58 protein-coding genes (2 of these 58 only partly in view) are annotated in these 56,559 nt (G+C 64.5%); 1 reads left to right on the top strand and 57 read right to left on the bottom strand.

The window, feature by feature from the left end; all coding sequences use genetic code 11:
* From ACYQ0Z_RS05155 to ACYQ0Z_RS04875, 57 genes are all read right to left on the bottom strand, one after another.
* Positions 1-620 carry the 5' portion of a YwmB family TATA-box binding protein gene (locus tag ACYQ0Z_RS05155; RefSeq protein ID WP_459864999.1) on the bottom strand. 136 nt of this gene lie to the left of the window's left edge, so 620 of the gene's 756 nt are visible here — the first part of the coding sequence; its start codon is at positions 618-620; its stop codon lies beyond the left edge, outside the window.
* A gap of 75 nt (positions 621-695) precedes the next feature.
* Positions 696-932 carry a DUF1146 family protein gene (locus tag ACYQ0Z_RS05150; protein WP_459864997.1) on the bottom strand — a complete coding sequence of 79 codons (237 nt, stop codon included), beginning with the start codon at positions 930-932 and terminating at the stop codon, positions 696-698.
* 229 nt (positions 933-1,161) lie between these two features.
* On the bottom strand, positions 1,162-2,709 hold the full coding sequence (gene nuoN, locus ACYQ0Z_RS05145) for an NADH-quinone oxidoreductase subunit NuoN (RefSeq protein WP_459864994.1): 1,548 nt from the start codon (positions 2,707-2,709) through the stop codon (positions 1,162-1,164).
* Between the two features lie 6 nt (positions 2,710-2,715).
* Positions 2,716-4,221, bottom strand: coding sequence for a complex I subunit 4 family protein (locus tag ACYQ0Z_RS05140; protein WP_459864992.1), 1,506 nt, complete (start codon positions 4,219-4,221; stop codon positions 2,716-2,718).
* On the bottom strand, positions 4,218-6,074 hold the full coding sequence (gene nuoL / locus ACYQ0Z_RS05135) for an NADH-quinone oxidoreductase subunit L (protein WP_459864990.1): 1,857 nt from the start codon (positions 6,072-6,074) through the stop codon (positions 4,218-4,220). Before nuoL ends, ACYQ0Z_RS05140 begins: the two co-directional genes overlap by 4 nt.
* A gap of 4 nt (positions 6,075-6,078) precedes the next feature.
* Positions 6,079-6,390: an NADH-quinone oxidoreductase subunit NuoK gene (nuoK, locus tag ACYQ0Z_RS05130; protein ID WP_459864988.1), complete on the bottom strand. Its 312-nt coding sequence runs from the start codon at positions 6,388-6,390 to the stop codon at positions 6,079-6,081.
* Complete coding sequence (locus ACYQ0Z_RS05125) at positions 6,387-6,890, bottom strand: NADH-quinone oxidoreductase subunit J (protein ID WP_459865168.1); 504 nt, start codon at positions 6,888-6,890, stop codon at positions 6,387-6,389. Before ACYQ0Z_RS05125 ends, nuoK begins: the two co-directional genes overlap by 4 nt.
* Positions 6,891-6,898: 8 nt before the next feature.
* The gene (gene nuoI, locus ACYQ0Z_RS05120) at positions 6,899-7,345 is read right to left on the bottom strand and encodes an NADH-quinone oxidoreductase subunit NuoI (protein WP_459864986.1); all 447 of its coding nucleotides are present in this window, start codon (positions 7,343-7,345) and stop codon (positions 6,899-6,901) included.
* Positions 7,346-7,448: 103 nt separating this feature from the next.
* Positions 7,449-8,456: an NADH-quinone oxidoreductase subunit NuoH gene (gene nuoH, locus ACYQ0Z_RS05115; RefSeq protein WP_459864984.1), complete on the bottom strand. Its 1,008-nt coding sequence runs from the start codon at positions 8,454-8,456 to the stop codon at positions 7,449-7,451.
* Positions 8,456-9,559: an NADH-quinone oxidoreductase subunit D gene (locus ACYQ0Z_RS05110; RefSeq protein ID WP_459864982.1), complete on the bottom strand. Its 1,104-nt coding sequence runs from the start codon at positions 9,557-9,559 to the stop codon at positions 8,456-8,458. Before ACYQ0Z_RS05110 ends, nuoH begins: the two co-directional genes overlap by 1 nt.
* Positions 9,560-9,563: 4 nt before the next feature.
* Entirely contained in the window at positions 9,564-10,337 is a 774-nt protein-coding gene (locus tag ACYQ0Z_RS05105; protein ID WP_459864980.1) for an NADH-quinone oxidoreductase subunit C, read from the bottom strand.
* Positions 10,334-10,855 (bottom strand): NuoB/complex I 20 kDa subunit family protein, encoded by a 522-nt coding sequence (locus tag ACYQ0Z_RS05100; RefSeq protein WP_459864978.1) that lies wholly within the window; start codon positions 10,853-10,855, stop codon positions 10,334-10,336. The genes ACYQ0Z_RS05105 and ACYQ0Z_RS05100 overlap by 4 nt, the downstream gene beginning before the upstream one ends.
* Positions 10,846-11,211, bottom strand: coding sequence for an NADH-quinone oxidoreductase subunit A (locus ACYQ0Z_RS05095; protein WP_459864976.1), 366 nt, complete (start codon positions 11,209-11,211; stop codon positions 10,846-10,848). The genes ACYQ0Z_RS05100 and ACYQ0Z_RS05095 overlap by 10 nt, the downstream gene beginning before the upstream one ends.
* A gap of 103 nt (positions 11,212-11,314) precedes the next feature.
* Positions 11,315-11,569 (bottom strand): ATP synthase F1 subunit epsilon, encoded by a 255-nt coding sequence (gene atpC, locus ACYQ0Z_RS05090; protein ID WP_459865166.1) that lies wholly within the window; start codon positions 11,567-11,569, stop codon positions 11,315-11,317.
* Between the two features lie 39 nt (positions 11,570-11,608).
* Positions 11,609-13,015 carry a F0F1 ATP synthase subunit beta gene (gene atpD, locus ACYQ0Z_RS05085; RefSeq protein WP_459864974.1) on the bottom strand — a complete coding sequence of 469 codons (1,407 nt, stop codon included), beginning with the start codon at positions 13,013-13,015 and terminating at the stop codon, positions 11,609-11,611.
* 33 nt (positions 13,016-13,048) lie between these two features.
* Positions 13,049-13,906 (bottom strand): ATP synthase F1 subunit gamma, encoded by an 858-nt coding sequence (gene atpG / locus ACYQ0Z_RS05080; protein ID WP_459864972.1) that lies wholly within the window; start codon positions 13,904-13,906, stop codon positions 13,049-13,051.
* A gap of 36 nt (positions 13,907-13,942) precedes the next feature.
* Positions 13,943-15,454 (bottom strand): F0F1 ATP synthase subunit alpha, encoded by a 1,512-nt coding sequence (atpA, locus tag ACYQ0Z_RS05075; protein WP_459865164.1) that lies wholly within the window; start codon positions 15,452-15,454, stop codon positions 13,943-13,945.
* 12 nt (positions 15,455-15,466) lie between these two features.
* Positions 15,467-16,030 (bottom strand): F0F1 ATP synthase subunit delta, encoded by a 564-nt coding sequence (locus ACYQ0Z_RS05070; protein WP_459864970.1) that lies wholly within the window; start codon positions 16,028-16,030, stop codon positions 15,467-15,469.
* Positions 16,027-16,512, bottom strand: coding sequence for a F0F1 ATP synthase subunit B (gene atpF, locus ACYQ0Z_RS05065; protein ID WP_459864968.1), 486 nt, complete (start codon positions 16,510-16,512; stop codon positions 16,027-16,029). Before atpF ends, ACYQ0Z_RS05070 begins: the two co-directional genes overlap by 4 nt.
* Positions 16,513-16,658: 146 nt before the next feature.
* Entirely contained in the window at positions 16,659-16,877 is a 219-nt protein-coding gene (gene atpE, locus ACYQ0Z_RS05060; RefSeq protein ID WP_054670699.1) for a F0F1 ATP synthase subunit C, read from the bottom strand.
* Positions 16,878-17,013: 136 nt separating this feature from the next.
* Positions 17,014-17,748: a F0F1 ATP synthase subunit A gene (atpB, locus tag ACYQ0Z_RS05055; RefSeq protein WP_459864965.1), complete on the bottom strand. Its 735-nt coding sequence runs from the start codon at positions 17,746-17,748 to the stop codon at positions 17,014-17,016.
* A 33-nt stretch (positions 17,749-17,781) separates the two neighbouring features.
* Positions 17,782-18,162 (bottom strand): ATP synthase subunit I, encoded by a 381-nt coding sequence (locus ACYQ0Z_RS05050; protein ID WP_459864963.1) that lies wholly within the window; start codon positions 18,160-18,162, stop codon positions 17,782-17,784.
* On the bottom strand, positions 18,159-18,350 hold the full coding sequence (locus ACYQ0Z_RS05045) for an AtpZ/AtpI family protein (protein ID WP_459864961.1): 192 nt from the start codon (positions 18,348-18,350) through the stop codon (positions 18,159-18,161). Before ACYQ0Z_RS05045 ends, ACYQ0Z_RS05050 begins: the two co-directional genes overlap by 4 nt.
* A 116-nt stretch (positions 18,351-18,466) precedes the next feature.
* Positions 18,467-20,731: an S-layer homology domain-containing protein gene (locus tag ACYQ0Z_RS05040; RefSeq protein WP_459864959.1), complete on the bottom strand. Its 2,265-nt coding sequence runs from the start codon at positions 20,729-20,731 to the stop codon at positions 18,467-18,469.
* 140 nt (positions 20,732-20,871) lie between these two features.
* Positions 20,872-22,035, bottom strand: coding sequence for a non-hydrolyzing UDP-N-acetylglucosamine 2-epimerase (gene wecB / locus ACYQ0Z_RS05035; RefSeq protein WP_459864957.1), 1,164 nt, complete (start codon positions 22,033-22,035; stop codon positions 20,872-20,874).
* A 69-nt stretch (positions 22,036-22,104) separates the two neighbouring features.
* Complete coding sequence (gene upp / locus ACYQ0Z_RS05030; protein ID WP_459864955.1) at positions 22,105-22,734, bottom strand: uracil phosphoribosyltransferase; 630 nt, start codon at positions 22,732-22,734, stop codon at positions 22,105-22,107.
* Between the two features lie 231 nt (positions 22,735-22,965).
* Positions 22,966-24,210 (bottom strand): serine hydroxymethyltransferase, encoded by a 1,245-nt coding sequence (locus ACYQ0Z_RS05025; protein ID WP_459864953.1) that lies wholly within the window; start codon positions 24,208-24,210, stop codon positions 22,966-22,968.
* An 18-nt stretch (positions 24,211-24,228) separates the two neighbouring features.
* Positions 24,229-24,885: a TIGR01440 family protein gene (locus tag ACYQ0Z_RS05020; protein WP_459864951.1), complete on the bottom strand. Its 657-nt coding sequence runs from the start codon at positions 24,883-24,885 to the stop codon at positions 24,229-24,231.
* The gene (gene rpiB / locus ACYQ0Z_RS05015) at positions 24,882-25,343 is read right to left on the bottom strand and encodes a ribose 5-phosphate isomerase B (RefSeq protein WP_459864949.1); all 462 of its coding nucleotides are present in this window, start codon (positions 25,341-25,343) and stop codon (positions 24,882-24,884) included. Before rpiB ends, ACYQ0Z_RS05020 begins: the two co-directional genes overlap by 4 nt.
* An 81-nt stretch (positions 25,344-25,424) precedes the next feature.
* Positions 25,425-26,135, bottom strand: a complete 711-nt coding sequence (locus tag ACYQ0Z_RS05010; protein WP_459864947.1) for a low molecular weight protein arginine phosphatase — start codon at positions 26,133-26,135, stop codon at positions 25,425-25,427.
* A 5-nt stretch (positions 26,136-26,140) separates the two neighbouring features.
* On the bottom strand, positions 26,141-26,704 hold the full coding sequence (locus ACYQ0Z_RS05005; RefSeq protein WP_459864945.1) for a manganese efflux pump MntP: 564 nt from the start codon (positions 26,702-26,704) through the stop codon (positions 26,141-26,143).
* 66 nt (positions 26,705-26,770) lie between these two features.
* Positions 26,771-27,835: an L-threonylcarbamoyladenylate synthase gene (locus tag ACYQ0Z_RS05000; protein ID WP_459864943.1), complete on the bottom strand. Its 1,065-nt coding sequence runs from the start codon at positions 27,833-27,835 to the stop codon at positions 26,771-26,773.
* Between the two features lie 218 nt (positions 27,836-28,053).
* Positions 28,054-28,692, bottom strand: a complete 639-nt coding sequence (spoIIR, locus tag ACYQ0Z_RS04995) for a stage II sporulation protein R (protein ID WP_459864941.1) — start codon at positions 28,690-28,692, stop codon at positions 28,054-28,056.
* A gap of 147 nt (positions 28,693-28,839) precedes the next feature.
* Complete coding sequence (gene prmC / locus ACYQ0Z_RS04990) at positions 28,840-29,712, bottom strand: peptide chain release factor N(5)-glutamine methyltransferase (protein WP_459864939.1); 873 nt, start codon at positions 29,710-29,712, stop codon at positions 28,840-28,842.
* Positions 29,713-29,718: 6 nt separating this feature from the next.
* The gene (gene prfA, locus ACYQ0Z_RS04985) at positions 29,719-30,786 is read right to left on the bottom strand and encodes a peptide chain release factor 1 (protein ID WP_459864937.1); all 1,068 of its coding nucleotides are present in this window, start codon (positions 30,784-30,786) and stop codon (positions 29,719-29,721) included.
* Between the two features lie 153 nt (positions 30,787-30,939).
* Complete coding sequence (locus ACYQ0Z_RS04980; RefSeq protein ID WP_459864935.1) at positions 30,940-31,497, bottom strand: YhcN/YlaJ family sporulation lipoprotein; 558 nt, start codon at positions 31,495-31,497, stop codon at positions 30,940-30,942.
* Between the two features lie 71 nt (positions 31,498-31,568).
* Positions 31,569-32,189 (bottom strand): thymidine kinase, encoded by a 621-nt coding sequence (locus ACYQ0Z_RS04975; protein WP_459864933.1) that lies wholly within the window; start codon positions 32,187-32,189, stop codon positions 31,569-31,571.
* A gap of 151 nt (positions 32,190-32,340) precedes the next feature.
* Positions 32,341-32,538, bottom strand: coding sequence for a 50S ribosomal protein L31 (rpmE, locus tag ACYQ0Z_RS04970; protein WP_459864931.1), 198 nt, complete (start codon positions 32,536-32,538; stop codon positions 32,341-32,343).
* 115 nt (positions 32,539-32,653) lie between these two features.
* On the bottom strand, positions 32,654-33,679 hold the full coding sequence (locus ACYQ0Z_RS04965; protein WP_459864929.1) for a peptidoglycan DD-metalloendopeptidase family protein: 1,026 nt from the start codon (positions 33,677-33,679) through the stop codon (positions 32,654-32,656).
* Positions 33,680-33,804: 125 nt separating this feature from the next.
* Positions 33,805-34,494 carry a hypothetical protein gene (locus tag ACYQ0Z_RS04960; RefSeq protein ID WP_459864927.1) on the bottom strand — a complete coding sequence of 230 codons (690 nt, stop codon included), beginning with the start codon at positions 34,492-34,494 and terminating at the stop codon, positions 33,805-33,807.
* A gap of 127 nt (positions 34,495-34,621) precedes the next feature.
* Complete coding sequence (rho, locus tag ACYQ0Z_RS04955) at positions 34,622-35,905, bottom strand: transcription termination factor Rho (protein ID WP_459864925.1); 1,284 nt, start codon at positions 35,903-35,905, stop codon at positions 34,622-34,624.
* A gap of 14 nt (positions 35,906-35,919) precedes the next feature.
* Positions 35,920-36,900 carry a class II fructose-bisphosphatase gene (gene glpX / locus ACYQ0Z_RS04950; protein ID WP_459864923.1) on the bottom strand — a complete coding sequence of 327 codons (981 nt, stop codon included), beginning with the start codon at positions 36,898-36,900 and terminating at the stop codon, positions 35,920-35,922.
* Between the two features lie 272 nt (positions 36,901-37,172).
* Complete coding sequence (fsa, locus tag ACYQ0Z_RS04945; protein WP_459864921.1) at positions 37,173-37,829, bottom strand: fructose-6-phosphate aldolase; 657 nt, start codon at positions 37,827-37,829, stop codon at positions 37,173-37,175.
* A 24-nt stretch (positions 37,830-37,853) separates the two neighbouring features.
* Positions 37,854-38,711 carry a class II fructose-1,6-bisphosphate aldolase gene (locus ACYQ0Z_RS04940; protein ID WP_459864918.1) on the bottom strand — a complete coding sequence of 286 codons (858 nt, stop codon included), beginning with the start codon at positions 38,709-38,711 and terminating at the stop codon, positions 37,854-37,856.
* A gap of 279 nt (positions 38,712-38,990) precedes the next feature.
* Positions 38,991-39,359, bottom strand: coding sequence for a response regulator (locus ACYQ0Z_RS04935; protein ID WP_459864916.1), 369 nt, complete (start codon positions 39,357-39,359; stop codon positions 38,991-38,993).
* A gap of 202 nt (positions 39,360-39,561) precedes the next feature.
* On the bottom strand, positions 39,562-41,169 hold the full coding sequence (pyrG, locus tag ACYQ0Z_RS04930) for a CTP synthase (protein ID WP_459864913.1): 1,608 nt from the start codon (positions 41,167-41,169) through the stop codon (positions 39,562-39,564).
* A gap of 172 nt (positions 41,170-41,341) precedes the next feature.
* Positions 41,342-41,836, bottom strand: a complete 495-nt coding sequence (gene rpoE / locus ACYQ0Z_RS04925; protein WP_459864911.1) for a DNA-directed RNA polymerase subunit delta — start codon at positions 41,834-41,836, stop codon at positions 41,342-41,344.
* A 242-nt stretch (positions 41,837-42,078) separates the two neighbouring features.
* Positions 42,079-45,333: a fused isobutyryl-CoA mutase/GTPase IcmF gene (gene icmF / locus ACYQ0Z_RS04920; protein ID WP_459865162.1), complete on the bottom strand. Its 3,255-nt coding sequence runs from the start codon at positions 45,331-45,333 to the stop codon at positions 42,079-42,081.
* 86 nt (positions 45,334-45,419) lie between these two features.
* Entirely contained in the window at positions 45,420-46,046 is a 627-nt protein-coding gene (locus ACYQ0Z_RS04915) for a TetR/AcrR family transcriptional regulator (RefSeq protein ID WP_459865160.1), read from the bottom strand.
* A gap of 34 nt (positions 46,047-46,080) precedes the next feature.
* Positions 46,081-47,067, bottom strand: coding sequence for a methylmalonyl Co-A mutase-associated GTPase MeaB (meaB, locus tag ACYQ0Z_RS04910; RefSeq protein ID WP_459864909.1), 987 nt, complete (start codon positions 47,065-47,067; stop codon positions 46,081-46,083).
* Between the two features lie 107 nt (positions 47,068-47,174).
* A complete protein-coding gene (locus ACYQ0Z_RS04905; protein ID WP_459864907.1) occupies positions 47,175-48,323 on the bottom strand; it encodes an acyl-CoA dehydrogenase in 1,149 nt (382 codons plus the stop codon).
* 89 nt (positions 48,324-48,412) lie between these two features.
* Positions 48,413-49,555, bottom strand: a complete 1,143-nt coding sequence (locus ACYQ0Z_RS04900; protein ID WP_459864905.1) for an acyl-CoA dehydrogenase — start codon at positions 49,553-49,555, stop codon at positions 48,413-48,415.
* Between the two features lie 27 nt (positions 49,556-49,582).
* Complete coding sequence (locus ACYQ0Z_RS04895; protein ID WP_459864903.1) at positions 49,583-50,464, bottom strand: 3-hydroxybutyryl-CoA dehydrogenase; 882 nt, start codon at positions 50,462-50,464, stop codon at positions 49,583-49,585.
* A 78-nt stretch (positions 50,465-50,542) separates the two neighbouring features.
* Positions 50,543-51,730: an acetyl-CoA C-acetyltransferase gene (locus ACYQ0Z_RS04890; protein WP_459864901.1), complete on the bottom strand. Its 1,188-nt coding sequence runs from the start codon at positions 51,728-51,730 to the stop codon at positions 50,543-50,545.
* A gap of 69 nt (positions 51,731-51,799) precedes the next feature.
* Entirely contained in the window at positions 51,800-53,884 is a 2,085-nt protein-coding gene (locus ACYQ0Z_RS04885; protein ID WP_459864899.1) for a (Fe-S)-binding protein, read from the bottom strand.
* 292 nt (positions 53,885-54,176) lie between these two features.
* Positions 54,177-54,695: an AAA family ATPase gene (locus ACYQ0Z_RS04880; protein ID WP_459864897.1), complete on the bottom strand. Its 519-nt coding sequence runs from the start codon at positions 54,693-54,695 to the stop codon at positions 54,177-54,179.
* Entirely contained in the window at positions 54,695-55,681 is a 987-nt protein-coding gene (locus ACYQ0Z_RS04875) for a 4-hydroxy-3-methylbut-2-enyl diphosphate reductase (protein WP_459864894.1), read from the bottom strand. Before ACYQ0Z_RS04875 ends, ACYQ0Z_RS04880 begins: the two co-directional genes overlap by 1 nt.
* Positions 55,682-55,848: 167 nt before the next feature.
* Here ACYQ0Z_RS04875 and ACYQ0Z_RS04870 point away from each other — a divergent pair, with 167 nt between their 5' ends.
* Positions 55,849-56,559, top strand: partial view of a UDP-N-acetylmuramoyl-tripeptide--D-alanyl-D-alanine ligase gene (locus ACYQ0Z_RS04870; RefSeq protein ID WP_459864892.1) — the 5' portion only. The gene runs 669 nt beyond the window's last position; only the first 711 of its 1,380 coding nucleotides appear in the window; it begins with the start codon at positions 55,849-55,851; its stop codon lies off the right edge, out of view.

The raw sequence follows: 56,559 nt of genomic DNA, 5'->3' as shown, positions 1-56,559 counted from the left end.
CCCGAAATGCTATACATCGCGTCGTCCACGGCCACTTCGACGACCGTCGCCCGCAGCGCGCGCAGGACGGCCGCCGTTGCCGTCTCGCGGAGGTCGCCCGCTCCTGCTCCTTTCCATTCGCCGCGCAGCGTGATGTCGAGGTGCGCCGGGAACCCTTCGGCCGCAAGCCATGCGGACAGGCGCTGCGCATCGCGGCGAACGTCTGCCGCCCGGGGCGCGAGGCGCGTCCAATTCATGGCCACCACGCGGGCGCCGCCGGGGCCGTCAAGGACCGCGACGCGCACCGTGACGCCCGTCTCCGGCGCTCCCGTCGCCCGCAGCCCCGCCCACTCGTGCCGGGCGAGCGGCGCCACGGTCATCCGGGCCGTCGGGATCACCTGCTGTTGAAAGCGCGCCAGCAACGCTTCCGGGCGGGCCATCTGCGCACCCGCCTCCACCTGCCGATAGGCGTGAAGCGTTACCTCCTGCGCGATGACACCGGCAGACATGGTCGCCTCCCACAGGCGTTGGACGTTTTCTGTCCCTCCGGTGTCGCGCCCGGTCCACCCGGCCACCAAAAAAAGGGCCATGATCCACCACATCTGCACGACTCTGGCGGTTTTCCCCATGCCTTTCCCCATCCGGCCCTCCCCCTTAACCGTTCCACCGTTCCTACGTTCAGTGTGGACGGCCGGGAAAGGCCCTATACCTGGGGACTACGAGAAGAGGGTGTGCAGGAGAAGCGACCACCCGAGGTAGTCGGACAGGAACGCGGCCACACTCGAACCCACGAGAAGCGCCAAAAACACGATGAGCAACCTGGCCTGGGGGCTATCCGGGCGGCGGAGAAACAGGTCCCACTTCACCGCTTGCAGGACCCACCACGCAAGGCCAATGCACGCCAGCGACAGCACAATGTTCACCAATGCGTTGAGGCCCATGTTGTCCCCCACCGTCCGTTCCCCCTTCCACGGCAAGACAAACCGATCCGTCATTTTATTATACCGGAACGCTTTCGAACAGAAAACAAAATTTCACCAAACCGTCGGTTTTTCCCGTCCGCGCGCCCGGAACACGGGGAACGGTCGCCCCGCACCCCGGGATCGCGCACTTGCACGGCCGGTTTCGGCCGCGCCCCGTAAAAAAACGGCGCCCTTCCCCGGAGGAAGGGCACCGCTTGCGCTACTCGGCCAGCGGAAGGAACATTTCCGAAAAGTTGAAGGTGTGGGCCAGGAGATCGAGGGCGGGATCGGGCAGGAGACCCAGGAGCACCGTCGCCGCCGCCGACAGGGCGATGACCGTCCCCACCGTCGGCGGAACGCGCACGCCGGGGTCCCCTTCCTCCCCGGTCCGCAAGAACATTTGCCGGATCACGGCGAAGTAGTACACGAAGGACACCACGCTGGTCAGGACCATGATCGCCGCCAGTGCGTACATCTCGCGGCCCACGGCGCTGAGGAAGAGGTAGAACTTCCCGATGAATCCGGCCGTAAGGGGCAGCCCGGCCAGCGACAGCAAAAACAGCGTCATCGCCAACGCCAAAAGCGGCGAGCGGCGAAAGAGTCCGGCGAAGGCACGCAGGTCTTCCGAGCCGCGGTCGCGGGCGACCAGCTGGATGACGGCAAAGGCGCCCATGGTCATGAACAGGTACGCGACCAGGTAGAACATCATCTGGCTAAACACCATGGTGGTCAGCGAGGCGAAGGGCACAAGCAGGTACCCAGCGTGGGCGATGCTGGAGTAGGCCATCATGCGCTTGACGTTGGTCTGGCGCAGGGCGACGGTGTTGCCGATGATCATCGATGCCGCGGCCACGGCGCCGACGTATACGTTCAGCTCGGAGAACAGGAGCGGCGAACCGTCCAGCGGATTGGCCAAGCCCAAAAATGCCGTCAGGAGCAGGCGCAGCAGAAGGGCAAAACCGGCGGCCTTGGACACGACGGCCAGAAAGGCGGTCACCGGTGTCGGCGCGCCCTGGTATACGTCGGGGGCCCACATGTGGAACGGCGCGGCAGCGATCTTGAAAGCCACACCGACCACGAGGAGGAAGAAGGCCACGTACACGAGGTAGGCGTTCCCGCTCACATAGGCGTCGCGAAGGCCCTCCCCGACCGCTAAGAGGTTAGTCGAACCGGTCAGCCCGTAAAGGAAGGACATGCCGTAGAGGGTGATCGCCGAGGCGATGCCGCCGTTCACGACGTACTTGAACGCCCCTTCCACCGCCGGCAGGTATTGCCGGCGCAGGGCCACGAGGATGTACGACGACAGGGCCAGCACCTCCAGACCGACAAACAGCACGATCAGGTCGGCCGCCGACGCGAGCATCATCGCCCCCAAGAGGCCCGTGAGAAGCAGGTAGAAATACTCGCCGCGGTCGCGGATGGCCTTCTCGCCACCACTCGCTTCCCCGCCCGGTCCCACGTCCGCCACCGCGAGCAGCAGGGCGAAGGCCGCGCCGGCCAGGAAGACGAGCTTGAAGGCGTTCGCGAAATCGTCCACCCGGTACATGTCGTACAGGATGTGCGTCGGCTCGGCCTGCACGTTCCGCCACACCAGGAAAGCGGCGATGAGGATGCCGGCCAGCCCCAGCCAGGCCAGCGGGCGGCGATCGCGGCCAGCGGGCAGGAGCAGGTCGAGAATTGTCAGCAGCGTGGCCGCGCCGAGGATGACCAGCTCAGGGGCCATCGCGCCCCAGTTCCAGTCGAGCACGTTTTTCACCGCTTCGTCCATGGAGCATCACCCTCCGATCCGCCCGGGCAGGGCTGCGGCCAAGGTTTGCACGGCATGGTGGAGCACGTCGCCCAGCACGGCCGGCCAGACACCAAGGAGCACAATGAAGGCAAGGAGCACCAGCATCGGCGTCACCTCAGCGGCGGTGGCATCCCGCAAACCGGCGAGGGGCTGTGGCGTCGGACCAAAGGTGGTGCGCAGTACGGCCCGCAGGAGGTACGCCGCCGCCAGGACGATGCCAACCGCCCCCACCGCCGCCAGGACCGGCTGGACGCGGAACAGGCCGAGGAAGGCGAGGAATTCGCTGAGAAATCCCGACATCCCGGGCAGGCCCAGCGAGGCCATCGCCGCGGCCAGCAGCATGCCCGAGGCGACGGGCATCGACTTGGCCAGCCCGCCCATTTCCGTCACCGTCGACGTGCCGGTGCGCTCCCAGATCACGCCAACCAGGAGGAACAGGAGCGCCGAGATGAAGCCATGGGACACCGCCTGGAACACCGCGCCGGTGAAGCCCGTCTCGTTCATCGCCGCCAGGCCCAGGAGCACGATGCCCATGTGGCTGATGGACGAATAGGCAAAAACACGCTTCAGGTCGCGCTGCACCAGGGCCAATACCGCGCCGTACAGGACGTTGACCAGCCCCCACGCCGCCAAGAACGTGGCCAGCTTGGCAGCCACCTCCGGGAAAAAGCCAACGCCCATGCGCAACAGCCCATAGGCGCCCATCTTGAGCTGGATGCCCGAGTGGAGCATCACCACGGGCGGCGGGGCCTGCACGTGGACGCGGAGCATCCACGTGTGGAACGGGAAGAGGGGCAGCTTCACCCCGAAGGCAACCAGCAGGAGCCCGAAGAGGACCAGCGCGGCCGTGTCGGACAGCACAGGAATCGGCGCCTGGTGCAAGGCCTCGGCCACGCGCACAAAGGACAGGTCGCCCACCCGCACGAACAACGTGAGGATGGCCAGGAGCAGCAGCGCTGATCCGACGCCGTTGTAGACGAGGAAATGGAGGGCGGCCTGCTCCCGCTCGAGGTAGCCCCACTTCGAAATGAGGAAGAACATCGGGATCAGTGTCAGCTCGAAGAAGAGGAAGAACAAGAACAGGTTCTGGCTCGTGAACACGCCGAGCATGCCCACTTCCAAGAGGAGAAAACAGGCAAAGTAGGTCTTCAGGTTCTGGCGGATGTGCATCGACGCCACCGCCGCCACCGCCGTGACGATGGTCGTCAGCAGGACGAGGGGCAGCGAGAGGCCGTCGACGCCCAATTCGTAGTCAACCGGAAACGCCACCTCGCCCACCGGGATGGCAAACCAGCGCGCCTTCTCGGCAAACTGCAGCCCGCCCTCCGGCGCAAAGCGGGCATACAGCACAAGGGAAAGGACCAGCGGCACGAAGGTGGCCAGCACGCCGATGGCGCGGATCAGGGCGGTTTGGCCGCGTGGCACGAAAAGCAGGGCCAAAACCCCCACGAGGGGCGAAAACGTCAAGAACGTCAGCAAATGCCCGTTCATCGCCAGTACCCTCCTGCCAGCGTCAGCCCGACGACCAAGAGGACCAGCCCGCTCACGGCCACCAGGCCGTAGGTTTGCAGCTGCCCGTTCTGCAGCCGCTGTCCGGCGCGCCCGACTCCCGCCGTTAACTTGGCCACGGCGCGCACCAGCCCGTCGACCGCTACACGGTCGACGGCGTCCAGCACCGTCCCGAGGGCCAGCAACGGACGAACCAGCACCCGATCGTACAGTTCATCCACATAATACTTGTGGACCAGCAGGCGGTAGAGGCCCGGGAACCGCCCGGCCACCGCCGCCGGATCGCGGGCATCGCGTCGGCCGTAGTACTGCCACGCCACGGCGATGCCGGCCAGCGACACCACCGTGGTGAGCACCATTACCCACAGGGCGTGCCCCGGCTCGGCCACCGCCGCCGGCAAGCCCTGTGTGAGCCAGTCGCCGAACCCCAAAAGCGACACCGCACCGGCGACAACGGCCAGCACGGCCAGCACGGCCATCGGCAGCGTCATAACCGCCGGCGCCTCGTGGGCGTTGTGGTGTTGGCGCAGCTCGCCTCCGAAGACGAGGAAAAAGAGGCGGAACATGTACAGCGCGGTGAGGAACGCCGTGGCCATCGCCGCCCAGAACCAGATCGGCGACGCGCCCGACCAGGCCGCCAGCAGGATGGCGTCCTTGGAGAAGAACCCCGAGAGCGGCGGCACGCCGGCGATGGCCAAGCAGCCGATGAGAAAGAAGGTGCCCGTCACCTTCATCCGCCGGAACAGGCCGCCCATCTCGCGAATGTCCTGGGTGTGCACGGCGTGGATCACGGCCCCGGCGGCGAGGAACAGGAGGGCCTTGAAGAAGGCGTGGGTCATCAGGTGGAAAATCCCCGCCACGTAGCCGGCCGCTCCGAGGGCCAGCATCATGTACCCGAGTTGGCTCACCGTGGAGTAGGCCAAGACGCGCTTGATGTCGGTCTGCACCAAGCCGATGGTGGCGGCAAACAGGGCCGTGAACGCGCCCACGCCGGCCACCACGTCCAGCGCCGCCGGCGACTGGGCAAAGAGCGGGAACGTCGCCGCCACGAGGTACACGCCGGCGGCCACCATCGTCGCCGCATGGATCAGGGCGCTCACCGGCGTGGGGCCTTCCATGGCGTCCGGAAGCCAGGTGTGCAGCGGAAACTGGCCCGACTTGCCCATGGCCCCGAAGAAGATCAGCAAACAGGCCAGGGTAATTTGCCACGGCGCCAGCGTCCCGTCCTGCGCGGCACGGAAGACATCGGCATAGTCGAAGCTGCCCGCCCACCAGAACAGGAGGGCGATGCCAATGAACAGCCCGAGGTCGCCGACGCGGGTGACGAGGAACGCTTTCTTCGCCGCCGCCTTGGCCTCCGGCTTGAAGTACCAGAAGCCGATGAGCAGGAACGAGCAGACGCCGACCAGTTCCCAGAAAATGTACAACTGCAGGAAGTTGGGCGACAGGACGAGGCCCAACATGGAGAAGGTGAAGAGGGCCAGGTATTGGTAGAACACGGCGATCCGCTCGTCACCGGCCATGTAGCCGCGGGAATAGACGTGAACGAGAAAGCTGACCAGCGAGACGATGACGAGCATCAAGGCGTTGAGGGGGTTCACCTCAAACCCCATCGTGATCGTCCGCTCGCCGACGGTCAGCCACTCCCACACGCGCGTCGTTCCGGCACCGGCGACGCGCATCTCCCACAGCACGGCAAGCGACAGCACGAAGGCGCCGAATGTGGCCACAATGCCGATGTAGGCCGCACCCGTCCGCAGCCGGCGCCCCACGGCGGTGATCACCGCGAAGGCGAGCAGCGGGAAAAGCGGGATGAGCCATGCGCTTTGGATCATCGAATCACCTCTTCAAGGTGTCCATTTCGTCCACGTTGACCGTGGAGCGCCTCCGGTACAGCGCGATGAGGATCGCAACCCCCACCGCCGCTTCCGCCGCGGCGACGGTGATGTTGAACAGGGAGAACACCTGCCCCGCGATGCCGGGTTGGGGTCCGTACTTGGAAAAGGCCACCAGATTCAGGTTGACGGCGTTCAGCATCAACTCAATGCACAAGAGAACGACGACGGCGTTGCGCTTTGTCAGCGCGCCGTAGAGCCCGATGCAAAACAAAAAGGCAGCCACCAGCAGATAGGATGCCAGCGTCACCGTCATGCGTCATGCCCCTCCTTCCGGGCCAGCACAATCGCCCCGACCAAGGCGACGAGCAGGAGCACGGAAACGAGCTCAAAGGGGATGACGTACTTCGTAAACAGTGCCTTCCCGATCTCAAGCGTGTTCGCCTCCGCCAACTTCCCCTCGCCCGCGGGTACCAAGGCGACGATGCCCTTGAACAGCGCCACGAACAGGGCCAGTACGGCAACAAAGGCGAAGGTGCGGTGCCGCCGCCGGCGATCCTGTTCCTCCTCGTCGACGTCGTGGCGCGTCAGCATGATGCCGAACAGCATGAGGATGGAAACGGCACCGGCATAGATGAGCACCTGGGAAAAGGCCACGAACTCCGCCTCCAGCATCACGTACAGGCCCGCCAGGCCGAGGAAGGAGAAGGCCAGGGCGACCACCATGTGCACCACCCGGGTGAAGCTGAGCATGAACACGGCGCCCCCCAGGGTGATGAGGGATAGCAGAAAAAAGGCGACGAATTCCCCGCTGATCCCCGCGGTCACGATTTTTTCCCCCCAGGCAGGAGATTGGTGCTGTTTTCGCTCCGCACGTTCGTGTTGTTGGCGGCCAGCCACTCGCGGTCCTTGAACAGCTCATCGCGGCTGTAGGCGGCCAGCTCGAAGTTGTTCGTCATCACAATCGCTTCCGTCGGGCACACCTCGGTGCACAGATCACACAGGATACAGATTTCAAAATTGATGTCGTAGGTGTCGATCACTTTGCCTTTTTTCGTCGGATCCGGATGCGGCTTGCCCGTCAGGTTGATGCACTGGGTCGGGCAAATGCGCTCGCACTGGTGGCACACGATGCACTTGTCCGGATCGAAGTGCTGGATGCCACGAAAGCGATCGGGCATCTTCACCGGCACATCCGGGTACCGATAGGTCACCTTCTTCTCCGTCAGCCGGCGCAGGGTATACCCCAAGCCTTTGGCCAGTCCGAGCATGGCTCTCCCCCCTTTCGCGAACCCCGTTCGCCACGCAATAACCGCCCTTCGTCGATCGCCCGCGCTACGCTGGCCGTTCGCACCTCACCGGTGCCGTACGCGGTTACGCCACCAGTTCCTTTACCAGCGCCGTCAGGAACAGATTGAGCAGGGCCAGCGGCAAGAGCACCTTCCAGGCGAAGGTCATCAGCTGGTCGACGCGCACGCGCGGCATCGTGGCACGCAGCCAGAACAGGAAGAAGACACAGAAGGCGAACTTCAGCGCAAACCACACCAGGCCCGGGACGAAACCGAGCGATTCGATCGGCGGATGCCAACCGCCAAGGAAAAGCACCGTCGCCAAGGCGGACATGGCAAAGACGTAGACATATTCGGCCAGCATGAAGAAGGCAAAGCGGAAGCCGCTGTACTCGACATGGTAGCCGGCCACCAGCTCCGACTCGGCCTCCGGCAGGTCAAAGGGCGTGCGGTTCAGCTCCGCGAGGGCGGCGACGACAAAGACGGCAAAGCCGAGGATCTGCTTCAGGAAAAACCAGTTCCAAAAACCCCCGGATTGCGCGGCGACGATCTCCTTCAGGTTCAGGCTGCCCGCAAGCAGGACGACGCCGATCACCGAAATGACCAGCGGGATCTCGTAGCTGATCATCTGCGCCACCGAGCGCATCCCGCCGAGGAGGGCGTACTTGTTGTTCGACGCCCAGCCCCCGAGGAGGATGCCCAGCGTGGTGATGCCCGACACGGCCACGTAGTAGAGCAGGCCGACACCGAGATCGGCAAAGTGGAGCGTCTCCGTGAAGGGCAGCACGGCCAACACGGCAAAGGCCGGCACAAAGGCAATCACCGGCGCCAGAATGAACAGCGTCCGGTCGGCCCTGTCCGGAATGACATCCTCCTTGACAAGCAGCTTCAGCACGTCGGCCACCGACTGCAGGAGACCATACGGTCCCACGCGGTTGGGCCCGCGGCGCAGCTGGATCCACCCGATCACCTTGCGCTCGAAGTAGATGGCATAGGTGACAAACAGGAGCACCACGAGCAACATGGCCACCGCGGAGGCGAGGAAGACCGCCGCCGTCGTCCAGGAGAGGGGCTGGGAAAGCCAGTGCGCCATCAGCAATCCACCTCCCCGAGCACGATGTCGATCCCGCCGAGGATGGCCACGATGTTGGCCATGTTCTCACCGATCAGCAGCTTCGGCAGGATCTGCAGGTTGTGGAAGGACGGGCGGCGGAACTTCAGCCGATAGGGTTTGTCCTTCCCCTTGCTGTGGATGTAGCAGCCCAGCTCGCCGCGCGGGGCCTCGATGCGCACGTAGGTCTCGCCCGCCGGCGGGCGAATGACGCGCGGAACCTTGGCCATCACCGCACCCTCCTTGGGAAACTGCGCCACGGCCTGCTCGAGGATGCGCAGGGACTGGCGGATCTCCTCCATGCGCAGGAGGTAGCGGGCGTAGCAGTCGCCCTCGGTGGCCACCGGCACGTCAAACTCGAAGCGGTCGTAGATGGAATAGGGCTCATCTTTCCGCACGTCGCGCCTGACGCCGGTGCAGCGCAGGTTGACACCGGACAGGCCGTAGGCGATGGCGGTCTGCGCGTCGTACTTCCCGACGCCCTTGAGGCGACGGAGGAAGATCTCGTTCCCGGTAACCAGCTTGTGGTACCCGTCGAGCTGCTCGCGCATATACGGGATGAAGTCGCGCACCTTGTCGATCCACCCGTCCGGGGCGTCCCACTTCACCCCGCCGACACGCATGTAGTTGAAGGTGATGCGCGCGCCGCACAGCTCATTGAACAGGTCGAGGATCTTCTCCCGCTCCTCCATGGCATAGAGAAACGGGCTCATCGCCCCGAGGTCGAGGAGATACGTGCCGAACCACAGCAGGTGGCTGGCGATGCGATTCAATTCCATGACGATAACCCGCAGGTACTCGGCACGCTCCGGCACCTCGATGCCCATCATCGTCTCCACCGCATGGCAAAGGACGTAGTTGTTCGTCATCGCCGACAGGTAGTCCATGCGGTCGGTGTACGGAATGATCTGCGTGTAGGTGAGGTCTTCCGCCAGCTTCTCCGTGCCGCGGTGGAGATACCCGATGACCGGTTGGGCGTCGGTAATGATCTCCCCGTCGAGCTTCACGACCAGGCGAAACACGCCGTGCGTGCTCGGGTGTTGCGGTCCCACGTTGAGCAGTAATTCTTCGGTGCGCACGGCCATGTGCTCACACCCCTTCGTCCAGCGGCTGGTAGTCTTTGCGCAACGGGTGGCCCACCCAGTCATCGGGCAAGAGAATGCGCTTCAGGTTGGGGTGGCCCGCAAAGCGAATCCCCACCAGGTCGTATGCCTCCCGCTCCGGCCAGTCGGCGCCGGGCCAAATGTCGGTCACCGAGGGCACCGTCGCCTGCTCCCGGTCCGCCTTGACGCGAACGGCCAAGCGGTGCCCCTTTTGGTAGGAATCGAAATGGTAGTACACCTCGAGGTGCGTCTCGTGGTCGATGCCGACCAGCACCGACAGGTAATCGAAGGCCAGCTCGGGATGGTCGCGAAGCAAGCGGGCCGTCTCGTGCCAGCGTTCGTTCTTCACCACCAGGGTGGGAACATGCTTGGCCAGGCGGTTGATGTACGCCTCCTCGATGACGCCGTCGCCCAACTCCCTCGTGATCACATGCACAATGTGGTCCAGCACAGGCTGCATCGGCGACGGCTCTTCCGGTGCCGCCTCTGCTTTTGCCGTTTTGGCCCCGCCTTGGGCCGCCGCCCGCGCCCGGGCCGCCGCTGCGGCGCGCGCCCGGGCTGTCGTCTTCCCTTCAGCCTTGGCCTCGGGTGCACCGCCGGTTTTTGGTGTACCCTCGGCGTCGGGTGTGCCGCCCTTGTCGGCAGAAATGGGGGCCTCCCCGCCGCCCGCCGGCGACGTCGTCGCTTCCTCCGGCACCGGCTGTTCAGAACGCCGGGAATCTTGCGTCGTTTCCGGTTGCGCCTTGTCGCGTTCGCTCACGAGCGGGTCACCTTCTTCTGCCCGGTTTTCGCCTGGGCACGAATTTTTTCTTGCAGCTTCTGGATGCCGTAGATGAGGGCCGCCGGCGTCGGCGGACAGCCGGGGATGTACACGTCGACGGGCACGATCTGGTCAACGCCCTTGACAACGGCATACGAGCGCACATAGGGCCCCCCGGCCGTGGCACAGGATCCCATGGCGATCACCCACTTGGGCTCGGGCATCTGGTCATACAGGCGGCGCAGGATGGGCGCCATCTTCTTCGTCACCGTGCCGGCAACGATCATCAGGTCCGCCTGGCGCGGCGACGCACGGAAAATGACCCCGAAACGGTCCAGGTCGTACCGCGAGGCGCCGGCGGCCATCATCTCGATGGCACAACAGGCCAACCCAAAGGTGAGCGGCCACAGGGAGTTCGAGCGCGCCCACGCCTTGATCTGCTCGAGGGTGGTCAGCAGGACGTTCTGCCCCACTTCCCGTTCTTCTTCTGGCGTCAGCCCCTCAATCCTCACGTCCATGTTAACACCTTCTTCTTCCACGCATACACCAGTCCAATGAGCAGGAGCGCGATAAAGATCAGCACTTCCACCAGCGCGAACAGCCCCAGTTGATTGTATGCCACTGCCCACGGATACAGAAAGACGGTTTCCACGTCAAAGATGACAAACAGCAGGGCAAACAGGTAATAGCGCACGTTATACCGAACCCAGCTGGAGCCCGTCGGCTCGACACCGCTCTCGTAGGGCTTGCCCTTTTCCGGCGTCGGCCGGTGTGGGCGAAGGAAGCGTCCCAGCGTAAGCGCCGCTACCGGCAACAGCAGGCCGAGCAACACAAATATCGACACAAGAACGTAATTGTTGATGTATTCGATCATCGGCGTCCCTCCATGGGCAGAGTCGTCACCCCTTCTAGCATAGCAAAAACAAGAAAAAAAAGCACCTCGCAACCGGGAGCTTCCCGTTGCGAGGCGCGCACGTTTACCGCCCGGGCCATTCGGCCGCTTCGGCGAGGATGGTCACGCGGTCCTTGCGCACTTCCAGGAAGGCCCCGCGCAGGTGCACCACCTGCTCGCGGTCCTCCTGCTTGATCGTCACCGGGCCGTCCTTGAGCGGCGTGACGAGAGGCATATGCTGGGGCAGGATGCCCAGGTCCCCCTCCACGCCCTTGGCCAAGATGAAGGTGACCTCGTCGGAGAAGACCGTCGCATCCGGCGTGACGATGTCCAGTCGCATGGTGCTCACGGCCGTTTCCTCCTTCTCCGGCGAAGCGCCTTACAGCGTCTTCGCCTTTTCCACCGCTTCGTCGATGGTCCCGACATAGAGGAAGGCCGCTTCCGGCAGGTCGTCGTGCTTGCCCTCGAGGATCTCCTTGAACCCGCGGATGGTCTCCTTGAGCGGGACGTACTTGCCCGGCACGCCGGTGAACTGCTCGGCCACGTGGAACGGCTGGGACAGGAAGCGCTCGATCTTCCGCGCGCGGGCGACGATCAGCTTGTCCTCGTCGGACAGTTCGTCCATCCCGAGAATGGCGATGATATCCTGCAGCTCCTTGTAGCGCTGCAGCACCTGCTGCACGCCGCGCGCCACCTGGTAGTGCTCCTCGCCGACGATGTGCGGCTGGAGAATGCGCGACGTCGAGGCAAGCGGGTCCACGGCCGGGTAAATGCCCTTCTCGGCGATGGAACGCTCCAGGTTGGTCGTCGCGTCGAGGTGGGCAAAGGTCGTGGCCGGCGCCGGATCGGTGTAGTCGTCGGCCGGCACGTAAATGGCTTGGATCGAGGTGATCGACCCTTTTTTCGTCGAGGTGATCCGCTCCTGCAGCTGGCCCATCTCCGTGGCCAGTGTCGGCTGGTAGCCCACCGCCGACGGCATGCGGCCGAGGAGGGCCGACACCTCCGATCCGGCCTGGGTGAAGCGGAAGATGTTATCGATGAAGAGCAGCACGTCCTGGCCGTACTCGTCGCGGAAGTACTCGGCCATGGTCAGCCCGGTGAGGGCCACGCGCAGACGGGCGCCCGGCGGCTCGTTCATCTGGCCGAACACCATTGTCGTCTTGGAGATGACGCCCGACTCCTTCATCTCGTGGTACAGGTCGTTCCCCTCACGCGTGCGCTCGCCGACCCCGGCAAAGACCGACAGTCCGCCGTGCTCCATAGCCACGTTGTGGATGAGCTCCTGGATGAGCACCGTCTTGCCAACGCCGGCACCGCCGAAGAGGCCGATCTTCCCCCCCTTGGCGTACGGGGCGAGGAGGTCGATCACCTTGATCCCCGTCTCGAGGATCTCCGTCGTCGTGGCCTGCTCGACAAAGGGCGGAGCCGGACGGTGGATCGGGTCACGCCGCTTGGCGTTGACCGGCCCTTGGTTGTCGATCGGCTCCCCGAGGACGTTGAACACGCGGCCCAGGGTTTCTTCCCCCACCGGCACCGAGATCGGCGCCCCGGTATCCACTGCTTCCATGCCGCGCACCAGGCCGTCTGTGGAGGCCATGGCCACACAGCGCACCAGGTTGTCCCCCAGGTGCAGGGCCGCTTCCACGGTCAGGTCGATGTCCCGCTCCCCGGGCTTGGTTGCTTTGTGCTGGATCTTGATCGCGTTGTAGATGGCAGGCAGGTGTCCGCGTTCAAACTGGATATCCACGACCGGACCCATCACCTGCACGACGCGTCCCTTGTTCATCGCCTTCCCTCCCTGTGCGCAAAGACTCCCGTCCTATTGCAGGGCGTTGGCGCCGGCGACGATCTCGGCAATCTCTTGGGTGATCGACGCCTGGCGGGCCCGGTTGTACATGAGGGTCAGCCGCTCGATCATCTCCGCCGCGTTGTCCGTGGCGTTGCCCATCGCCGTCATCCGCGCGGCGTGCTCGCTGGCCTTGGCTTCCAGGAGGCCGCTGTAAATGAGCGTCTCCGCGTAGCGCGGCAGGAGCACCTCCAGCACCGCCTCCGGCGAGGGCTCGTACTCGTAGGAGACCCCCGCTGCTGCTTCCCCCACGTCGGTGAGGGGCAGCAGCACCTTCTCCACCGGTCGCTGCACCACCGGGTTGACGAACTCGTTGTAGATGAGCACGAGCTCGTCAACGGAGCCGTCGGCATACATCTGCACCGCCGTCTTGGCGATTTGCTCGATGTCAGCGAAGGTGGGAAAGTCGGAAACGCCGACAATCTCCGCCACCACCGGGTAGCCACGTTTCTTGAAAAAGTCACGCCCCTTGCGCCCCACGGCGATGATGGCGTATTCCTTCTCCGAGGCGTGTCGCTCGCGGATGCGCTTCAAGGTCGCCCGGATGACGTTGGCGTTGTAGGCGCCGGCCAGGCCGCGGTCGGCGGTGATCACCACGTACCCGGTCCGCTGCACCGGCCGGGCCACGAGCATGGGGTGGCGCACCCCCTTGGTCCCCCGGGCGATGCTGGCGATCACCTCGCGTATCTTTTCGGCGTACGGGCGGGCGGCCTGTGCCCGCTCCTGGGCGCGACGAAGCTTGGCCACAGCCACCATTTTCATCGTCTTGGTGATCTGCTGGGTGTTCTTCACGCTGCGAATCCGGCGCTTGATCTCACGGGTGCCCTTCATCCCATCTCACCACCCTTTCCGTCCACGCCCGTACGCTTACGACGCGGAGGGCACAAAGGTCTTCTTGAAGGCCTCGATGACCTCTTTCAAGCGGTTTTCATCGGGCAGATCCTTCGTCGTGCGGATGTGCTCGTAGATGTCCGGGGCCTGCTGTTCAATGTAGGCGAGCAGCTCCGCCTCAAAGCGGCGCACGTCCTCCACCGGGATGTCGTCCATGAAGCCGCGCGTCACGGCATAGATGCTGACCACCTGCTTTTCGACGGGCATCGGCTTGAACTGTTCCTGCTTGAGGATCTCCGTCACGCGCTTGCCGCGCTCGAGACGGGCCTGCGTGGCCTTATCGAGGTCGGAGCCGAACTGGGCGAAGGCCTGCAGCTCGCGGTATGCCGCCAGGTCGAGGCGCAGCGTACCGGCCACCTTCTTCATCGCCTTGATCTGCGCCGCGCCGCCAACGCGGGACACCGACAGCCCGACGTTGACGGCTGGCCGGATCCCGGCATGGAACAGGTCGGGCTCCAGGTAGATCTGCCCGTCGGTGATGGAGATGACGTTCGTCGGGATGTACGCCGACACGTCGCCGGCCTGGGTCTCGATGAACGGCAGCGCCGTCAGCGAACCGCCGCCGAGCTGGTCATTCAGCTTGGCCGCGCGCTCCAGGAGGCGGGAATGGAGGTAGAAGACGTCACCCGGGTACGCTTCGCGGCCCGGCGGACGGCGCAGGAGCAGGGAGAGCTCGCGGTAGGCCGCCGCCTGCTTGGACAGGTCGTCGTAGACAATGAGAACGTGCTGTCCCTTGTACATGAAGTACTCGCCCATCGCGCATCCCGCATACGGCGCCAGCCACAGGAGCGGAGCGGGTTCCGAAGCGTTCGCTGCCACGACGATCGTGTAGTCCATCGCCCCGTACTTCTTCAGCGTTTCCACGACGCTGGCCACCGTTGACTGCTTCTGGCCGATGGCGACGTAGATGCAGATGACGCCCTGCCCCTTCTGGTTGATGATCGTGTCGACGGCGATGGCCGTTTTCCCCGTCTGGCGGTCGCCGATGATCAGCTCGCGCTGCCCGCGGCCGATGGGGATCATCGAGTCAATGGCCTTGATCCCCGTCTGCAGCGGCTCGTGCACCGAACGGCGATCGACGACCCCCGGTGCCGGCGACTCGACGGGCCGGTATTCCGTCGTCTCGATGGGCCCCTTGCCGTCGAGGGGCTGCCCCAGCGGGTTGACCACGCGGCCGAGGAGGGCTTCCCCGACGGGCACCTCCATGATGCGGCCCGTCCGCTTCACCTGCATGCCCTCGCGGATGCCGGTGAACGGCCCGAGGATGACGATCCCGACATTGTCCTCTTCCAGGTTCATCGCCAGGCCCATGATCCCGTTGTCAAACTCGACCAGCTCACCGGCCATGACGTTGTCCAGCCCGTGTACACGCGCGATCCCGTCGCCGACCTGGATGACCGTCCCCACGTCGGCCGTTTCCACCGCCACCTGGAAGTTCGCAATCTGCTGTTTGATGAGCGAGGAGATTTCTTCCGGCTTGATGCTCAAGCTCATCACCGTTCACCCCTGTATCTGGAGTTGGGAACCGGTACGGACCAGGGTTTGCTGAAAGCGGTTCAACTGGCTACGCACACTGCCATCGATCACGCGGTTGCCAATCCGCACAACGAGCCCACCGAGGATGGCCGGATCGACGACGCTCGTCACCCGGACTCGATTGCCGATGGCGCGACCCAAACGGTCGGCGATCGCCTCCTGCGCCTCTTGATCCAGCGGAACGGCCGTCGTCACCTCGGCGTCGACCACACCGCGCGCCTCGCTGGCCAGACGGCGATACACCTCGGCGATGGCCGGCAGCACATTCATCCGCCCCCGATCGATCAGCAGATGCAGCAGGTTCCGCAGTTCCTCGACCCACGCGCTGCCCGCTAACCGGTCGATGAAGGCTTTCTTCTCTTCCGCCGGAATCAACGGATGCGTGAGGAACCGGTGAAACTCGCGGTTGGTGCGGAACAGCTGCACGATCTCCTCCAGCTGCTCCTCGACGGCATCCAGCCGGTTGCGCTCCACAGCGACGTCAAAGAGCGCCCGCGCATACCGCTTGGCCACGACGCCGCTCGTCATGCCGAATCGCCTACCTGCTGCAGGGTCTTCTCAATCAACGCCAGCTGCTCGCGCTCGTCGAGTTCCTTTTCGATGATCTTCGCTGCAAGCATTACCGACAGCGCGCCGACCTGCTGTTTGAGCTCGGCGAGGGCCTGCTCCTTTTCGCGAAGGATCTCGGCACGCGCCTCCTCGACCATCCGCTCGGCGCGCTCCCTGGCTTCCTTGAGGATTGCCTCGGCCTCACGCTCGCTGTGCTGCTTGGCGCGCTCGATGATCTCCTGGGCTTCGCTACGCGCCTGGGCCAGGAGATTCTTCTGTTCCTGCAAGAGCGCCTCCGCTTCCTGGCGCGTCCGCTCGGCCGTCGCCACCTGGTCCTCAATGTATTGCTGGCGGCGCTCCATGACCCGCATTGCCGGACCAAACACATAGCGGCGCATCAGATACAGCAGGATGAGGAACGCGAGAATTTGGAAGAAAAACGTTCCGAGTTCGAAATGCATCCGACGGCCACTCCCTTCTTCTGCGCACCTTTCGGTATTCAACAACCCCGCACGGACGGCAAAACCTCGCAAAAAGTAAGGCGAAGGTTAACCTGCAAAGAGGTTAACCTCGCCATGGCAGTTGTTTCGTTGCCGCCACACGGCCGTTAGATGTTGGTGAACAAGAGGATCCCGAACACCACCGCGATGATCGGCAACGCCTCGATCAGACCAACACCGATGAACATGAGCGTCATCAGGTTCCCGCGCGCTTCGGGCTGACGGGCCACCCCGTCGATCGTCCGGCTGATGACCAACCCGTTACCGATACCGGCGCCCAGCGCCGCCAAACCGAAAATCAGAGCCGTTGCAAGCGCGAAGTCCATGTGGAAACCCTCCTCGAAGCAAGTTGGTTGTCAGAAAACACCCACAAGCCACACATTCCTTGCATGAGACAATTTCTCACCGAATTTTAATGTGAGGATCAAACAAAAGCGCCTTCTACACGCCGTTCGAGGCTCATCAGTGGTGATCATGCGCCACCTTCTGCGAAATGTACACCAGCGTTAGCATGGTGAAGATAAAGGCCTGGATCGTACCAACGAAGACGGAGAATCCCAGCCAGGCCACCAGCGGCAACGTGCCGTACAGCCCGATCACCACCAGCAGGGCGATCAGCACCTCGCCGGCGAAGATGTTCCCGAAAAGACGCATCCCCAGCGTAAGCAGTTTGGTCAGCTCCTCGATTAGGTTAACCGGGAAGAACAGGAAATTCGGTTCGAAATAGTGCTTCACATAGGTTTTCGGGTTGCCGCGGATGCCAACGTAGTGCGAATAGACAAACACCATCGTCGCCAGGGCCATCGTCACGCTGACGTTCGCCGTCGGCGACGCCCACCACGACACGTGATCACCGGCCTTGATGCCGAGGAACGGCACGTCCGTTGCAAAGGTCGTCTGCACGTTGAAGAGCAGGCCAAGCTGGTTGGAAACAAAGATGTACATGAACAGGGTCAAGGCCAACGTTACGTACCGCTCGGCCACCTTCTCCGGCATGCTCGTCCGCGCCAACCCGCGCACGAACTCGATCAGCCACTCGAGGAGATTCTGCCATCCCCGCGGCTGGCGAACGTCGAGGTTGCGCACAGCGAGACGGCCGATGAGGAAGACAATCGCTCCGGCGATCACCGTCGTCATCATGGCCACCAGGTTGAAGTCCAGCGGGCCGATGGTGATGACCGGAAACTTGTGTTCCACCCTCCCCACTTCCCTCCTTTCTCTCCACGGCGGTCACATCCTGTTGCGCAAGGCATCGGCCAACAGGGTGCAAGCGGCCACCAACGGAGCAACCGGTAAGCCCACCACAACGCCCACGACGGAGAAGACATGGGGAAAGCGAGCCACCAGCAGGCCCGCCGCTGCGGCCATGGCCAGCCGCGCCATGGTGCCGATGCCGCGCGCCCGCCCCGTCGGTTGCGCTAGTCCCTCCACAAACCCGCGCACACGACGCGCCGCGTGGTATGCATTGTACATGCTTACGGTTGTTCCCAAGAGCAACCCAGCAAAAAATGGTTTTGCCGGGGTCAGCGCCCAGGCAAGAACCATTCCCACACTTGCCCATATGGTGATGCGCAAGGTGCGACGCAGTCGCATGGCGAGGGGATCGTTCATTCGTCGCCCCCCAAATACGGCCTCAGGATGCGAACGATACCGTAAATGCCCACCGCAAGACCACCCAAAAGCCCTACTACCAGTAGCCAAGGGTGCGTGCCCCAGGCACGGTCGGCCCAGGTCCCCGCCCAGTATCCCAGAAGCACGCTGGCCGCCAGCTGGCCGGCCATGGCGCTTACCACCGCCATGGCCCGCCACCCTTTCCACGAACCGTTCGGCTCCATGCAACCGCCTGCTTTCCAGAACCATCATCGTCCATCTTAGCGAAGGGCGAATCCTTTGTCAATTCATTGCAACCGGTTTGTCATCGTTTTGCCATAGGCCCATCCGGCATCGTGAGCAACCGGTAGAGGACGGTTGCCGCCTCGGCGCGCGTCGTCGGCCGTTGGGGAGCAAAGCGGTCTCCCATCCCCTTCATCACCCCGGCCTGCGCCACGCGCGCGATGGCCTCCCGCGCCCAGCTCGGAATGTCCGCCGCATCGCGGAACGGCGGCAGCGGCGCGCTTCCGGTCAGCCCGAGGTACCGGTCGAGGATGGCCGCCAGCTCCGCCCGCGTCACCGGATGGTCCGGCCGGAAGGTGCCGTCCGGGTACCCCCGCAACAGTTCCTTCTCCACCATCGCCTGAACGGCTTCCCGCGCCCAGGACGGAATGGGATCGCGGAACGGAAGGGACGGCGAGGCATTGTCCGTCCCAGTCTCCACACCCTCCAGCCGCGCCAGCAGGACGGCCAGCTGGGCACGCGTCACCGGCGCGTCGGGAGCAAAGCGGTCCGGCGCCACCCCCGCAACCATCCCGCGCGCCGCCAGCGCGGTGATGGGCTGCAAGGCCCAGTGGCCGCGCACGTCGGCAAAGGGAACGACGGTTACGGGAACGGTCGCCACCGCGCCGTCAAAGGCGACACGCAAATGCCCCGTCGCCGGAGTGGCGCTGGCGGTAAATGACAAGCCCTTCACGGCACCGACCGCCCCTTCCGCCGTGACGGTAACCTGATGCGGCTTCAGGGTAAAGGTGCGACCGTCCTTCGTGACCGCCTGCACCGTCAGCGCCCGCGTCTCGCCCGGCTTGAGCACGAGCTCGCGGGGCTGGACGACCAGCCGCGCCACATCGGCGCCGCCGATCACCCGTACCGTCAGCTGCCGGCTGGCCGCCCCCACCTGTGCCGTCAGCGTATACGTCCCGCCGGTCCGGAAGCGCACGGAAAACCCGCTTGCCTCGACCGGTCCCGGGCCGCTGACCTTCCAGACGACCTCCTGGGGCGTGACACGGTACGGGTGGTAGTGCACATCATAGCCCTTAAAGGAGAAGGTCGCCGTGTCGCCGGCCAGCACCTCCTTCGGGCCGGTGACGAAAATCCCCTTGGCCTCGCCGGCCGGTGCCGTGTTGAGGACGCCAATGGCCGTGGGCACGGCGCGATAGCCCTGCCCGCTGTAGGGGGACTCGTTCAACGGGGTGGGATTTGTTTCGGCCAGCCGGCGCACCACCATGGTTGCCGAGCCGCCGCCGTCAAGGTTGATCGCCTTCCAGGCCCCCAACTCCACGAAAAAATTGGCCAGTTCCGGAAGGGTCATCCCCTTGCTGTCCCCGTCAGCCGACCGTTCGACGACCACCAGCCACACCTTCTTCCCGCTGCGGTCGATTCCCACGGCAGCGCGGGCGTGGGGCGAATGGCTCGACACTCCCGGATCGACGGGGTTGACCGACCGCCCCTGGTCGACCAGGAGAATGTGGCTCCCCACCGCCGTCTCCAATCCGGGGTCGTTCTTCAGCCCATACGTCACCTGGACGGGGTCGCCGACGCGAAAGCGCGTTTTCAAAAATTGGGCGGCTTGTCCCTGCCCCCACAACACATAGCCGTTCGACGGAATGGGCGCGCCCGGCTGATCCACGCGCACCTCGCGGACGACACCGCCCGCGACGACCAGTTCGACCACGTTTTTGAACGCGCCCTTGGCATTGCCGTAGCTGGTCGGCCCCCACGCCGGGGTGTAAAGATTAAGCTGATTGATATGGCTGTGCGCCCCGTCGCGCGGGTCAAAACTTTCCTTGTTCACACCCCGAAGCGGATAGGTGCTGCCGTCGGGGGCGGTGACGGTGCCGGTGAAGGCCAGGGGCAAAATCACCGCCTGCCCGCTTTTCGTCACGCCGAAGGTTGGCCACGTCGCCACGCCCGGGGCACTGACGATGGTGCCCTTATCGATCACCGGGCCCAGTGGCGCCCCGATGCCATTCAGGTGGAAGAGGTCGGCGTTGACCGCCACCACCGCCCCCGACGCCCGCGCGTGTCCGAGCACCGTCTGCTTCTGCGTCAGGCGGCCGTCTTTTCCGTAGAGCGGGACGATTTTGACATACGGATTGGTCAGGTCAACCGTGGCGACAAAAATATCGACGGGCCGCCCATTTATCCGTTTCTCGTACTTGGTCACCACCACGCCCTCGCCCACCGGTTCCGACCACGCCACTGTCGCCGTGACGGCGGCCGCCGCATGGGAAAGCCACGGCAACGGCGCGGCCAACACCGCACACAGCACCAACACGCCCACCGCCAGCCGGCGAAACGCGTTCCCCATTCGGTTCTCCTCCCCTTGTTGGTTTCATCTCTGTCGGCTTCTCGCGGTTCTTCCTCGATGGACACGTCCATGCGTCCCGGTACGCGTTCCCCAATGAAGATAGACGTCAGCTAACGGTGAGAGGTTGCATCGCCTCACACTCAAGAGGTGACCGTTTGAACCGGCACAAAGGGGGCCGGAGGAGCGGAGCGCCGCCCGAAGGCGTACAGGATGGCCGCGACGATGCGTTCGGAGGCACGGCCGTCGCCGAAGGGATTGGCCGCCTTGGCCATCGCCGCGTAGGCGGCCGCGTCGGTCAGCAGCTGGTGCGCCGTCTGGAAGATGCGTTCCTCGTCGGTGCCCACCAGCTTCAGCGTGCCGGCCTCCACGCCCTCGGGTCGTTCCGTCGTCTCGCGCATGACGAGCACCGGTACACCGAAGGCCGGTGCCTCCTCTTGCACGCCGCCGGAGTCGGTCAGCACCAGGCGAGCGCGGGCCAGGAAGTTGTGGAAGTCCAGAACATCGAGGGGTTCGATCAGGTGGATGCGCGGATGCCCCTCGAGCACTTCCTGTGCCGCCTCGCGCACCGCGGGGTTCAGGTGCACCGGGTAGACCACGGCGATGTCCGGATGGGCGTCGGCCAGGCGACGGATGGCGCGGAACATGCGGCGCATCGGCGCTCCCAGGTTTTCGCGGCGGTGCGCCGTCACCAACACCAGGTCGCGCCCGTCCAGGCGGTCCATCACCGGGTGGCGCCAATTCTCCCGCACCGTCGTGTGCAGCGCGTCGATGACGGTGTTCCCGGTGACGAAGATGGTCGCCTCCGGCTTGTTTTCGCGGCGCAGGTTTTCTGCCGCCCACGCCGTGGGGGCAAAGTGCAGGTCGGCCAGCACGCCGGTGAGCTGGCGGTTGAGCTCTTCCGGGAACGGGGCGTATTTCTTCCACGTCCGCAGCCCGGCTTCCACGTGGCCCACCTTGATCTGGCGGTAAAAGGCAGCCAGGGCGGCGACAAAGGTGGTGGTGGTGTCGCCGTGGACGAGGACAATGTCGGGCCGGGCATCGGCCAGCACGTCGTCCATGCCCGTCAGCACGCGCGTGGTGATGTCGATCAGGCTCTGGCGGGGCTGCATCACATTGAGGTCGTAATCGGGCCGGATGTCGAAGATCTCCAGCACCTGGTCCAGCATCTCGCGGTGCTGGGCGGTCACGCAAACGATCGGTTCAATCTCGTCGGGCACGCGGCGCAACGCCTGCACGAGGGGCGCCATCTTGATCGCCTCGGGCCGCGTGCCAAACACGGTCATGACACGGATGCGCGCCGTCATCGCGCCTCCCTCCCTTTTGCCGCGGTCGTTGCACCGGCAGCCGTGCGCCGCAGGGGGCCGGTTCCCCTCTTACTTTGTCCCGAAGAGGCGGTCACCGGCGTCGCCCAGACCCGGCACGATGTACCCTTTCTCGTTCAGCCGCTCGTCGACGGCAGCGGCGTAGATGTCGACATCGGGATGCTCCTCCTGCACGCGGGCGATGCCCTCCGGCGCGGCGATGAGACACATCAGCTTCAGGTTGCGCGCGCCCCGCTTTTTGAGCGCCGCCAGCGCGGCCGCCGCCGAACCGCCGGTGGCCAGCATCGGATCGATGACGATCAGGTCGCGCTCGGCAATATCCGTCGGCAACTTGACATAGTACTCCACCGGCTGCAGGGTGTCCGGGTCGCGGTAGAGGCCGATGTGCCCCACCTTGGCCGCGGGAATGAGGCGCAGGATTCCGTCCACCATACCCAGGCCGGCGCGCAGGATAGGGATGAGGCCCAGCTTCTTCCCCGCCAGCACCTTGGCCTTTGCCGGGGCGACGGGCGTCTCGATCTCCACCTCTTCCAAGGGAAGGTCGCGGGTGATCTCGTAGGCCATCAGCATGGCCACTTCTTCCACGAGCTCGCGAAATTCCTTCGTTCCCGTGTTCTTGTCGCGGATATGCGTCAGCTTGTGCTGGATGAGGGGATGATCAAATACATAGACGCGGCTCATCGCTTCGTTTCCTCCTGTCTCGATTCGCACTCCGACCCATTATACCAAATCGGGACCGGCCTTCCCACCAATAAGGACATACCCCTCTGCGGACCGGCCTGGCAGGCAACGGGGCCCGCCCGCGGCCGTGCGTCGGCCCTCGGGGGACGGGCAAGGCGTGCGTTGCCCCTACCTACGCAAAAAGAAAAGCCGGCCTTCGCCGGCAGCACAACCGGTTCCCGCGGCCTGCCCTCAACCCAGATCGGGGTACAGCGGGAACCGTTCGCACAGGGCCTTGACCCGGGCGCGGGCTTCCGCTTTCACCGCGGCATCGTCGGGGTTCTTGAGCACCGCGGCCATGATGTCGGCGATCTCCACCATCGCCGCCTCGTCGAAGCCGCGCGTGGTGACGGCCGGCGTACCGATGCGAATGCCGCTGGTGACGAAGGGGCTTTCCGGGTCGTAGGGGATGGTGTTTTTGTTGACGGTGATGCCCACCTCGTCGAGGAGCGCCTCGGCGCGCTTGCCGGTCAGGCCGAGGTTGCGCACGTCGACGAGGATGAGGTGGTTGTCCGTGCCGCCCGAGATGAGCACAAACCCGCGCGCAAGGAGCGCCTCAGCCAGCTTTTTGGCGTTGGCCACGATGCGGGCGGCGTAGTCGCGGAAGGACGGCTTCAGCGCTTCGCCGAGGGCGACGGCCTTGGCGGCGATGATGTGCATGAGGGGGCCGCCCTGGATGCCGGGGAAGACCGCCTTGTCAATGGCCTTGGCCAGATCGGCCCGGCACAGGATGAGGCCGCCGCGCGGCCCGCGCAGGGTCTTGTGGGTCGTCGTCGTCACCACGTGCGCGTAGGGCACCGGGCTGGGATGGAGCCCGGCGGCCACGAGGCCGGCAATGTGGGCCATATCCACCATCAGGTAGGCCCCGACCTCGTCGGCGATCTCGCGCATCTTCGCGAAATCGATAATCCGTGGATACGCGCTGGCTCCGGCGACGATCAGCTTCGGTTTGTGGGCATGAGCCAGCTTGCGCACCTCGTCGTAGTCGATGCGGTGCGTTTCCGGGTCGACGCCGTAGGCCACGAAGTTGTACAGCGCCCCCGAGAAGTTCACCGGGCTGCCGTGGGTCAGGTGGCCGCCGTGGGAGAGGTTCATCCCCAACACGGTATCGCCCGGCTCCAGCAGCGCATGGTAGACGGCCATGTTCGCCTGCGCTCCCGAATGGGGCTGCACGTTGGCGTGCTCGGCACCGAACAGCTGCTTGGCCCGTTCGCGCGCCAGTTCCTCCACGACGTCGACGTGCTCGCACCCGCCGTAATAGCGGCGACCGGGATACCCTTCGGCGTACTTGTTCGTGAGCACCGTGCCCATCGCTTCCAGCACGGCGCGGCTGACGAAGTTTTCCGACGCAATGAGCTCGATGTTGTGCTGCTGCCGCTTCAGCTCCCGTTCAATCGCTTCCGCCACCTGGGGGTCCTGTTTGCGCAAGTGTTCCACGAAGGTTCCTCCTCTTCCTCAGACTTCGTTGGGGTGCGCAGGAGCGAGATGGGGCACATCCTGTCGCCGGTAGACAGCCCGCTCCCCGCCGATGAGCTTGGGGCGCGTGCGGGCCATCGTCACGTGGGCTTGTCCGATCTGGCGTACCGACGGGCGCACCGGCACGGCCACCGGACGCAGGTGCATGCCGATGAGGGTGTCGCCGATGTCCACCCCGGCGTGGGCGCGCACCGTTTCCACCACCACCGGGTCGCGCATGCGCTCGTAGGCCACCGTCGCCATGGAACCGCCGGCCTTGGGGTGGGGCACCACGGTCACTTCCTCCAGGCCAAAGCGTTCCATCGTTTCGCGTTCCACGACCAACGCCCGGTTGAGGTGTTCGCAGCACTGCCAGGCCACGTGGAAGCCGTGCCGCCGGCGCACCGCCTCGACCCCTTCCCAGATCGCCGCCGCAATGGCCAGGCTGCCGGCCGTACCAATGGGCTTCCCGGCCACCTCGCTCGTGCTGCAGCCGACGACGAGCAGGTGGTTCGGACCGAGACCCGCCGCCCGCTGCAGCTCCTCGAGCACCGTTTGCGTGCGCGCCGTCACGTCGGCCAGGTCGACGCCGGCATCCGGGGCCGCGCCCGTCGCGTTCGCGCCGCCGCGTTCCGGAAGCGTCGGCCGCTCGGTCATGGTCTGCACCCGCCCAGCTGCCGCGCTTCGATGGCGCGGATCTTGTTCACACGCCGCTCGTGCCGTCCACCGACGAAGTCGGTCTCGAGCCACATGCGCACGATCTCGCGGGCCAGGCCCGGACCGATAACCCGCGCCCCAAGGGCCAGCACATTGCTGTCGTTGTGCTCCCGCGTCGCCCGCGCCGAAAAGGTATCGTGCACCAGGGCGCAGCGCACGCCGGGCACCTTGTTGGCCGTAATGCACATGCCGATGCCCGTCCCGCAAATCAGGATGCCGCGGTCAAATTCGCCGCGGGCCACCTTCTCCGCCACCGGAAGCGCATAATCGGGATAATCCACGGCCTCCTCGCCGTGGCAGCCGAAGTCTTCATAGGCAACGCCCAGCTCGTCGAGCAGGGGTTTGAGCTCCTCCTTCAGCCGGTATCCGCCATGGTCCGAGGCTAAGGCCACTCGCATCGCGTTCGACCCCTTTGCAGACAGGTTTACCGCTATTATACCGCAAGGCCGACCGATCGTTCTCGCCACACCCACAGCCGTTTACGCGCCCTCGAAGGGCGTACGACCCGCGCGCAGTTTGTCCACCACCTTGCGCAGCGCCGTTTCCAGCTCATCGGCGCATGCCCGGTACGTCTCCAGGTCGCCCCCGAAGGGATCGGCAATGTCGAGGGCGGGCAAGGCGGCTTCCAATTCGGCGATGCGGGCGCGCTCGGCGCGCGTCTCCTCCTCCAGAGCCTGCCGAAGGGCAACCAGCCGGTCCTCCACGTCGCGCAGCGCTTCCCGGAGCTCCTGCCGGCGCCGCTCGAGGGCCTCCAGCTCCTCCCGATGACGACGCAGAAACGCGCTCCGCTTAAGCTCCAGCTCGGCGTAGGCGCGGTCGAGTTCCGCCTGCCGCTGGCGCATCTCAGGGGAGTCCTCGGCAAACTCCTTCAGGGTGTACACCTTCTGCGCGTGCGCGGGAAAGCGCAGACACACCTGCTCCTTATGGGCGCGCGTCATCGTCAGGACAACGTCGGCCCATTCCACCAGGGCGGCGGACACCTGCTGGGCCCGGTGCGCGTCGTCCAGCCCCCGTTCCTTCAGCACGGTGCGGGCATGGACCGACGCAGGGGCACCTTCGGCAGCCGCGAGGCCGGCCGAGCGCACGTCGACGGCCAGACCGGCCTCCTCGGCCAGGCGGCAGAACAACTTTTCCGCCATCGGGCTTCGGCAGGTGTTTCCCGTACAGACGAAGAGCACCTTCACCGCCATCCCCCCTATCCCACGATCAGTTTGAACCCGAACACGACGAGAATGAGACCGCCAAAGGCCTCGCTGTATTCGCCCAACCAGCGCCCTACGCGGCGCCCCACGAGCAGGCCAATCCCGGCCATCACAAAGCCCATCAGGCCGAACAGGGCGATGGCGAAGGCGGCGCCACCCGTAAGCAGTCCGATCGAGAATCCAACGGAGAGGGCGTCAAGGCTGACCGTCAGCGCGAAGAGCAGGAGCCCGGCGCCTCCCAGGTGAACCGACGCCTGCGGAGCGTGTCCGCGGCTGGCGTTCCACAGCATGTGCAGGCCCAGAAACGAAAGCAGCAGCCCGCCAAGCAGCGTGGCCAGGCTGCCGACAAACGGCACCAGCACGTGGCCCAACGCGACGCCGATGAGCGGCATCATCACGTGAAACACGCCAATCGTTCCGCTCACGCGCATCACCTGGCGCAGGCGGATGCCCGCCAGCCCAATCCCCACGCAGAGGGAAAAGGCGTCCAGACCCAGGGCAACGGCAAGCAACCACCAGGTGAACAGTTGCCCCCATTGTACGGAGGTTTCCCACAACCTCAACCCCTCCCCCGCCTGTTCCAGCCTTATGCGCTCGGGGGACGGGTTAGTACTGGGCGCCCCCTAGACGAGGTCGCCGGACACGATGCGCCCGCCCGCGGCCTTGCGCAGACGGTTCATCAGCGCCGCGCCGATGCCCTCCTCCGGAAACGTCTCCGCGTAGATGCGCGTCACCCCTTCCTGGTCAAACCGTCGCAGCGCCGCGTAGAGGGCAGCCGCCACGCTGGCCAAATCGTCGCGCCGGCCGCAGGCCACCACGACATGCGGGCCCCGGTACCGGTGCCGCCCGTCCTCGGTGGTAAGGATGCCGACCCGCTCGCCGCGCCGGGCCGCCTCGTCGGCAAGGCACTGAATGTGGCGCGCCGCCTCCTCCGGGGCACCGGCCACCAGGGTCATCTCCCCCGCCGGGGCGTAGTGGGTGTATTTGACGCCGGGGGAGCGGGGCACCTCCCCTTCCCGCACGAGGGCCGGATCGAGGGCCACCTCTCCCACCACCGCCGCCAGCTCCTCCTGCGTCACCCCGCCGGGGCGCAGGATGGTGGGCACCGGCGTCGTCAGATCGAGAACCGTCGACTCGACGCCCACCGACGTCGGCCCGCCATCCACCACGCCGGCAATACGCCCCGCCAGGTCGGCCAACACGTGCGCCGCCGTCGTCGGGCTCGGCTTTCCCGACCGGTTGGCGCTGGGCGCTGCCACCGGCACGCCCGCCGCGGCAATGAGGGCGCGGGCGACGGGATGGGCCGGCATGCGCACCGCCACGGTGGGAAGGCCACAGGTGACGCGCGCCGAAACGGTTCCGCGATGCGGCAGCACCAGCGTGAGCGGACCCGGCCAGAAGCGGTCGATGAGACGCCGGGCCACCTCCGGCACCTCCGCCACGACGGCGGAAAGTTGCCCTTTGTCGGCCACGTGGACAATCAAGGGGTTGTCCGCCGGACGCCCCTTGGCCGTGAAGATCCGGCCCACGGCGTCGTCGTTGGTGGCGTCGGCCCCCAACCCGTAAACCGTTTCCGTCGGAAAGGCCACCAGTTCACCGTGCCGCAGAAGGGCGGCGGCTTCGCGGATTGCCTCACCGTCCTCCCATCCGGGTTCAGCCACGTGGATGCGCCATACCGTTGTCTGCATGTCCGTCTCGCTCCTTCTTCGCGTTGCGCTTCACGTCGGAAGCATGCCGCCAGCCAGGTATTCTCGCACCAGGGGTGTGCTTGTCTAGTATAGGACGGAAGGACGAAATTTTTCAACAACATGTGGACAACCTGTGGATAACATCGTGGAAGGCGCCCGGAGCCCGCTGCAACGCGAGAAAGCCGTCGGCAGCGTGCCGACGGCCTGGCCTTCCGCACTCATCCCCACAACCATACTATAAGACGGCGAAGCGCATCGAACAGGAACAGGCGCGTTTCCACGGTCCGTTCCTCGCCGCCCGCCTCCCGCGCTGTCGCTTGCGCCGGCGGGTCCACGGCGTCGCTTGCGGCCACGTCGACGAAGCACAGCGGCGGAAAGAGGACACACCACCAATTTTGCCCGCGGCCATTCCCCAGCGTGATGCGCAAGGCCTCGTACTCACCGGCCGGATAAACGCGCGTGCCGTAACGTTTGGTCGGAAACGGCACCCGCCCCAATGTCACCTCAACGGGGTAAGTAAATCCAGCGGCGCGCACAGTCTCGACCGCCAGGGCTTCAATCGTCGGCAACGCCTTCGCCAGACGCGCCCGCGCCTCGTCCACGCGTTGCGCGCCGCGCATCACCTCTTCCAGATGCGCCACCACCACATCGCGCACAGCCCGCTTGACGGCCTGGTCCTCCGGCGCATCGCTGTTGGCGATGACACGAAAGCGAATTGCTTCGGCGGGAATGACCGCGTCTCCCGCGGCCGGCAGCGCCACGCTCGCCGTCACGCCCACCGCGCGCTGCTGCGCGATCCCCACCACAACCAGTATCAGTCCCGTCAACGCCACGAGCCACCGCAACCGATGGGTCATTCCGCTCCCCTCCGTCCTCTCTCTGGTCCCAGTATCGACGGAAGGGCGGACGTTCAAACGGGGAACGGAGGTTCGGCGCACCCTTCGCCGGCAGCGCGCAGCAGCCGCACCGCCCGGCTGCAAGGGACGAGACGGGTCGTACGCGGGTCACCCCTCCCGTACGGCGAGGACAACGCGCGGAATGCCGGCCAAATCGGGCGTGATGGTAATGCGGGAAAAGAGGCCGGTGGCCCTAAAAAGGCCGGCCACCGCCTCGTCCTGTCCCGCGCCCACCTCAACGGCCACGACGGCACGGCGGTCGACGATGTCGGGCAGCTCCCGCGCCAGGCTCCGGTACGCGTCCAAGCCGTCCGCACCGCCGTCCAAGGCCAGGCGCGGCTCATGATCGCGCACTTCCCGCTGCAGTCCGGCAATATCGGCCGTGGGAATGTACGGCGGGTTGGACACGATCACCTGCACGCGCCGGCCGGTGCGGCGCAGCGGCCCAAGCCACGAGCCATGCGCAAAGGTGATGCGCGTGGCCACCCCGTGGCGTGCCGCATTTTCCTGTGCGACGGCCAAGGCATCGACGGACAGGTCGACCGCCCACACCTGCCAGCGCGGACGTTCGGCGGCCAGCGTCACGGCGATGGCCCCGCTGCCGGTGCCCACGTCCACCGCGGAAAGCGCGGCGTCGGGCGGCCACATCGCGTCGGCCGCCGCCAGAACCGACTCCACCAGCACCTCCGTCTCGGGGCGGGGGATCAGCACCGCCGGCGTCACACGGAATGCGCGGCCGTAAAATTCCTGCTCCCCGATCAGGTACTGTAACGGCTCGCCGGCGGCGCGTCGGGCAACCAGCACCTCAAGGCGCGCCTCGGCGTCGGGCGGCATGACCGCTTCCGGATAACCAAACAAGCGCTCGCGCGGCCATCCGAGGACAAGGCGCACCAGGCGCTCCGCTTCGGAAGCGGCGTGCGCCACGCCGGCCGCACGCAACCGGCCCGATGCCCACCGAAAGGCTTCACGAACAGTGGTCATCGTCCCTCACTCGGCCTTTTTCAACAGCTCCGCCTGCTCGTGCACGATGAGCGCGTCGATGATCTCGTCAAGGTCGCCATCCAGGACGAGATCCAGCTTGTGCAGCGTCAGGCCGATGCGATGATCGGTCACGCGGTTTTGGGGGAAATTATAGGTGCGGATGCGCTCGCTGCGCTCGCCGGTCCCCACCAAGCTCTTGCGCGCGTCGGCCAGTTCCGCCTCGCGCTGCTTGCGGTAAAACTCGTACACGCGGGCCCGCAGGACACGCATCGCCTTTTCCCGGTTTTTGATTTGCGACTTCTCGTCCTGGCACGAGACGACAATGCCCGTCGGCAGGTGGGTGATCCGCACCGCCGACTCCGTCTTGTTCACATGCTGGCCACCGTGCCCGCTGGCGCAGAAGGTGTCGATGCGGAGATCCTTCTCGTCGATCTCCACCTCCACCTCTTCCATCTCGGGCAGGACGGCCACCGTCGCCGTGGAGGTGTGTATCCGTCCGCCCGACTCCGTCACCGGGACGCGCTGCACGCGGTGGGCGCCGCTTTCGAATTTCAGGCGGCTGTACGCGCCGCGCCCCTGCACGGTGAAAATCACCTCTTTAAACCCGCCCAAATCGGTGGGATGGGCTTCCAAGATTTCCGTGCGGTAACCCTTACGCTCCGCGTAGCGCGTGTACATGCGGAACAAGTCGGCGGCAAAGAGAGCCGACTCCTCCCCGCCCGCCGCCGCGCGGATCTCGACGATGACGTTTTTCTCGTCGTTCGGGTCCTTGGGCAAGAGGAGCACCTTCAGCTGCGCCTCGAGGGCCTCCTTTTGCTCCGACAGGGCGGCGATCTCCTCCTTCACGAGGGCGCGCAGCTCATCGTCCAGCTTCTCTTCCAACATGGCCTTGGCTTCCGCCAGTTCCTCGCACACGCGCTTGTACGCGCGGTAGGTCGTCACCGTTTCCTCCAAATCGGCCTGCTCCTTGGCGTAGGTGCGCAGCTTTTCCGGGTCGTTAACCACATCCGGCTCGCACAACAGCCGGCTCAGTTCCTCGTACCGCGCCACGACCGCTTCCAATCGTTCCAACACGGCCGTTCACCTCGGTGTTGGGATATCTCACGCATTGTATACCCATAGCATTATATTTTACCCGTTACGAGGCCAACGCGCCAACGAAAGCCACCGGAAACCCGCGGCAGCAAAACGCTCTCCACCGCCCTGAGGGGCGTGGAGAGCGCGCATCTACGGTGCTGTTTCGATACTGCGGCGGATGCGAAGGAGGTCACCGTTGTAGTTGTCCAGCGGCGTGCCGTTTCGCCACCCGTCACGGATTTCCATCAAACGGCCCGTAATCGAGCGATCGGCCGTGACATACACGTCATAGCGCGACAATTTTCCCCTGACCAGGCTGCGCGCTTCATCGCAGATGCGGTCGGCGACTTGCGGGGGCGTGCGGCGATCGAGATCCAAGCCCACATACACATTCCCGCCGGCGATGACCACCGTGGCGTTCTTCACGCCCGGAATGCGCGCCAGACGCCCGGCCAGCTGGTCAGCCAGGTCCGTCGGATTGGCCTGAAAACCCGGTCCGCGAAAGAGGTTCGGGTTTAACTCGCGCCGGCCGCCGTCGGTGGCGTCAAAGGGCGTGATGCGTCCCGTCTCGCGCCGACCCGTATCGGCACCGGCCCCGTAGGGCGACAGTTGCGTGTCCTGACCGCCCGGGGAAGCGTTCGGGGCACACGCGGAAAGCCAACCGCACAAGAGCACAGCCGGGAGGAACCACCGTGCCGCTTGCAACAACGGGCCCCACCTCCTGCTGTTAGGATGCCCGGCCGGAGAGGGGCCATGCAGACCGATCGGTTCCTCCGCCGTCAGCTTGTGGTATGGCGAGCCGCGGCCATACCCGCCTTCACCGGCTTGCCCGGTACCTCATGGCAATGACGGCAGCGAGCCTCGTAGGTTTCCGCCGCGCCGACCAAAATGACCGGGTCGTTATAGTGCGCCGGCCGTCCGTTGACCAGCCGCTGCGTGCGCGTCGCCGGCTGGCCGCAGCAAACGCAGATGGCATGCAGTTTCGTCACGTATTCGGCCCGCGCCATGAGCAGCGGCGTCGGGCCAAACGGTTCACCGCGAAAATCGAGGTCCAAACCGGCCAAGATGACGCGCACGCCGCGCCCCGCCAGCTCCTCGGCCACATCGACGATGGCATTGTCAAAAAATTGGACCTCATCAACGGCGACCACATCGGTGTCGGGCCATACGCGCGCGAACAGCTCCTCGGCCCGGTCGACCCCCTCTGCCTGTTCCAGCGTACCGTTATGGGAAACGACCGCGTCCGCCGCGTAGCGGTCATCAAGGCGCGGCTTAAACACCTGTACCGTTTGCCGGGCAATGCGCGCGCGCTTGATCCGCCGGATCAGCTCTTCGCTCTTCCCCGAAAACATGCTCCCACAAATCAATTCGATCCATCCGTCGCGCTTGAGGGGTTGCATGCCAAACCGCTCCTCCTGTCCGTCTCCAAGGGACTTCATTTACTGTACGCCGTGAACACAGCGGTTGGCAAGCCCCCATTACGCAAATCAAGCGGACCCGCAGAAAAAAGAAAAACCGGCTCCCGCGGAACCGGTGTACGCATCGAGAAGCTCACATGCCAAACTTTTTCCGGAAGCGGTCGACACGGCCGCCCGTATCCACAAACTTCTGCTTGCCGGTAAAGAACGGATGGCATGCCGAACAAATTTCCACACGCAGATTGGATTTGACCGATCCGGTTTCAAAGGTGTTCCCGCAGGCGCAGGTTACCGTGGTGATCTTGTATTCCGGATGAATGCCCGGTTTCATATTGGTTCACCTCTTTCCCCGAAAAAATCTGCCGCTTCGTTTGAGACGGGAACGTGCACATAACGTGATTATAGCACAACTCATCAAAGCGTACAAGGAAACAACGCGCCCTTTCCTACTGGAGATACGTCATCGGGTCGACCGGTCTCCCGTACAGACGGACTTCAAAATGCAAATGCACGCCGGTGGTGCGCCCGCTCTGGCCCATGTACCCAATGATCTCGCCGGCCTCAACCCGTTGCCCCGCGGAAACGGCAATCCGGCGCAAATGGGCGTATACGGTTTCCACCCCGCGCCCGTGATCGATCACCACCAGGCGCCCGTATCCCCCGCGACTCACTCCCGCTTCGGTCACCACGCCGTCGCGGGCGGCGCGAATCGGCGTCCGCCACTCGTCGGGATGCCAAATGTCGACCCCCTCGTGCAAACGTCCCCAGCGCATGCCGAAGCGGCTGGTGATGACCCGATTGCCGTGCACCGGCCACATGAGCGGCATCCCGTTGACATAACGGACCGGCTTGGTGCGCGTGGCGCGAGCGGGCTCTTCGCTGGCCGCTTCCGCTTCCGCCGACGAAACAGTGGACACCGCACTCGCCACGCGCACCACCGATTTGCGTTTCGGAGCCCCTATGGGCATGTCGCGGGGAAGCACCAACACCTGGCCGGCGTAGACCTGTCCGTCGCGCACCCGCAGCTCGGGGTTGTTGCGCAGCAGGTCGTCAACGGCCACCCCTTTCTTCTCGGCGATCCGGTCCAGGGTCTCCCCGACGCCGACCACATACAGTTCCTTGCGCATCGGCACCTTGAGCGTCTTCCCGGCGCGGATGGCATGCGGGTGACGCAGGCCGTTGGCGGCCATCAGCTCGTGCAGCGAAACGCCGAAACGGTCGGCAATCTGCGACAGCGTATCCCCCGGCCGAACCGTGTACGTGACCGGGACACGGCTTTGCTCAACCTCCCAAACCCGTTCGGGCACAACGGCAAGCGGACTGAAGATGCGAAACAGCGCCTCCTTGACCACCTGTTCCGCGGCCTCGTGGTGGTCATCCAGACGCGCGCTGGCGGAGTGGGCGACGCCGAGCCCCATGCCGGCCAACACGGCGGATGACAGCGCCAGTCGCCGCAGCGCCAATCCCCTCACCTCACCTTCCGCCTGGAGACACAGGCGCTTTGGTTTGAGGATATGCGCCTGCAGGCGACGGCAGAACCTGTGGGGGATGGCCGGGCCTTCGCCCCCACGCGATGCGGCGCCGTTTTTCGTGCGGTCTACTCCCGCCCGTTCGACGGCTCGGCCGCCCCCGCTGCCGCTTCCTCTCGCACCGCCCCGTTTTCCGCCGTTACCGGGCGCTCCTCCAACTCGGCGATCCACTTTTCCACTTGTTTCTGCACGCTGCCAATCTGGAACAACAACTCCTGTACCTGTCGCGAAAGCCGTTCGTGCTCCGCCTGCACGCTGCGCTTGAAGTGGGCAAGGGTGTGCAAAAAGCCGACCAGTTGCCGAATGGCCGACTGACGCACAACGTGATCCAGCCGCGGCTGCCGTTCCAGAAGATCGTAGACGCTTTGTCCGGCCCGGCGTCGAGCCTTCTTCAGGTCAGGGCGCGCTTTAAGCAAAATCTGGTAACAAAATTGGTAGCTTCGTTGAAACTGTCGAGCCGCTTCACGGATGGCCTGATCGCGCTCCCAACCTTCCTCGTCGATCAGCCGGGTCATATAGGCGATGATCTCCTCGCGGTTTGGGCGCCCGGCATAGAGCTCCGACCGGGAAACCCGCTCCACTTGGCGAAAAATCTCGTCTTTCTGTCGGCGATAGATCTGGTACGTTCGGCTATACCCCAGGCCGCTCTCGCCTGCAATCTGACTGATCGTCTCCATGATTTTCTTGGTTTTGGGATACAACTCCAGAAACCGTTCCCGGACGTATTGTTCCATTTCCTCGCGCGATTTCGACTCCATGCCCCACATGCCCCCTCATCGTCGCCCGCAAGTGTGCTAAAATTCTGAGACCCCTTTTCAGCATACAGAAAAACGATGGAAACTGCAAATCGGTAATGACGATCCATAATTACCCATTCTTGCTGGGTTATGAGGAGGCAAGGCGCCCCTTGCCAGCCGACACCCATTCCTTCGGATCAAAGGAGGCCAGAAATTCCGCATTGCTTTTCGTCTCCCGCAGCCGGCGCAAAAAGAGCTCCACAAATTCCGGACCGTCCTGCATCACCCTGCGCAGGGCCCACACCTTTTCGAGTTCCTCTTTGGTCAGCAGCAATTCCTCGCGGCGGGTACCCGAGCGCCGGATATCGATGGCCGGAAAAATGCGCCGCTCGGCCAGGCGGCGGTCAAGGTGCAGTTCCATGTTGCCGGTGCCCTTGAATTCCTCGTAGATGACCTCGTCCATGCGCGACCCGGTGTCGATCAGCGCCGTGGCGAGAATGGTCAGACTTCCCCCCTCTTCCACGTTGCGTGCCGCACCGAAAAACCGCTTCGGGCGGTGAAACGCGGCCGGATCGATGCCCCCCGACAGCGTTCGCCCGCTGGGAGGGATGATGAGATTGTACGAGCGGGTAAGGCGGGTCAGGCTGTCGAGGAGGATGACCACGTCGCGCTTGTGCTCGACGAGGCGCATGGCCCGCTCGAGCACCAGCTCGGCCACCTTGATGTGGTGCTCGGGCACCTCGTCAAAGGTGGAATACACCACCTCGCCGCGCACGGACCGCTGCATGTCGGTCACTTCTTCGGGGCGCTCGTCGATGAGCAGGACAAACAGTTCGATGTCGGGGTAGTTGGTGGCGATGCTGTTGGCGATCTCCTTGAGCAGCATGGTTTTGCCGGCCTTGGGCGGGGCGACGATGAGGCCGCGCTGACCTTTTCCGACCGGACAAAGGAGGTCGATAATGCGCGTCGACAGCTTGTCGGGCGTGGTCTCCAGGGTCAACTTCTCCTCTGGATAGAGGGGCGTGAGGGCCGGGAAGTGCAGCCGCTCGGCGGCCAGCTCGGGGTCTTCACCGTTGACGGCCTCCACCTGCAGGAGGCCAAAATACCGCTCGTTCTCCTTGGGTGGCCGCACCTTTCCCGACACCTTGTCGCCATTGCGCAGGTCAAAGCGGCGGATTTGTGAAGCGGAGATGTAGATGTCCTCGTTGGACGGGAGGTAGTGGACGGGGCGCAAGAAACCGTACCCTTCCGGCAGGATGTCGAGGATGCCCTCCATGAACAGATAGCCGTCCCGTTCGGCCTGCGCCTTTAAAAGGGCAAAGATGAGCTCTTTTTTCTTCATGCTCCCGTAGGACGGAATCTGATACTCGCGCGCCAGCTTGTAGAGCTCGCGCAAGGTCATGCTTTCCAATGCGGACAGCGACAGGTTCATGGTGGTTCGGCTCCTTATGCATCCTCGGTGGCAAGCTGGAAGCTGGGCTTTCGCTCCAAGCGGTGAAACCCTTCGATAAAGCGCACCGTTCCCGTTTTGGCGCGCATCACGACGGAGTGAGTCGTCGCCTGGGTGCGGCTCAAGAAGCGCACACCGCGCAAGAGCTCGCCGTCGGTCACCCCGGTCGCCGCGAAGATGGCGTCGTCCCCTTTGACCATGTCCTCCATGCGCAACACGCGTAGCGGATCATCGAGACCCATGCGCTTGCACCGTTCGTACTCCTCGTCATTTTGCGGACGCAGACGGCCCTGGATTTCCCCGCCCAGGCACTTCAGCGCCACGGCGGCCAGCACCCCTTCCGGTGCCCCGCCAATGCCGAAGAGGATGTCGACGCCAGTGTTGGGGAACGCCGTGTTGATCGCTGCCGCCACGTCACCGTCGGAAATCAGCTTGATGCGCGCACCAGCCTCGCGAATCTCCTCGATCAGCTTGGCATGGCGCGGCCGGTCGAGCACGACGGCCACCAGGTCCTCAATGTCCTTGTTCTTGGCCTTGGCCACCGCCTTCAGGTTGTCCTTCACCGGGGCGTCGATGTCAATCACACCGACTGCATCGGGGCCGACGGCGATCTTCTCCATGTACATGTCCGGCGCGTGAAGCAGGTTGCCGCGGTCGGCCACGGCCACCACGGCCAGGGCATTCCATAAGCCTTTGGCCACAATGTTTGTCCCCTCGAGCGGATCGACGGCCACATCCACCGCCGGCGGCACCCCCTGGCCCAATCGCTCGCCGATGTACAACATCGGCGCTTCGTCCATCTCCCCTTCGCCGATGACCACCACGCCGTCCATCGGCACGTGCTGAAACTCGCGGCGCATGGCCGTCGTCGCCGCGTCGTCGGCTTCGTCCTTCTTGCCCAACCCCATCCACCGCGCCGCGGCCAGGGCAGCCGCTTCCGTGACGCGGACCAGCTCCAGCGTCAAACTGCGTTCCATAGGCCGTTCCCTCCCTTTCCGCGCGAATCGAAAAGCTTGAAGCAGGCGAACCGGTGCGCAGCAATGTCGACCGCCAGCGCACACCACCAAAATCGGCTTTCAGCGGGGCAGCAGGTTGGCCATCCGTCCCTGGGGGAACCCGATCGGGGATCGCGGGGACAACGGCAAGCGCAAGGTCCTGGAAAGGAGATCGAGATGCGCGAAGGTGGGTACCCGCTTGAATAAGGAAGGGGGAAACGGCACGCGGCCTGCCGTTTCCCGCGCGAAGGGGGTTACGCCTGTTGTGCAGACCTGGCCCTTTCCCAGTCGGCCAGGAACTTCTCGAGGCCGATGTCGGTCAGCGGGTGTTTGACCATCTGCTCAATCACCTTATACGGCACCGTGGCGATATGGGCGCCCAGGCGCGCCGCTTCCGTCACGTGCAAGGGATGTCGCACGCTGGCGGCAATAATCTCCGTCTCGATGCCGTGGCGGGTGAAGATCTCGGCGATCGTGCCGATCAGCTCCAGGCCGTTGTGGCTCACGTCATCGAGGCGCCCGATGAACGGGGAAACATACGTCGCCCCGGCCCGCGCCGCCAAAAGGGCCTGGTTGGCCGAGAAAATGAGGGTGACGTTGGTGCGGATCTTCTTTTTCGTCAGCGCCTTGACCGCCTTGAGCCCCTCCACGGTCATGGGAATCTTGATGACGATGTTTTTCGACAGCGCCGCCAGTTCCTCCCCTTCGCGGATCATCCCCTCCGCGTCGGTGCTGATTACCTCGGCGCTAATCGGACCGTCGACAATGTCGATGATGTCCCGCAACACGTCCTGGAAGGGGCGCCCCTCCTTGGCCACGAGGGTGGGGTTGGTCGTCACCCCGGCGATCACACCCATCTCATGGGCGGCGCGGATTTCGTCAATGTTGGCCGAATCGATAAACAGCTTCACGCCCGTTCCCTCCGCTGCACGTTCTTAGGCTTTTCCAGAGCTGCCGAAGAGCCGCATCTTTTGCTTGACCACTTCCTTCATCGCCTCGCGCGCGGGACCCAGGTACTTGCGCGGATCGTACAGGGACGGCTTTTCGGCCAGGATCTTGCGCACCGTTTCCGTGCAGGCCACCTGGTTTTCGGTGTTGACGTTGATCTTGCCCACACCGAGGCGAATCGCTTGACGGATCTGCTCGTCCGGCACCCCCGAACCGCCGTGGAGCACGATCGGCGCCTCGATGTTTTGGGCCACCTTTTCAATGATGTGGAAGCGGATGTTGGGCTTCCCTTTGTACAGTCCGTGCGCCGTTCCCACGGCGAGGGCCAACGCGTCTACACGGGTTTCTTCCCAGAAGCGGATGGCCTCGTCGGGGTCGGCCAGCATGGCGTCTTCCTCGTCGACAGAGAGGTCGTCCTCGGTTCCGCCGATCTTGCCCAGCTCCGCTTCGACGGAAACGCCCACGGCGTGGGCTGCCTCGACCACTTTCTTCGTCAGGGCAATGTTTTCGTCAAGGGGCAGGTGGGAACCGTCGATCATGACCGAGGTAAACCCGGCGCGGATGCACTTCATCACCATGTCAAAACTGGAACCGTGATCGAGATGCAGGGCCACCGGCACACCGGCGCGGTCGGCGAACACCTTGGCCAGGGCCACCACCACGTCGGGGCCGCCCATGTACTTGATCGCACCCTCGCTGGCCCCAAAAATGAGCGGCGACTTCTCCTCCTCGGCCGCCTCGATGATCGCCTGGGTGAACTCCAGATTGTTCATGTTGAACTGGCCAACAGCAAAGCCCTCCGCTTTGGCGCGCGGCAGAAATGCGGTCATCGGGACAAGCGGCATGGCAACTCCTCCTTTGCATTGGGTTATGTACCACAGGGCACCCGGCGGCAGCGGCCGCGCCGGACGGACCCGGTCACCCACTGTCACCGGGATGCCTCTCGGAACCCCCGTCACAAAATCAAAGTGGAGGTGTCCCTCCACCAGCCCGTTGCACACGAGCGCCAGCGCATGGCCATGGTCTCCACGCGCGGGATCCCCCTCGCGTGGAAGCGATTACATCCACGTCATTTCCCACCGCGCGCTTGCGTGCTGCTTTCGTGGTCTCCTCCATCGCCATCGTCAGGATGCAAGCTGCGCACGCACGGTATTGCGCAGCTCGTCGATATCGAAGGGCTTGGTGAAATGGGCCAGCACGCCAAGCGCCGTCGCCTCTTTTATCATATCAAGTTCGCCATACGCCGTCATCATGATCACTTTGATGCGGTTGTCGATCTTCTTGATCTTCTTCAGAATCTCCAGGCCGTTCATCCCGGGAATCTTCATGTCGAGAATCACCAGATCGGGAACCTGGCGCTCCACGATCTCGATGGCCTGCTTGCCGTTGGCCGCCAACAGGATGGTGTACCCTTCCTGTTCGAGCAGCTCATTGAGGAGCACGCGGATCCCGTATTGGTCGTCAACAATCAGCACGGTTTTTCCGTTTGCCATGGATTGATCCCCCCTGTCATTGGCCTCCCCAACGGCACCACACAATACCAACTTTTTCTCTATGACAGGGCGATAATCCTCCCAAGAGGAAGAATTTTTCGTCCTTTCCACCCAAAAAATCTTGGAGCCCGCCTCCAGGCCCCAAAGCTCCGAACACCAGGGCGTCGGCCCCTCTCTCTCCGCGCGGCCTCGTTTTTCCCGTTCACCGCGTCAGGCGATGGGCCTTGGCCGCGCGCACAAAATCGCGAAACAGCGGCTGCGGCCGGTTCGGGCGCGACGTGAACTCCGGATGGAACTGCGTGGCCACGAACCACGGATGATCGGCCAGCTCGATGATCTCCACCAGACGGCCATCGGGCGATGTTCCAGTGACGCGCAACCCCGCCCGTTCCAAGGCCTCGCGGTACTGGTTGTTGAACTCGTAGCGATGACGGTGACGTTCGTGCACCATCGTTGTCCCATACGCCCGGTGGGCCAAGCTGCCTTCGACAATCGCACACGGATAGGCGCCAAGCCGCATCGTCCCGCCGAGGTCCTCAATCTCTTTTTGCTCCGGCAAGAGATCGATCACCGGGTAAGGCGTAGCCGGGTCGATTTCCGAACTGTGCGCCGCCGTCCAGCCGAGAACATGGCGGGCAAATTCCACCACCGCCATCTGCATGCCCAGGCAGATGCCGAGGAAGGGGATGCGCCGCTCCCGGGCGTAGCGGATGGCCGTTATCTTTCCGTCGATGCCCCGATCGCCAAAGCCGCCCGGCACGAGGATGCCGTCGGCCTCACCCAACAGCTCGTCCACGTTGTCGATGGTCACCTCTTCGGAGTTGATCCAGTCGATCACCACCTCGGTATCGTTGGCCACACCGGCGTGCAAGAGGGCTTCCGCCACGCTGAGGTAGGCATCCCGCAGCGAGACATATTTGCCGACCAGCGCAATGCGCGTCTTCCCTTTGAGCCCGCGAATCTTCTCCACGAAGGCCCGCCATTCGCGCATGTCGGCCGGGCCGCAGTCAAAGCCAAGGTAACGAACGACATACTCGTCGAGGCCCTGCTCCTGCAGCATGAGCGGCACTTCGTACAGGATGTCCGCGTCGCGCGCCTCGATCACCGCGCTGGGATCGATGTCGCAGAACAGGGCGATCTTTTCCTTCATGTCCGGAGACAGCGGCTTTTCCGTCCGGCAAACGATGACGTTCGGTTGAATGCCCAGGCTGCGCAGCTCCTTGACACTGTGCTGTGTTGGCTTGGTCTTCAGCTCGCCCGCCGCGCGCAAATACGGCACCAGCGTGCAATGGATGTACATCACATTCTCGCGGCCAATGTCACTCTTGATCTGGCGAATCGCCTCCAGGAAGGGCAGGCTCTCGATGTCGCCAACCGTTCCGCCAATCTCGGTGATGACAACGTCGGCCCCCGTTTCGCGGCCAGCGCGGAACACACACTCCTTGATCTCGTTGGTAATGTGCGGGATCACCTGCACCGTGCCGCCGAGGTAGTCGCCGCGGCGTTCCTTGGCAATCACCGCCGAGTAGATCTTCCCGGTTGTCACGTTGCTGTTTTGGTTCAAGTTGATGTCGATAAACCGCTCATAGTGCCCCAGGTCGAGGTCGGTCTCCGCACCGTCTTCCGTCACAAACACCTCGCCGTGTTGGTATGGGCTCATCGTCCCCGGGTCCACGTTGATGTACGGGTCAAATTTCTGGATCGTGACGTTTAGGCCCCTGTTTTTGAGCAGCCGGCCGAGCGAAGCGGCCGTAATGCCCTTTCCGAGGGACGAAACCACACCACCCGTCACAAAAATGTATTTGGTCATCGGTGTTCCCTCTCTTTCCCTGCCAGTGTCGGACAATCGCGGAAAACACATAAAAAAAACAAAAGTGACGCCTGTTGGAAACAGGGGCACTTTTGTTTTCCGGTCTGATCTCTTAAAAAGCCCATAGGTTATTTTACGGAACACCGGCAAAAAAGTCAACGCCGTCAACCCGTTAGTACTCGTCGTCGTTGTAATCGGTATCCAGCTCCTCGTCCTCCAGGAACACGTCGTCGCCCTCGTCGTCGAGGTAGTCGTCTTCCTCGTCGAGGTACTCCTCCTCGTCGAGATATTCCCCTTCTTCCGCGTCCTCGTCGTATTCCTCGTCGAGGAGCATGTCGTCGTCCTCGTAGTCGTCGTATTCGTCGCCCTTCTTGCGGGTCCGCCCAATGGTGATCGTTTCTTCGGCCGCCTCCACCGGGTACCAGCGTTTCAGCCCCCAGCGGTTGTCGCCAATGCAGACAAACCGGCCGTCGATGTTGATCTCGGTGTAGAATTGCGCGAGCAGCGCTTCCACTTCTTCATCGGAGAGTCCTTTCAGCTCGGCCACTTCTTTCAGGAGGTCGTAGAAGAGAAGTGCCTCGCGCTTTTCGGCCAGCAGATGATACGCCACGTCAACCATGGACATTTCCGCTAGCTTCTCTTTGTCCAACTCACGCAGGAGGCTCAACGTACGGCACATCCCTTCTCTTCGAGGTTTCCCGCCGCGCGGCGCATGTGCGCCGACTCCAGTATTCCTTATTTTATCGGATTCCCGGAAGGTGTCAAACCCTGCACACGCCTTCGCCCTTTCCGCAGGACGACCACACCCTCGCACCTCCGCTCCCGACCGTGCCCAATCAAAACAGCCCGTCGCGGGGACGGGCTGTTTTGCCAAACGGGGGCACACGGCAGCGGGGGCGGGCCCGGCCGTTACATGTTCCGGCGGTATTTGCCGCCCACTTCGTACAGGGCCTGGGTGATCTGGCCAAGGGAGCAGTACTTCACCGTCTCCATCAGCTCGGCAAAGATGTTACCGCCGGAACGGGCCACGTCCTTGAGACGCCGCAGCATCTCCGGCGCCTTGTCCTTGTTCCGCTCCTGGAAGGCGCGCAGGTTCCGGATCTGCTGTTCCTTCTCTTCCTTCGTCGCCCGCGCCAGCGGGACGTTGTTCCACTCTTCCTCGGAGGCGTTTTCGTTGACAAAGGTGTTGACGCCGATGATGGGCAGCTCGCCGCTGTGCTTGAGCTGCTCGTAGTAGAGGGACTCCTCCTGGATCTTGGCGCGCTGGTACATCGTCTCCATGGCCCCGAGGACACCGCCGCGGGCGCTGAGGCGCTCGAATTCGGCCAGCACGGCCTCCTCGACGAGGTCGGTCAGCTCTTCGATGATGAAGGAGCCCTGAAGCGGGTTCTCGTTCTTGGCCAGGCCCAGCTCCTTGGTGATGATGAGCTGGATGGCCATGGCCCGGCGCACCGACTCTTCCGTCGGCGTGGTGATCGCCTCATCATAGGCGTTGGTGTGCAGCGAGTTGCAGTTGTCATAAATGGCCATGAGCGCCTGCAGCGTGGTGCGGATGTCGTTGAAGGCCATCTCCTGGGCGTGCAGGGAACGGCCCGAGGTCTGCACGTGGTACTTCAGCTTCTGGCTGCGCTCGTTGGCGCCGTACTTGTACTTCATCACCGTGGCCCAGATGCGCCGTGCCACCCGACCGATCACCGAATACTCGGGATCGAGGCCGTTGGAGAAGAAGAAGGACAGGTTGGGCGCGAAGTCGTCGATGTGCATGCCACGGGACAAGTAGTACTCGACGTAGGTGAAGCCGTTGGCCAGCGTGAAGGCAAGCTGCGTGATCGGGTTGGCCCCGGCCTCGGCGATGTGATACCCGCTGATCGACACCGAATAGTAGTTCCGCACGTGGTTGTCGATAAAGTACTGCTGGATGTCGCCCATCATGCGCAGGGCGAAATCGATGGAAAAGATGCACGTGTTCTGGCCCTGGTCTTCCTTAAGAATGTCGGCCTGCACCGTGCCGCGCACCGTGCGCAGGGTGCGCGCTTTGATCGCCTCGTACTCCTCCGGCGTCGGCTCGCGCCCGTGTTCGGCCTTGAATTTTTCTACCTGCTGGTCGATGGCCGTGTTGAAAAACATGGCCAGAAGGATGGGCGCCGGCCCGTTAATCGTCATCGACACGCTCGTCTTCGGGTCACACAGGTCAAAGCCGGCATAGAGCTTCTTCATGTCGTCCAGCGTGCACACGCTGACGCCGCTCTCTCCGACCTTACCGTAGATGTCCGGCCGGTAATCGGGGTCATGGCCGTACAGGGTGACGCTGTCGAAGGCCGTGGACAGGCGTTTGGCGTCATCGTTGCGGCACAGGTAGTGAAAGCGCTTGTTCGTGCGCTCCGGCGTGCCCTCACCGGCAAACTGACGCTTGGGATCCTCCTCGGTGCGCTTGAAGGGGAAGACGCCGGCCGTGTACGGGAATTCGCCGGGTACGTTCTCCTTCAGGCACCATTTGAGGATTTCGCCCCAGTCCTCATACTTGGGCAAGGCCACCTTGGGGATCTTCGTGCCCGCCAACGAGGTGGTGTACAGCTGCTGCGTGATCTCCTTGTCGCGCACCTTGTAGGTAAAGGTATCCTTCGTGTACTTCTCCTTCACCTTGGGCCAGTTCTCCAGAATCTTCTTGCAATCGGGGTGCAGCCGGGCCTCGGTGCGGGTAATCTCCTCCTCCAGGGCGGTCAGCGCCTGCCTGGCCTCCGCATCGTCGCGACCCGCCAGCGCCTCCTTAGCCCCGTGGAGCTGGTACAGCCGGCGCGCCACGGCCACCTGCTCGTCGACAAACTTGCGGTAGTTCCGCACCGTCTGGGCGATTTCGGCCAGGTAGTTGGCGCGCTCCGGGGGGATGATCAGGTTGTGCTTGGTGGTCACCTTCTCCTTCGGCGCGTCCGGCACCGACCAGTCAAGCCCCTTCTTCTCGTTAATCGTCTTCACCAGGTGGGCAAACAGGCTGTTGACACCGGGGTCGTTGAACTGGCTGGCGATGGTCCCGAACACCGGCAGGTCCTCGTCCCGGACGTGGAACAGGTTGCGGTTGCGCTTGACCTGCTTGCGCACCTCGCGCAGGGCGTCTTCGGAGCCGCGTCGTTCAAACTTGTTGATGACGACGATGTCGGCGAAGTCGAGCATGTCAATCTTCTCCAGCTGCGATGGCGCGCCGAACTCGCTCGTCATCACGTAGAGGGCGATATCGCACACCTTGACGATCTCGGCATCGCCCTGGCCGATCCCGCTCGTCTCGACGATGACCAAGTCAAAGCCGGCGGCCTTGACGACGGCGATGGCGTCCTCGATGGCCGGGGACAGTTCCGATTTCGAGCCGCGCGTGGCCAGACTGCGCATGTACACCCGCGGGCTATCGATAGCGTTCATGCGGATGCGGTCGCCGAGGAGGGCGCCGCCGGTGCGCTGGCGGGACGGGTCGACGGAGAGAACGGCCACCGTCTTGTCGGGGAAGTGCTCGAGAAAGCGCAGCACCAGCTCGTCAGTCAGCGAACTTTTCCCCGCCCCCCCGGTCCCGGTAATCCCGACCACCGGCGCGGCGGAATCCGCCCGGCGCAGCTCGGCAAACAGCTCGCCGTAGCGCCGCGCGTCGCGCGCCGCCTCCTGCTCGGCCACAGTGATTAGCCGAGCGATCGCTTGCTCGTCGCGGGCGCGCAAGCGGTCCGGTTCGTCGGTCACCTCCGTCACCGTGGGGAAATCGCACCGCTCGAGCATGTAGTTGATCATGCCCTGCAGGCCCATGCGCCGGCCGTCCTCCGGCGAGAAGATCTTGCAGATGCCGTAGGCCTCCAGCTCGTCGATCTCCCGCGGGATGATCACCCCGCCCCCGCCGCCGAAGATCTTGATGTGCCCGGCACCGCGCTCCTGCAGGAGGTCGTACATGTACTTGAAGAACTCCATGTGCCCGCCCTGGTACGAGCTGACGGCAATCCCCTGCACGTCCTCCTGGATGGCCGCGCGGACGATCTCTTCCGCCGAGCGGTTGTGCCCGAGGTGGATCACCTCGGCACCGGAAGCAAGCAGCAGGCGGCGGATGATGTTGATCGAGGCGTCGTGTCCGTCAAACAGGCTGGCCGCCGTGACGAAGCGCACCTTGTGCCGCGCGCGGTAGACGCCGTCCACCACACGTCCGCGCGCGTCCTCCGCCGTCGCCACGGGGGTAAGCGTTTGCCCGTCCGCTTGGGGGTTGCGCCCGACTTCCATTGCACTCACTCCTTTCGCACTGGTTCTCTGGCTTCGCCGCTGGCCATCTCGTTCAGGAGCAGCGCGATCTGCCGCTCCGTGTACTGTTCCAGCGTGTAGTGTTTGCGCAAGGCCCACCGGCGGAATGTCCACATTTCGCCCATCACCATGATGTTGTGGGCCATCAGTTTCACCTGCGACGCATCGAGGCGGATGGTGCCGTCGGCGATGCCGCGGCGCAGGATCTCTTCGAAGATGCCGGTGATCTCCTCTTCCTTGCGCAGCACGTAGGGCAGGTGCGTCGGCGGCAGGGACTTCGACTCCTGGTACATGAGGAGGACGCTGTCCTGCATCTCGTCCATCACCTTGAAAAAGTGGCGGATGGCATCCTTGAGCATCTCCAGGCCGCTCTTGCTGTCACACAACGCCTCGCGCAGCCGCCGCTCCACCTCGCCGTGGATGGCCTCGACGACCAGGTAGAGGACGTCCTCCTTCGACTCGATGTACTCGTAGAGCGTGCCAATGCTGAAGCCCGACGCCCGGGCGATCTCGCGCGTCGTCGTCCGGTGAAAGCCTTTGTTGATGAACAGCTCCACCGCCGCGTCGACGATCTGGCGCCGGCGTTTTTCGATCAGCAGCGGGTCCTTTACCATGGAGGCAATTTTCGGCTTCGGGCGGTCCACCGGCCTACACCTCCTCCTCGACGCGCGCGTGGCATCGCGGGTGGACGTCGGGGTCGCGCAAGAGGCCGTCGATCAGCGCTTCGGCTGCCGCGTACGGGTCAACGGCGCCGGCCTGCACCTTCGCAAGCAGGTCGGCAAAGGGAGGCTCCTCCAGGCATGCGGCCAGCCGGCGCTCCAGCCGGGCAACGGCCAGGGCCAGCACATCGCGGCGCAGGCGCTCGGCCCGCTGGCGACGGCCTTCGCCGCTTTGCTCGAGGTACGCGCGATGGTCCGCAATCGCTTGCCACAGGTCGTCGAGCCCTTCGCCGCGCGACGCCGACGTTTTCACCACCGGCGGGCGCCACGGGGTGTCATGGGCAACCAAATCGAGCATCGCCTCGACCTGGGCCTTTACCTTTTCGGCCCCAGGACGGTCGGCCTTGTTGACGACAAACACGTCGGCGATTTCCATGATGCCGGCTTTGAACGCCTGTACCACATCTCCCCCGCCCGGCGTCAGCACAACCACCGTCGTGTCCACCACGTGCATCACGTCCACTTCCGACTGGCCCACGCCGACCGTCTCGACGAGGACGACGTCAAACCCGGCGGCGTCGAGGACGCGCACGGCATCCTGCGTGCTGCGCGAAAGTCCCCCCAGGTGGCCCCGCGTCCCCATGCTGCGGATAAACACCCCCGGATCGGTGGCGTGGGCCTGCATGCGCACGCGGTCGCCCAAGAGCGCCCCGCCGGTAAACGGGCTCGTCGGGTCAACGGCAACGACGGCGACGGTCAGCCCCTGCCGCCGCAAATGGCCCACCAATCGGTCGACCAGGGAGCTTTTCCCTGCCCCGGGCGCGCCGGTGATGCCCACACGCACCGCCCGTCCGGTATGGGGGTACAGCCGCTTGAGCAAGGCGTCCTTTTCGGGATGGCCGTTTTCCACCCAGGTGATCGCCCGCGCCACCGCGCGCCGGTCTCCAGCCCGCACCCGTGCCGCCAACTCGTCCATGGCTTCCCGCTCCTCTCCGCTTCCCCAGTGCTTGCTCCAATCGATCGTAATCCCTCGCTCGCGCGCGTCCCGCCCCCCTTTTCCAGCTTCCGGCGTTTTCCGCGCGCTCACGCCTTGAGCAGGTGGTTGGCGATGACCAGGCGCTGGATCTCGTTCGTGCCCTCGTAAATCTGCGTAATCTTGGCGTCGCGCATGAACCGCTCGACAGGATACTCTTTTGTGTACCCGTATCCGCCGAAGATCTGCACGGCGTCGATGGTCACCTCCATGGCCACGTCGCCGGCAAACAGCTTGGCCATGGCCGAGGCCTTGCCGTAGGGCAGTCCGTTGTCCTCTAGCCACGCCGCCTGGTAGGTGAGGAGGCGCGCCGCCTCGATCTTCGTCGCCATGTCGGCCAGCTTGAACTGGATGGCCTGCTGCGCGGCGATCGGCTTGCCGAACTGCTTGCGCTCCTTGGCGTAGGCGAGGGCCGCCTCAAAGGCGCCTTGGGCGATGCCCACCGCCTGCGCGGCAATGCCGTTGCGCCCACCGTCGAGGGTCATCATGGCGATCTTAAAGCCTTCGCCTTCCTGGCCGAGGAGGTTTTCGGCGGGCACGCGACAGTCTTCGAAGATCACCTCGTAGGTCGTCGACGAACGGATGCCCAGTTTGCTCTCCTTCTTGCCCATGCGAAAGCCCGGCGTGCCCTTTTCGACGATGAAGGCGCTGATGCCACGGTGGCGTTTTTCCGCCTTCGGATCGGTGAGGGCGAAGACGATGTAGATGTCGCCTACACCGCCATTGGTGATGAAGATCTTGCTCCCGTTGAGGACATAGCTGTCACCGTCGCGGATGGCCGTCGTGCGCATGCCGGCGGCGTCGGACCCCGAACCGGGCTCGGTCAGGCAGTAGGCACCGATCTTCTCACCGGTGGCCAGGGGACGCAGGAAGCGCTCCTTCTGCTCTTCGGTGCCGAATTTCCAGATCGGCCAGCTGGCCAGGGACACGTGGGCCGACAGCGTCACGCCGACGGAGGCATCGACGCGGGACAGCTCCTCCACGGCAATGACGTAGCTGAGGAAGTCGGCCCCGGCCCCGCCGTACTGCTCCTCCCACGGAATGCCGGTCAGTCCCAGCGCGGCCATCTTGTCGAAGATGGCCCGGTCAAACCGCTCCTCCTCATCGCGCTCGGCTGCCGTCGGGGCCACCTCCTTCTCGGCGAAGTCGCGCACCATGCGACGCATCATCTCGTGCTCTTCGCTCAGCCGGAAGTCCATCGCCCTCGCTCCTTTTCCCTTGGGATGTCGTCTGGGAAAGCCGTTGCGCCGCCGCTCCCGAAACCCGCAGCCGTCCCTCCGCCACGCGTTCACGCCTTAAGCAGGCGGCGGGCAATGACCAGCCGCTGGATCTGGTTCGTGCCCTCGTAGATCTGCGTGATCTTGGCGTCGCGGAAATAGCGCTCCACGGGGTACTCCTTCGTGTAGCCATAGCCACCGAAGATCTGTACCGCCTCGGTGGCCACCCACATGGCCGTGTCGGAGGCGAAGCACTTGGCCATCGACGCTTCCTTGCCGCAGGGCAGGCCCCGGTCGCGCAAGGCCGCCGCACGGTAAACGAGAAGGCGCGCCGCCTCGATGCGCGTGGCCATGTCGGCCAGCTTGAACTGAATGGCCTGCTGCGCGGCGATCGGCTTGCCGAACTGCCGGCGTTCCTTGGCGTAGGCCAACGCGTGCGCAAAGGCCCCTTCCGCGATGCCCAGAGCCTGGGCGGCGATGCCAATGCGCCCACCGTCGAGATTGGCCATGGCGACCGTGAAGCCCTCGCCCTCCTCGCCCAGCCGGTTTTCCGCCGGCACCTCGGCGTCCTCGAAGATGAGCGCCGTCGTACTCGAGCCGTGCAGGCCCATCTTCTTCTCCTTCTTACCGACGACGAAGCCGGGTGTGTCCTTCTCCACGATGAAGGCGGTGATGCCCTTTGCCCCTTTCGACGGATCGGTAACGGCAAAGGTGATGTACACGTCGGCGTGGCCGCCGCTGGTGATGAACACCTTCGTGCCGTTCAGGATGTACCGGTCGCCCTTTTTCACCGCCGTGGTGCGGATGCTTGCCGCGTCGGACCCGGCGTGGGGCTCGGTGAGGGCGAAGGCGCCGAGCCATTCACCGGAGGCCAACTTCGGCACGTACCGCTTCTTCTGTTCCTCAGTGCCGAACGTGAGAATCGGATACGTGGCCACCGAGGTATGCACCGAGAGGATGACGCCCACCGCGGGGCTGACCTTGGAAATCTCCTCGATGGCCAGGATGTAGGAGGTGAAGTCCATCCCCGCGCCACCCCACGCTTCGGGAATGGGGATGCCCATCAGCCCCAGCTCGCCCATCTTCTTGAGGATGGCGTCGGGAAAGGCGTCTTCCGCCTCCATGCGGGGCACCTGGGGGGCGATCTCCTTTTCGGCAAACTCGTGAACCAGTTTGCGCAGCATCTCCTGCTCCGGTGTGAACTGAAGGTTCATGCGCTTCCCCCGCTTCCTGTCTTTCTGTCACCGCGCGACGCCCACGCGATTCCCCGCCTCGTCGTAGACGTAGAAGCCCCGGCCCGTCTTGCGGCCCAGCCAACCGGCCTTCACGTACTGGCGAAGCAGCGGGCACGGCCGGTACTTTGGATCGCCGAACCCCTCGTGCAGCACCTCGAGGATGGCCAGGCACGTGTCGAGGCCGATCAGGTCGGCCAGGGCCAGCGGGCCCATCGGGTGGTTCATGCCCAGCTTCATCACCTGGTCCACCGCTTCCGGCGTGGCCACCCCTTCATACACGCAGTAGATGGCCTCGTTGATCATCGGCATGAGCACGCGATTGGAAACGAAGCCGGGAAAGTCGTTGACGACAACCGGCGTCTTGCCCATTCGCTTTGCCAGGTCCTCGGTAATCCGGTACACCTCGTCGGCCGTGGCCAGCCCGCGGATGATCTCGACGAGTTGCATCACCGGCACCGGGTTCATGAAGTGCATGCCGATGACCTTCTCCGGCCGCTTCGTGTGCGCCGCCAGCTCGGTGATCGGCAGGGACGAGGTGTTGGAGGCGAGGATGGCGTGCGGCGGCGCCGCCTCGTCCAGCCGGCGGAACACGTCGGCCTTGATGGCCAGGTTCTCGGTGACGGCCTCGATGACGAAGTCGGCCGCTCGCGCCTCCTCGAGCGCCGTCGTCGTCCGGATACGGGCGAGGGCCGCGTCCCGCGCCGCGGCGGCAAGCTTGCCCTTTTCCACGGCGCGGTCCAGGTTGCGCCGGATCACGCCCAGCCCCCGTTCGACGAAGTGTTCTTCCACGTCGTGCAGGATGACATTGTAGCCGGATTGCGCCGCCACCTGCGCGATGCCGCTGCCCATCTGGCCGGCGCCGACGACCAGAATCGTATGAATCTCCACGCGTATTCCCCCTCTTTCTTCGCTCGGTTTGCGCTCCGTTGCGTTGGATGCCCCCTTCGGTGGCGATTGCCGGATCCCTTACGCCCCGTCCACCTGCACGAGGACCGCGTCGCCCTGGGCCGCACCGCTGCAGATGGCGGCGATGCCGAGCCCGCCGCCGCGACGGCGCAGCTCGTAGATGAGGGTGATCAGAATGCGCGCTCCACTAGCCCCAATGGGATGTCCCAGGGCGATGGCCCCGCCGTTGACGTTCACCTTCTCCCGATCCCAGCCGACAATCTTCTCGCTGGTGAGCACGACGGCGGCAAAGGCCTCGTTTACCTCAATGAGGTCGATGTCGTTCAGCGTAAGCCCCGTTTTCTTGAGCAGTTCCAGGATGGCCAGTCCCGGCACCGTAGCCAGATACGGCGCCTCGGCCCCCACCGCGGCGTGGGCAAGAATGGTGGCCAAGGGTTTTCGCCCCTCGCGCCTGGCCCGCTCCGCCGACATCAGCACGAGCGCGCCGGCCCCGTCGTTGACCCCGGGGGCGTTGCCCGCCGTGATCGTGCCGTCGGCGATGAAAATCGGCGGCAGCTTGGCCAGCGCCTCTAGGCTCGTGTCGCGCCGCGGCGCCTCATCCGTCGTAACGAGGACCGGATCGCCCTTCTTCTGCGGCACAGCCACCGGCACGATCTCCTCGGCCAGCTTGCCGCTGTCGATGGCGGCGATGGCCCGCTGGTGGCTGCGCAGGGCGTAGGCGTCCTGCTCCTCCCGGGTGATGCCGTACTCCTTGGCCACGTTGCTGCCGTGGACGGCCATGTGCACGTTGTGGAAGGCACAGGTGAGGCCGTCGTACACCATCAGGTCGACCAGTTCCCCGTTCCCCATGCGGTAGCCCCAGCGGGCGCGGGGCAGCGCATACGGCGCGTTGCTCATGCTCTCCATGCCGCCGGCGACGATCACCTCGGCGTCGCCGGCACGGATGATCTGGTCAGCCAGCGTCACGCTGCGCAACCCCGAGGCGCACACCTTGTTGATCGTCTCCGTGCGCACCTCCCACGGCAGCCCCGCCTTGCGCGCCGCCTGGCGGGAGGGAATCTGCCCCGCCCCACCCTGCAGCACCATGCCCATGATCACCTCGTCCACCTGCGCAGGGGCCACGTCGGCCCGCCGCAGGGCCTCGCGGATCGCCGCCGCCCCCAGATCGACAGCCTGCAAGTCTTTCAGCGCACCGCCGAATTTCCCGAAAGGCGTCCGCGCCGCCCCGACAATCACCGTACGCGTCATGTTCTCCCCCCGTTTGATGGATGTTCATGCGCATCCGCGCGATGTCGGCGTTTCCGCCCGCCGTTCCCGTCACAGCGCCTCGGCCAGCAGCTCCACCACGTCGCGCGTCTTCACCTGGTCCTCAATGCCCTTGGCCTTCGTCCCGTCGCTCATCATCGTCAGGCAGTAGGGACAGGCGCTGCCAATCACCGTGGGGTTCGTCGCCAGGGCCTGTTCGGTGCGGGCCACGTTGACCCGCGTCCCCTCGCGTTCCTCGAGCCACATGAGTCCGCCGCCGGCGCCGCAGCACATGGCGTTCTCCCGGTTGCGTTCCATCTCCACCAGCTCAACACCGGGGATCGCCCGCAAGATCGCCCGGGGCGCGTCGTACACGCCGTTGTAGCGCCCGAGGTAGCAGGAATCGTGGTAAACGATCCGCTCGTTTAGCGCCTTGCGCGGCCGGATGCGACCATCCCGGAGCAGGCGGGCCACCAGCTCGGTGTGGTGAACCACTTCCTCGGCCGCAAAGCCAAGGTCGGGATACTCGTTCTTGAAGGCGTGGTAGGCGTGCGGGTCGATGGTGACAATCTTGCGCACGTTGTACTGGCGGAATGTCTCGATGTTTTCCTGGGCCAGTTGTTGGAAGAGGAACTCGTTGCCCAAGCGGCGCGGCGTGTCGCCGGAGTTCTTCTCCTCGTTGCCCAGGATGGCGAAGGAAACGCCCGCTTCGTGAAGCACCTTGGCCAGGGCGCGCACCACCTTCATGCTGCGATTGTCGTAGGACCCCATCGACCCCACCCACAGGAGGTACTCGAAGTCCTCCACCTCGTGCACCGTGGGGATGGGCACCTCGGCCCCTTCCCGCCACTTGGCGCGGTCGTTCTTGCTGAGGCCCCAGGGGTTGTGCTGCCGCTCGATGTTCTGGAACACCCGCGCCGCCTCGGCCGGCATCTCGCCCTGCGTCAGGACGAGGTAGCGGCGCAGGTCAACGATCTTGTCGACATGCTCGTTCATCACCGGGCACTGGTCCTCACAGTTGCGGCACGTCGTGCAGGCCCAGATCTCCTGCTCGGTAATCACGTCGCCGATCAGCTGGACGTCGTAGGCGGCGAGCGCCTCCCCCCGCGCCTCCGTCGCCCGGGCGGCAGCCACCTCCTGCGCCGCGCGGGCGAGTTGGTTCTCGGTGGTGTGGGCGAAGGCGAAGGCCGGCACCCACGGCTGCTTCGAGGTGACGGCCGCGCCCTTGGCCGTCAGGTGGTCGCGCAGCTTGACGATGAGGTCCATTGGCGAAAGCATCTTCCCCGTCCCCGACGCCGGACACATGCTCGTGCACCGCCCGCATTCCACACAGGCATACAGGTCGAGAAGCTGCTTTTGCGTAAACTGCTCGATTCTTCCGACACCAAATTCCTCTTGTGTCTCGTCTGCAAAGTCGATCGGCTCCAGCTTCGGCGGACCGAGGCGCTGCAAATAGACGTTGACCGGCCCCGTGATCAGGTGGAAATGCTTCGACTGGGGGATGTAGACGAGAAAGCTGAGCAAAATCAAGAGGTGCGCCCACCAGGCGGCAAAGAAGGCCACCGCCGCCGCATCGGGAGACAGCCACGCGAACGCCCCGGCCAGAAGCGACGACACCGGCGCGGCCCAACCCGGATCATGCCCCAGCCACCGCTGCTCGAAGGCCGCCGACAGGAGCACCGACAGCATCAGCGAACCGATAAACCACAGCACGATCGACGGCTTCCAGCCGCGCTTGAGACGCGGGAGCTTTTCCACGTAGCGCCGGTACGCCGCGTAGAGCACGGCGAGGATGACGGCCAGCGTGGTCAGCTCCTGCAAAAAGGTGAAGGCCGGGTAGAGCGACCCCAGCGGCAGGTGCGATCCCGGCGCGAGGCCCTTCCAAATCAGGTCGAGCGCCCCGAACTGGAGGATGATGAAGCCGTAGAACATCACCACGTGCATGACGCCGCTCTTCTTGTCCTTGAGCAGCTTTTTCTGCCCGAACACCTGCGTCCACACGCGGCGCCAGCGCGTGCGCCGGTCGCCTGCTGGCGGTACGGGCCGCCCCAGCTGGATAAAGGCGTAGCGCGTGCGCACGACATAGACAAAGAGCGAGACGGCATAGGCCGTGACCAATAGAAACGCAAGCCAATTGAGCACCAGCAGCCCGTTCATGTCGAGCGGCACTCCCTTCCCCTCGTTCTTCCCGGTTCAGACGGTTGCAAGCGTTCCGTGAAATCAAAATCGTCCGTCAACAATCGCCCGGGGACACCCCCTGGAAGACACACGCGGACACGTCCGATCGTCATCTCCATGATAGCATATTCTGATCGAGCGCTCAATTACCAGTCTTTTTTGTTGAATGATTATTCATTCATTTTCATCAACTCACCCCCCTCGGGTGTGTGACCGTCACCATCCGTGACGGTAGCGTGAATTCCCCTTTCGACGCACTCCCCCCAAAATCCTACCGCCGTCGGCCATCCACCCGGACCATCGCCTCCTGCACGCGACGCACGGCCCCATCGTCCAGTCCGCCCCGGATGGTCACCACAGCGTGAAACCCCTCCGCCTCCGTCGGGGGCTCCAGCATCCGCGCCATCTCGGCGATCACCGCTTCCGGCACCACCCACTCCGGGACGCGCATTCGGTTCTGCTTCCGCACCTGTTTCAGGGACAAGTCGAAATGGACGCCCACCACGGGGTGGCCGTACCGACGCGCCAGGCGCAGCCACCCGCTGCGCCACGCGCGCGTCAGGTTGGTGGCGTCGAGGGCCACGGAGCGCCCCCGGCGCAGGTTCCCCCGCACCGCTGCGCGCACCACCGTCCACACCTCTGGCTCGACGGCGGGATCGAAGGTGACCCCGAAGAACTCCCACCGGATGCGGTCGGGTGTGACCACCGCCATGTCGGGTCGGGGCAAGCCAAGCCTTTTCAGCAGCGCCGACTTTCCGGAACCGGGCAGGCCAATCGTCAACAGCAACATCACGGCTGCACCGGTCGTCCGCGTTCGGCCAACAGGCGTACAATCGCCCGGTCGTGCGCGGGCGGGAGGATCTTGTCGGGGTTAACCGTACGCCTGACGGTCCAGGTCGACGGGTCCTCCGGGTCGAGCTGCTCCAGGTAGTCGATCACTTCCTTGGTGATCGGCGTCGGCGTGGACGCCCCGGCGGTGACAGCCACCTTCTTCTTCCCCTTGAACCACTCCGGCTTGATCTCCGTCACGTCGGCCACACGGTAGGCGGGCACACCGGCGATCTCTTCGGCCACCTGCGCCAGCCGGTTGGAGTTGTTGCTGCGCGGGTCGCCGACGACGATGCAGATGTCCGCCTCCTTGGCCTGCTCGGCTACGGCCTCCTGGCGCAGCTGCGTGGCCAGGCAGATCTCGTTGTGCACCTCCGCCGTCGGGTACTTTTGCTTCACTTTGGCGATCAGGTGGGCGACATCCCACTGACTCATCGTCGTCTGGTTGGTAACGATCAACTTGTCCGCCTTCAGGTCAAGGGCGTCGATATCGGCTTCCCTTTCCACGAGGTGCACCCGGCCCGGTGCCACACCCATGGCCCCCTCCGGTTCCGGGTGGCCGCGCTTTCCGATGTAGATCACCTCGTACCCTTGGGCCGTCTTCTCGCGGATCAGCTCATGGGTGCGGGTCACATCGGGACAGGTGGCATCGACAATGGTCAGGCCCTTCTCCCGCGCCCGCCGGCGCACTTCAGGGGATACGCCGTGGGCGGTGAACACGACGGTCCCCTTGTCGATCTGCTCGAGAAGCGACAGGCGGTCCGCGCCGTCAAGGGTGCGAATGCCCAGTTTCTCGAAGGCGTCGACAACATGCCGGTTGTGGACAATCATGCCCAGGATATAAATCGGCCGCGGCAAATCGGGGTTTTTCGCCGCATACTGGGCAAGCATCATCGCATCGACAACGCCGTAACAATACCCGCGCGGCGTGATTTTGATCACTTCCACGGACAAGCGCCTCCTCTCGCTTACGTTTTCATTGTACCACGGTTCGCAAATCCGTTTCGGCCAAAATGCAACCAACCGCACACGCACCGTCACCGCTTACCGCAAACATCCATAGGATAGTAGGGCCACCTCCGCTCCGGCGGCGATCGTGAAAGGGGGAACCTTGCTTGTACCCGCTCCGACTGCGGCAAATCGCCACCTTGCTCCAGGGTAAAATCATTCGCGGCAATCCCGACCTCGTCTTGACCAACGTCTATTACCGGCGCGGCCGGCACATCAACGCGCGCACCCTTTTTTTCTTCTATGACAGCCGCGGGCGAAAACGCCCCGACCTGCGCGACCTCTCCCCGGGCGCGGTGGTCACGTCGCGCGATCTCTTGCCCCTTGTCCCCGCCCGGCTGCCCGTCATCGTCGTCAACAACCCGTTTCGCGCCCTCTGGAAGCTGGCACGCTGGCAGCGCAACCAGCTGGCCATCCCCGTCATCGGCATCACCGGAAGCGCCGGAAAGTCCACGACCACGGCAATGACGGCCGCCATCCTCAGCCGCGTCCACCCGACATTGCACACCGTGGGCAACCTCAACACCACCACCTGGTTTCCGTTTCAGATGTTGCGCGTCTCCCCACGCCACCGCGCCGTCGTCTTCGAGATGGGCATGAACCGCCTCGGCGACATTCGCCAGCATTCCCGGGCGGCGCGGCCGTCCATCGCTGTGATCACCAACATCGGGGAAGCCCACGTGGGCAACCTGGGCAACACGTTGGACAATGTGGTGCGCGCCAAACAGGAGATCATCGAGGGCCTGTCTCCGACCGGCACCCTCGTGCTCAACGCCGACGACGAGCGGTCGCGCCGCATCGACACGCGCAAGGTACGC

This window comes from Calditerricola yamamurae (assembly GCF_054654135.1).
This window is presented reverse-complemented; position numbering and strand designations above follow the sequence as displayed.

Coding starts and splice junctions, on each gene's coding strand:
- nuoN (WP_459864994.1), bottom strand. CDS start 2,709: ATGGACGAAGCGGTGAAAAACGTGCTCGACTGGAACTGGGGCGCGATG.
- ACYQ0Z_RS05140 (WP_459864992.1), bottom strand. CDS start 4,221: ATGAACGGGCATTTGCTGACGTTCTTGACGTTTTCGCCCCTCGTGGGG.
- nuoL (WP_459864990.1), bottom strand. CDS start 6,074: ATGATCCAAAGCGCATGGCTCATCCCGCTTTTCCCGCTGCTCGCCTTC.
- nuoK (WP_459864988.1), bottom strand. CDS start 6,390: ATGACGGTGACGCTGGCATCCTATCTGCTGGTGGCTGCCTTTTTGTTT.
- nuoI (WP_459864986.1), bottom strand. CDS start 7,345: ATGCTCGGACTGGCCAAAGGCTTGGGGTATACCCTGCGCCGGCTGACG.
- nuoH (WP_459864984.1), bottom strand. CDS start 8,456: ATGGCGCACTGGCTTTCCCAGCCCCTCTCCTGGACGACGGCGGCGGTC.
- ACYQ0Z_RS05110 (WP_459864982.1), bottom strand. CDS start 9,559: ATGGCCGTGCGCACCGAAGAATTACTGCTCAACGTGGGACCGCAACAC.
- ACYQ0Z_RS05100 (WP_459864978.1), bottom strand. CDS start 10,855: ATGGACGTGAGGATTGAGGGGCTGACGCCAGAAGAAGAACGGGAAGTG.
- ACYQ0Z_RS05095 (WP_459864976.1), bottom strand. CDS start 11,211: ATGATCGAATACATCAACAATTACGTTCTTGTGTCGATATTTGTGTTG.
- atpC (WP_459865166.1), bottom strand. CDS start 11,569: ATGCGACTGGACATCGTCACGCCGGATGCGACGGTCTTCTCCGACGAG.
- atpD (WP_459864974.1), bottom strand. CDS start 13,015: ATGAACAAGGGACGCGTCGTGCAGGTGATGGGTCCGGTCGTGGATATC.
- atpG (WP_459864972.1), bottom strand. CDS start 13,906: ATGAAGGGCACCCGTGAGATCAAGCGCCGGATTCGCAGCGTGAAGAAC.
- ACYQ0Z_RS05070 (WP_459864970.1), bottom strand. CDS start 16,030: ATGACGAGCGGCGTCGTGGCCAAGCGGTATGCGCGGGCGCTCTTTGAC.
- atpF (WP_459864968.1), bottom strand. CDS start 16,512: ATGCATTTCGAACTCGGAACGTTTTTCTTCCAAATTCTCGCGTTCCTC.
- atpE (WP_054670699.1), bottom strand. CDS start 16,877: ATGGACTTCGCGCTTGCAACGGCTCTGATTTTCGGTTTGGCGGCGCTG.
- ACYQ0Z_RS05050 (WP_459864963.1), bottom strand. CDS start 18,162: ATGAACGATCCCCTCGCCATGCGACTGCGTCGCACCTTGCGCATCACC.
- ACYQ0Z_RS05045 (WP_459864961.1), bottom strand. CDS start 18,350: ATGGCGGTGGTAAGCGCCATGGCCGGCCAGCTGGCGGCCAGCGTGCTT.
- ACYQ0Z_RS05040 (WP_459864959.1), bottom strand. CDS start 20,731: ATGGGGAACGCGTTTCGCCGGCTGGCGGTGGGCGTGTTGGTGCTGTGT.
- wecB (WP_459864957.1), bottom strand. CDS start 22,035: ATGACGGCGCGCATCCGTGTCATGACCGTGTTTGGCACGCGGCCCGAG.
- upp (WP_459864955.1), bottom strand. CDS start 22,734: ATGAGCCGCGTCTATGTATTTGATCATCCCCTCATCCAGCACAAGCTG.
- ACYQ0Z_RS05020 (WP_459864951.1), bottom strand. CDS start 24,885: ATGACCGAGCGGCCGACGCTTCCGGAACGCGGCGGCGCGAACGCGACG.
- rpiB (WP_459864949.1), bottom strand. CDS start 25,343: ATGCGAGTGGCCTTAGCCTCGGACCATGGCGGATACCGGCTGAAGGAG.
- ACYQ0Z_RS05010 (WP_459864947.1), bottom strand. CDS start 26,135: ATGGCGGTGAAGGTGCTCTTCGTCTGTACGGGAAACACCTGCCGAAGC.
- ACYQ0Z_RS05000 (WP_459864943.1), bottom strand. CDS start 27,835: ATGCAGACAACGGTATGGCGCATCCACGTGGCTGAACCCGGATGGGAG.
- spoIIR (WP_459864941.1), bottom strand. CDS start 28,692: ATGACCCATCGGTTGCGGTGGCTCGTGGCGTTGACGGGACTGATACTG.
- prmC (WP_459864939.1), bottom strand. CDS start 29,712: ATGACCACTGTTCGTGAAGCCTTTCGGTGGGCATCGGGCCGGTTGCGT.
- ACYQ0Z_RS04975 (WP_459864933.1), bottom strand. CDS start 32,189: ATGCAACCCCTCAAGCGCGACGGATGGATCGAATTGATTTGTGGGAGC.
- rpmE (WP_459864931.1), bottom strand. CDS start 32,538: ATGAAACCGGGCATTCATCCGGAATACAAGATCACCACGGTAACCTGC.
- ACYQ0Z_RS04960 (WP_459864927.1), bottom strand. CDS start 34,494: ATGGAGTCGAAATCGCGCGAGGAAATGGAACAATACGTCCGGGAACGG.
- rho (WP_459864925.1), bottom strand. CDS start 35,905: ATGAACCTGTCGCTGTCCGCATTGGAAAGCATGACCTTGCGCGAGCTC.
- glpX (WP_459864923.1), bottom strand. CDS start 36,900: ATGGAACGCAGTTTGACGCTGGAGCTGGTCCGCGTCACGGAAGCGGCT.
- ACYQ0Z_RS04940 (WP_459864918.1), bottom strand. CDS start 38,711: ATGCCGCTTGTCCCGATGACCGCATTTCTGCCGCGCGCCAAAGCGGAG.
- ACYQ0Z_RS04935 (WP_459864916.1), bottom strand. CDS start 39,359: ATGGCAAACGGAAAAACCGTGCTGATTGTTGACGACCAATACGGGATC.
- pyrG (WP_459864913.1), bottom strand. CDS start 41,169: ATGACCAAATACATTTTTGTGACGGGTGGTGTGGTTTCGTCCCTCGGA.
- ACYQ0Z_RS04915 (WP_459865160.1), bottom strand. CDS start 46,046: ATGGTAAAGGACCCGCTGCTGATCGAAAAACGCCGGCGCCAGATCGTC.
- meaB (WP_459864909.1), bottom strand. CDS start 47,067: ATGGACGAGTTGGCGGCACGGGTGCGGGCTGGAGACCGGCGCGCGGTG.
- ACYQ0Z_RS04905 (WP_459864907.1), bottom strand. CDS start 48,323: ATGGACTTCCGGCTGAGCGAAGAGCACGAGATGATGCGTCGCATGGTG.
- ACYQ0Z_RS04900 (WP_459864905.1), bottom strand. CDS start 49,555: ATGAACCTTCAGTTCACACCGGAGCAGGAGATGCTGCGCAAACTGGTT.
- ACYQ0Z_RS04890 (WP_459864901.1), bottom strand. CDS start 51,730: ATGACGCGTACGGTGATTGTCGGGGCGGCGCGGACGCCTTTCGGGAAA.
- ACYQ0Z_RS04885 (WP_459864899.1), bottom strand. CDS start 53,884: ATGAACGGGCTGCTGGTGCTCAATTGGCTTGCGTTTCTATTGGTCACG.
- ACYQ0Z_RS04880 (WP_459864897.1), bottom strand. CDS start 54,695: ATGTTGCTGTTGACGATTGGCCTGCCCGGTTCCGGAAAGTCGGCGCTG.